The following is a 57,671-nucleotide window of genomic DNA, read 5'->3' as shown; positions in this document are numbered from 1 at the left end:
AGACCTGGGCCCTCGTTGAACTCGTCGCCGACCGGGTCTTGAACCGGGGGTATTCGCCGAGTGAGGTACTCGTGCTCGTACCCACCCGCACCGGTGCAACCGCCCTGCGCGACCGAATCGCGCTGCGCCTCGCCGTGCCCACGAACGGGCCGCTGGCCCGCAGCACCAACTCGGTGGCCTTTCAGATTGTGCGTTCCGCGGTCGCCCAGGCCGGCGGGCCGACACCAACGCTGCTCACCGGCGGTGAACAAGACCAGATCATCGCCGAGCTGCTGCAGGGTCACCTCGACGATGAGGTCGGGTCGATGTCAGCCGGTACAACCCCGGCCTGGCCGGCCACGCTCGGCCCCGACGTGCGTGGCCTGCGCGGTTTCCGCACCGAACTGCGTGACCTCATGATGCGCGCCGTCGAGTACGGCGTGACCCCGGGCCAACTGGAGCGCTTCGGACTGGGGAGACCAGAGTGGGTTGCAGCAGCTGAGTTCATTCGCGGCTACGAAGAGGCCAAAGACCAGGCTCGCCCCGGTCAGTACGACTCCACCGAGCTGGCTCGCTATGCCGCGGCCATCGTGGCCGGAGCGGAGGCCGGACCGGCCGGAGCGGCAACGCTTGGGTCCCTGGCCGACGTGCGCCTGATCGTGCTCGACGACGCTCAGGAGGTCACGCAGGCAACGCTCACCCTGCTCGCCCAGTTTCAGGCGCGCGGCGTGGCGATCATCGCACTGGGCGACCCCGACATCACGACCGGCTCGTTCCACGGTGCGCATCCGGATGCCCTCGGCCGTCTTGGCGCGTATCTGGCCGCTGACCGCGGCCGGATGGCTGCCCCGATCGTGCTGCAGACCGTCTATCGACACGGGGCGGGTATCCGGAACGTTGTCCAACAGATCACCAGCAGGATCGGTGCGGCCGCGGCGGGTACTCAGCGCGCGGCGGCCAGCGCACCGGTCACCGTGCCGCTCACCGTGCCGCCCACCGTGCCCGGCGACGGCCTGGCGCACGTCGAGCCGGCCGCTGCGGATGCCGCCGCGGCCAATTCCGCCGCGGCCAATTCCACCGGTGCCAATTCCACCGGTGCCAATTCCACCGGTGCGGATTCCGCTGGTGCTGGTGCCGGCGCTGACGTTGCTGGTCAGCTGCCCAACGAGTCCGTGCACACCGTCATCGCGAGCAGCCCGGCCGATCAGCTCGCGGTGATCGCCCGGCTGCTGCGTGAACGCCACGTGATCAACGACACACCGTGGTCGCGCATGGCCGTGATCGTGCGCACCGGATCGCTCGTGCCGTCGATTTCCAAGGGGCTCGCCGCACTCGAGGTGCCGACCCAGGTCTCGACCGCGAGCACGGCACTGCGCGACGAATACGCGGTGAAGGCATTCATTCTGGCCCTCGAAGTGACCCTCGGGCGCGAACCGCTCGACCCCGAGGCGGCAATCGAGCTGTTGCGCGGCCCGCTCGGCGGGCTCGATCCGATCACCCTGCGCCGGCTGCGCGCCGCACTGCGTCAACACGAGCTGGGCCATCAGGAGCTGGGCGACGCAACCCCCACCCCGCGCAGCGCCGACGAACTGCTCGTCGCCGCCCTGCAGGACCCCGAATTGCTCGCCACCATCGACAATCGCACGGCTCGCCGTGCGGCCGGCTGCGGAGCGAGCCTGCGCCAGGCACGAATTGAATACAAGGCCGGCGCCACCATCGAAGAACTGCTCTGGGGCCTGTGGCGGCGCAGCGGTCTCGACCGGGAGTGGAAGGAACAATCCACTGGCACCGGCATTGTCGCCGACGAAGCCAACCACAACCTCGACGCCGTCGTCGCTTTGTTCTCGGCCGCGCAACGCTTTGTTGAACGCACCCCGTCGGCTCCGCCGGTGTTGTTCCTCGAGCACCTCGTCGACACCGATGTGCCCGAGGATACCCTCGCGCCGCGCGCCCTCGGCGCGGCCGTGACCGTGTCCAGTCCGAGCGGCACCATCGGGCGGGACTTCGACATCGTCGTTCTCGCCGGTGTGCAGGCCAACGTCTGGCCCGACCTGCGCATTCGCGGATCGCTGCTTGGCGCCGGCGACCTCGCCCTGGTCGCCTCCGGGCAACACGCTCCTGGCACCGATGCACGCACCGCGGTGCTCCACGACGAACTGCGCATGTTCGCTCAGGCCGCCAGCCGCGCCACGACCGAGCTGCTCATCACCGCCGTCAACAATGAAGAAAACGAACCGTCGGCGTTCCTGCGCCTGCTGCCACAGCCGGGCCCCGAGCATGACATCGACGACCTCGCCCGCTACCCGTTGTCGCTGCGCGGCCTGGCCGGGCGGCTGCGCCGCGACCTGACCCGCGCCATCCGCTCGCCGGCCCGCACCGATTCCGACACCGTCTCCCGAGCAGCGGATGCCGCGGCCACGCTGGCCCGTCTTGCCCGCGAAAGCGTGCCAGGCGCCGCGCCCGACGACTGGTACGGGCTGACCGACCCAAGCACCGTGCGCCCGCTCAACGACCCGGACTCCGGCGATCAGCCGGTGCGCGTCTCGCCATCGCGCATGGCCGCATTCGAAACCTGCCCGCTGCACTGGCTGATCGGTCAGGTCGGCGGCGGCAACTCGAACACGGCCGCGAACCTCGGCACGATCATTCACAAGGTGATGGAGGACGCCACCGACCGCCGGCCCGAAGCCCTCTGGCAGGGGGTGGAAGCCCGCTGGAACGAACTCGACTTCGACGCCGACTGGCAGTCGCGCGTGCAGAAGGTCGCCGCACGGGCGCTCACCGACAGGCTCGCTTCCTACCTGCTGGATTTTGAGCAGGGCGGCGGTGAGCTATTGAGCGCCGAGGGCACCTTCCAACTGGAGGTCAGTGGCGCCGTGCTGTCGGGTACCATCGACCGGGTGGAACGCCAATTCGATGGACGGGCCGTCATCGTCGATCTGAAGACCGGCAAGGGTGACGCGACCAGCGATACCGGCGTCGCCGAGCATCCCCAACTCGGCGCCTACCAGCTGGCATTCCAGGACGGCGCTATCGACGGCGTGCCCGCTGACATGACCCTGGCCGGTGCGCGCCTCGTCATCGTCTCCTCCGGCACGGTCAAACAGAACTACCGCAATCCCACCCAGACCGCCTTCAGTCCGGAGCAGCTCGACGCTTTCCGCACCCGGGTCGGCGACGACGCGGCCGGCATGGGCGGCGCCACTTTCATCGCCGAGATCACCTCGCACTGCCTCGACCCGCGCAGCCACGGGTCCTGCCGCATCCACGTCATCAAGCAGGTCAGCTCATGAGTCCCACAACGACAGTCACCACGGTTTCGGCACTCGACATTGCCGCCCAGCTCGAGCTGCCTCCGCCCACGAGTGAGCAGCAGGCCGTGATCGAGGCGCCGCTCACGCCCACCCTGGTGGTCGCCGGTGCTGGCAGCGGCAAGACCGAGACCATGGCCAACCGGGTGCTGTGGCTGCTCGCCAACGGCCATGCCCGCCCCGACCAGATTCTCGGACTCACCTTCACCCGTAAGGCCGCCGGCGAATTGGGCGAACGCATCAACAAACGCATCACCGACCTCGATGCGGCCGGCCTCATGCCGGTCATGGCCGGTCCCGATGACGAGATGTCCGCCGAGTCCTCGGACCTGTTCAACACCCCGAGCGTCTCCACCTACAACTCCTTCGCCAGCCGGCTGTTCACCGACAACGCCCTGCTGCTCGGCCGTGAACCGGAGTCGGTGCTGCTGAGCGAAACCAGCGCCTGGCTGCTTGCCCGGCGGGTCGTCGTCGAGCATGGCGACGGACGGCTCGTGCCATTCGGCAAGAGCATCGACCAGGTCACCGACGCCGTGCTGCAGCTTAGTCGTGCCCTCGCCGAGAACCCGCCGGCCCGGCGCGACGGCGCTCCGGGTGCCCCGCACGACCTCACCGCCCTGGCCGAGAGTTTCGTCTACCTGCCCGATCTGCCTTACGGCAATCCGCGTAAGAAAACCCCGTACGGCTCGGTCGTCGATTCCGTGGCAGCGGTCGCACCGCTGCCGGTGCTTGCCGAACTCGCCGCCCGCTACAGCAGCGAGAAACGCCGACTGGGACTGATCGAATTCTCCGATCAGGTGGCGCTGGCGCTGCAGGTGTGCCAGAAAGTGGCTGCGGTCACAGACCGCTACCGCGACCAGTACCGGATCGTGCTCCTCGACGAATACCAGGACACCTCGGTGTTGCAGACCGAGCTGCTGCACACCCTGTTCCGTGACCACCCGGTGATGGCGGTCGGCGATCCACACCAGTCCATTTACGGATGGCGCGGCGCCAGCTCCGCGAACCTGCTCGGCTTTGCCCGCGATTTCAGCTCTACGGCTACGGCTCCGACCATGTCGTTGTCCTTCACCTGGCGCAACCCCGCACTCGTGCTCGACACCGCTAACGCCCTGGTGGCCCCGTTGAGCGAAGCCCTGCGCGCCAAAGCGGGGGGAATCCAGGTCGAAACGCTTAAAGTCCCGGCCGGAACCCGACCCGGCGGCGTCGACGCGCTCATGGCGCAAACCATCGCCGAGGAGGCCGGCGCGGTCGCTGACTGGTTTGCCGCTCGTGTGGTCGGCGACCACACCGGCGCGATGCTGTTTCGTGCGCGTCGTGAAATGGATTACTTCGCCGAGGTGCTGAGGGCGCACGGCGTGCGCGCCCACGTGCTCGGCCTCGGCGGGCTGCTGTCGACACCGGAGGTGGCCGACGTGGTGAGTGTGCTGCGCGTGGTGCACGACCCCGCTGCCGGCAGCGAGCTGGTGCGCCTGCTCAGCGGCGCCCGCTATCGCGTCGGAGCACGCGATCTGCAGGCGCTCGCCGACGTGGCCCGCTGGCTGGCCGCGCACGACTGGGCGCAGAAAGCCATCTCGGCTGACCTGCGGGGCAAGCTGCGGGCATCCGTCGCCGGCGATGAGGGCAGCTCCCTCGTCGACGCGATCGACTTTCTCGGCACGGCCCCCGACTCCCACGGCCAATTCGCCGGATTCAGCGAGCTCGGGCGCGCCCGTGTGCAGTCGGCCGGCCGGCAACTGGCCTGGCTGCGATCCCGTGCCGGCCTGCCGCTGCTCGACTTCGTGCGCCTGATCGAGCAGGAATTTCGGCTCGACATCGAACTGACCGCGAACGAGGCCAACGATCTCGGCCTCGCCAACCTGTATTCCTTCCACGACACGGTGACCGCGTTTCTCGACAGCGACGAGCAGGGCACCCTGGCCAGCTTTCTGCGCTGGCTGAAGCGGGCGGAGCTGCAAGACGACCTCGGCCCGCGTGCCGAGCTGTCGGAACAGGGCACCGTGCAATTGCTCACCATTCACGGCGCCAAGGGCCTCGAATGGGACTTCGTCGCCATTCCCAACCTCGAAGAAAAGAGCCTGCCAGCGGCCTCCCGCGACACCAGCGGCTGGCTGCGCTTCGGCGAATTGCCCTACGGTTTTCGCGGCGACCGGTCGGAGCTTCCCGTGCTCGAGCTAGCCGGGCACGACACCCAATTCGACTACGACCTGGCCTTCCAGGCCTACAAAGCAGAGTTGGCGTCGCGGCATGACGACGAAGAGCGCCGGCTCATTTACGTGGCCACCACCCGCGCCAAGCGTGAATTGCTGTTGACCGGCTCGTTCTGGGGACCTGGACTGACCGCGCGGAGGCCCAGCCGCTATCTGACGGAACTTGTCGAAGCCGGGCTCATTGCCGCCATCCCCGACGCGAGTGTCGAGGCCGACAAACCCGACTTCGCCGATGACGGCACCGAGCTGTGGCCATTCGACCCCCTCGGCACCCGCCGGGCACTGGTTGAAGCCGCCGCAACGCGGGTGCGGAACAGTGAAGCGGATGCCCCCACCCGCTGGTCCGCCGCGGTCACTTTGCTGCTTGCGGAACGGGCTCTGCGGCTGGCTGGCGGCGCGGTGGCGCCCGTCCCGGCGCGCATCCCGGCTTCCCGGTTCAAGGACTACGTCGACGACCCGGCCGGTGTCGCCGCGGAACTGCGCCGCCCCATGCCCCAACGCCCCTATCGAGCCACCCGGCTCGGCACGCTGTTCCACTCCTGGGTCGAGCGGCGCGCCGGCGGTGCCACCGGCACCGACCGCATCGATGCCAGCCTGAATGAACTGGACTTCGGCGATGACGACGAGGGTACCGGCACCCTGAGCGACCTCGCGGTGCCCGAGCAGGAGCAGTTCGCGGTGCTCCAGGCCACCTTCGAACGTTCCGAATGGGCCGAGCGGATGCCCGTCGACGTCGAGATCGAAATTCACCACGTACTCGGCGGCCAGGTCTTCGTCTGCAAGCTCGACGCCGTCTACCAAACCGCGACCGGGTACCAGGTCGTCGACTGGAAAACCGGGCGGGCACCCAAGAACGCCGCCGACCTGGAACTCAAGCAAACCCAGCTCGCGCTCTACCGGCTCGCCTACGCCCGCTGGAAGGGTATCGATCCGGGTATCGTCGACGCCGTGTTCTACTTCGTCGCCGACGATACCGTCATCGCGCCCGATCGCCTCTACTCAGAGGAAGACCTGCTCGCCGCCTGGTCCGGAGCGATGGCCCCGGTGCGCGAGTCGTTGGACTCCCCAGAGTCAGAGTCAGAGTCGGCGGTGAGCCCGGAGAAGTCGTAGCTGTCGGTGTGCATCGCTGCGTGTTGGTCGTAATCCCGGGCGGCGCGCGGCATATGGTCGAGCATGTTCTCCACGTCGCCGACGGTCATGATCGGGCCGGTTACGGGGGAGAGCGGCTGCTGGGTGTGGCTGTGCACCGTGTCGACGAGGCCGTCGAGCATCGCGACGGCGTCATCGACGATGGACTGGTCGTGGCTGCTCACGCCGTGCAGCAACCAGCGGGCCAGTTCCAGCTCGGCGTAGAGCATGGCGCGCTGGGTGATGTGGCTGTCGCTGCCCTGACGTGCGGTCGAATACGCCGTGATGGCCAGTTCGGCTGCGTCGCCGCGCGCAGCGAGCAACCAGTGCAAGTCCCGCGCCGGATCGCCGACGGCCAGGCCAGACCAGCCGAGAATTCCCGATACGGCATCGTCGGTGATCAGAATGGAATCGGCCGACATCGACCCGTGCACCACTGCCGGCGCGAACTGCCAGAGGGCGTCGTCGTCGGTGGCCTGTTCCCAGCGGCGCAGCAGCGCGGCGGGCAGATAACCGGTGTTGGCGGCCCGGTCGATCAGGTCGATCGCATCCGTGCGGCACTGTTGGGCGCTCTGCTGCGGCAGCCCGGCGGTGCCGATGAAGGCGCTCGGCAGCGCGTGGATCGCGGCGATGGCCCGGCCGATCGACCCCGAGACGCCCTCGTGTCCGGTGAGGGCATCCGCCTCGAAGCTGTCGCCGGCCAGAAGCTCATAGACGACGGCGCGGGTGCCCTGAATCGGCGTCTGGCCGACGTATTCCGGCACATCGAACGGTAGCCGGCTTCGATTGCCGGTGGTGAGCGCGCGCAGGGCCACGAGGTCGGCGGACTGCTCGGTTTCGGCCGACTGGCTGGTGGGAACGCGAATGATCAGCGCCCGCCCGTCTTTGTCGATAACGAGCGCCGAGTCGAACAGTCCGTGCGCGCCGGCACTGTGCTTTCGGGCGTAGGCCACGTCGAGCCCCGTAACTGCGGAGGTGGCTAACGCGGCTAGAGTGAGTTGAGTTCTGGCCATGCCTACTAGGTTAGATCGACTTCCGGTCGCGTGGCTGTTCGCCACGCCTCCACACACACGTTCTCGCAGAGCTCGGAGATAAACCATGTCGTTCACTTTCACGACGCGGTTGCCGCTGTCTCGTCACGCGGTCGACCGTGACCACCTGAGCCGCGCAATTCCCGGTCTGTTCGACGAGCTCTGCGCTGATGCCGCCACCCGCTTTCTGCCCGTCTGGCACGGCAAAATGCTGCTCGCGCCGCACAGCCCCGCCGCCGCCAGCGCCAGCGCTACCGCCGTGCACCTGGCCCTGCTGCCGTCGAGCAGCGTGCCAGCGAGCCGACGAAACGCCAGCCTCCGCGTCTACCTCGGCCGGTCGCTACCGACCGACCTGCCCGAACCGGCCGGCACCCGCATCGTGGCGGTTCAGCTCGATGATGACGACGCCGCTCTTCTTGAACCCGACGAGGGCCGATGGGTGGGCCTGCGCACGGTCGCAACCGCGCTCGGCGACCGTGACGCCGGCCTGTTCACCGAGGCCCTCGGCGTACTCAACTGGCACGCCTCGCACGGGCACTGCCCGCGCTGCGGCGCGGCCACCGTGGTCGAGGAGGCCGGTTGGGTGCGCCGCTGCCCCGTCGACAACAGCCAGGTGTTCCCACGTACCGACCCGGCCGTGATCGTGCTCATCACCGACGCCGACGACCGCATCCTGCTCGGCTCCAATGCTATGTGGGAAAACAATCGCTACTCCTTGCTTGCCGGATTCGTCGAACCCGGCGAGGCCCTGGAATCGGCCGTGATCCGCGAAATGTTTGAAGAATCCGGATTGCGGGTCACCGATCCGGCCTATGTCGGCTCCCAGCCGTGGCCCTTCCCGGCCTCGGTCATGTGCGGGTTCACCGCTCGACTCGCCGACGACCAGCAGGCCGGTGATCTGCTGCCCGACGGCGCCGAGATTCTGGCGCTGCGCTGGTTCAGCCGGAAGGAACTGCACGAGGCCGCCGAGTGGATGCTGCTACCCGGCCCGTCGTCAATCGCGCACGCCATGATCGAACGCTGGTTTGGTGCACCCTTGCGCGCCTCACCCGAATTGATCCGCCCGTGACGGTGACCGCCGACTCGCTGCTGCAGGGCCTCGACGAGCAGCAGCGCATTGCCGCCGAAGCGCTGATCGGCCCCGTCTGCATGCTCGCCGGTGCCGGAACCGGCAAGACCCGCGCCATCACGCACCGCATCGCGCTCGGCGTGCTCACAGGCGCCTACGCCCCCAACCGGGTCATGGCGCTCACCTTCACGAGCCGCTCGGCCGCCGAACTACGCGGTCGCCTGCGCCAGCTCGGCGCCGGCGGGGTGGCCGCCCGTACCTTCCACGCCGCCGCCCTATCTCAGCTGAACTACTTCTGGCCGCACGTCGTCGGAGGGCAGGCACCGCGCATCCTCGACGGTAAGGGCCGAATTCTCGGGCACGCCGCCGAGGCCCTGCACCTCAAAATCGATACGGCCACCCTGCGTGACCTCGCGGCCGAGGTGGAGTGGCGCAAGACCAGCGGCCTGAGCATCGAGCAGTATGCGGCGGGCATCGCCCGCCGCAGCCTGCCAGGCCGGCTCGACGTCGGCCAGGTCGTCGACCTGCAACAGACCTACGAGAAGCTCAAGGACGATCGCAAGCAGATCGACTTCGAAGATGTGCTGCTGGCCATGGCCGGCATGATCGAGGCCGAACCGTCGGTGGCACTGCAGGTTCGGGAGCAGTACCGGTTCTTCGTCGTCGATGAATATCAGGACGTCTCCCCGCTGCAGCACGACCTGCTCGCGCTGTGGCTCGGCGACCGTCGCGACCTCTGCGTCGTCGGTGACGCCAGCCAGACCATCTACTCCTTCGCCGGTGCCCGCAGCGACTACCTGCTCGACTTTCCCAAACACTACGAAGATGCCACGGTGGTGCGTCTCGAGCAGAACTACCGGTCGACGGCGCCGATCGTCTCGGCCGCCAACCAGCTCATGCGCGGCCGCTCCGGCGCCCTCACCCTGCACGCCGCGCAATCCGACACCGGCCCCGACCCGAGCGTGCGCGGCTACGCCTCGGATATGGCCGAGGCTCGCGGCGTCGCCGAGCAGATTCTGCAGCTCATCGACACCGGCACCAAACCCGAGGACATCGCCGTCTTGTTTCGGGTCAACGTGCAGGCGGCGCTGCTCGAAACGGCGCTGACCGAGGTGGGAGTGAGCTACCAGATTCGCGGCGCCAAACGGTTCTTCGACCTGCCGGAGGTGAAGCAGGCGGTGATGAGCCTGCGCGCGGCATCCGTTTCCATCATCGGGGAACCGCTGTTCAAATCGGTCAGCGACGTGTTGCGTTCCCTCGGCTGGAGCCAGACCGCCCCGGAGACGCGCGGTGCAGTGCAGTCCAGGTGGGAATCGCTCAACGCCCTGATGGGCCTGGTCGACCAGGCCGCCGCCGGCACAACCTTTCGCCAGTTCACCGATGAGCTGATGGAACGCCAGGCCGGCCAGCACGAACCGACGGTGTCGGCGGTGACGCTGGCCACCATGCACTCGGCGAAGGGCCTCGAGTGGGACGCCGTGTTCGTGGTCGGCCTCAGCGAGGGCCTCGTACCGATCAGCTACGCGAGCACTTTTGAGCAAATCGACGAGGAACGCCGGCTGCTCTACGTCGGCATCACCCGGGCCCGGCGCCGACTGGCGCTCAGCTGGTCATCTTCAGGTGTGCAGGCTCGGGCAGCTCGGGAACGATCCCGGTTTCTGCAAGAGCTTGGCAGCCGCACCGCTCGTGGAGCCGGTGCGCGGACCGCGTAATCGTCCCCGTGACGGCGTCAATGCGCAGCGATCGGGCGAACACCGTGGACCGTCCCGAATCCAATCGATCCTGCACGAGGCCGGCTACCCGGGCGGCGACCTCGAAGCTCAGCCTGGGCGTTTCGCTCGGGGCCTGCCGCGGGGCCAACTGACAGGCCATGGCCGGCCAGGCGGGATCCTCATCGACGTGCACGAGTTCGAGACAGGTCAGGCAGGGCCCGCGGCCCGGTTCGACCAACGGCCCCACCCGCGCGGCGCTGTCACTGAAGACCACCGGTAGGTGAGGAATATCGCGGCGCAGCCAGTACCCATGACGCTCAGGGTAGAAGACGTAGTGCCCGACCAGCACCGCCAGCTCGGGGTCGGCGCCGCGGGCCGCCTCTTGGATTCCGAGGGTGGCCAGCAGGGCACGCACGCGAGACGCCGTTGGTCCGACGCCGTCGACGTGCACGGTGCGGGGCACCGGGGTGACCGGAGCGTGCGCGTCGTCGGGCACGTACAGCAGCGCCGGCTCGAGCAAATCGAGCAGGTGCGTCACCTCGGCAGCGGATGCCCCGGCGAGCGTTCCCAGCAGCATCGCACCCGATCGGTGCACCCCCACGACCAGGGCTGACAGCACGGCCTCGTGAGCGAGAGTCAGCCCGCTGATCGTGACGATGGCCTGGTCGACGCCGAGTTGCACGCACTCCGGGGTGCGCCACACCAGCGGGTATCGAGGATTCAGTCGAAGGGCCATGCCGACATGATGACGTACCTGACCCGAGCAGGAAAAAGTTTTCCACAGGCACGGTGTCGACGGGATGAAGATGCGGGCGCGCGCACGCCGACTCGTGGGTTCGCATCTGAGCGCGCCCGCACCTGGTCCATTTCAAAGCGGCGCGAACTAGTAGCGGATGACCACGCGACCGTCGATCTTGCCGTGCTTCATCTCGTCGAGTATCTCGTTCACCTCGTCGATGCGGCGTTCGGAGACCGTGGGGTGAATCTGGCCGCGAGCGTAGAACTGCAGAGCTTCTTCCATATCCTGACGGGTGCCCACGATGGAGCCGCGAATGGTGAGGCCCTTGAGCACGATATCGAAGATCGGCGCGGGAAAGTCTCCCGGCGGCAGACCGTTGAAGACGATGGTCCCGCCACGACGCGTCATGCCGATGGCCTGGCCGAAAGCGGCCGGGTGTACCGCAGTCACGAGCACACCGTGCACACCGCCGGTGGCTTTCTGTATGGCGGCGACCGGGTCGCCATCGAGGGCATTGATCACAAGCTCAGCACCGTGCTTGCGCGCGAGGTCAAGCTTGTCGTCGGCGATGTCGACGGCCGCAACGCGCAGTCCCATTGCCTTGGCATACTGCACGGCGATGTGGCCGAGGCCGCCGATGCCGGAGATGACAACCCACTGGCCCGGACGCGCCTCGGTCATCTTGAGGCCCTTATAGACGGTGACGCCGGCACAGAGCACCGGCGCGATCTCGATCGGGTCGGCGCCATGGGGAATGCGCACGGCGAAGCGGGAGTCGACGAGCATGTACTGCCCGAACGAACCGTCAACGCTGTAGCCGCCGTTCTGCTGCGCCTCGCACAGGGTTTCCCAGCCGGTACGGCAGTACTGGCAGCTGCCGCAGGCGCTCCAGAGCCAAGCGTTACCAACGAGATCGCCGATGGCGAGGTCGTCGACGCCGGCACCCAGGGCGACGACCTCGCCCACACCCTCGTGCCCGGGGATGAACGGCGGGCTAGGCTTCACCGGCCAGTCGCCCTCCATGGCGTGCAGGTCTGTGTGACAGACACCGCTGCTGATCAGTTTGACCAGGGCCTGACCCGGACCAGGCGACGGCACGGCAACTTCGTCGATTGACAGGTTCTTGCCGAACTCATGCACGACGGCCGCGCGCATGGTCGGTGGCACCTCAGCGGATGTTCTCGTTTCGGTCTCGATGATTGTCATTGCCAAACTCCTTCGTTTGGGACATTTTGTCCGTGACACGACGGTAGATCAGCACAGGTTGCGGCAACGTTGCGGCCGCACCGAGGGGTAGAAAAAGTATCTACTCCTCGTGCGGGCGCTCGGCGCCGTCATCGCGCAACAGGTCTTCGAGCGCCTGGTCGACGTCGTCGAGTACTTCGGGTTCCCCGCGGGCCGCGCTGGTGAGGCGGGCGATGAGCTGCTGGGGATCGTCGATGTCCTGCTCCTGCGGCAGCAGGTCGGGGTGCGACCAGAGCGCATCGCGCGCTTCGTTGCCCACGGCATCCGTCACGGCCTGCCACATCGCGGCGGCCTCTCGCAGCCGGCGCGGGCGCAGTTCGAGACCGACGAGCGTAGCAAACGCGGACTCGGCCGGGCCGCCGGAGGCCCGGCGACGTTTGACCGTTTCGGCGATGGCATCTGCTTTGGGCAGTCGGACCGTGGCGTGAGCGGTGACGACGTCGACCCAGCCCTCGACCAGGGCGAGCATCGTCTCGAGGCGGGACAGGGCAGCGATCTGCGACTCAGACTTCTGCTGAATGAGTGAACCGTCGACCATGGCCTGGCGCAGGTCTTCGGGGTTGGAGGGATCGAAGCTTCCGGCCAGGTCTTCGAGTCGGCTGGAGTCGATGCTGATTCCGCGGGCATAGGCGGTGACCGCGCTGGTCAGGTGCAGACGCAGCCAGCGGGCGTGCCGAAACAGTCGAGCGTGGGCGATCTCGCGCACGGCCAGGTAGATCTGCACCTGATCGGGCGCAACGTCGAGGCCGGCACCGAAGTCGTCAACGTTCTGGGGAAGAAGGGCGGCCTGCTGCTCGCCAAGCAGCGGAATGCCCACGTCGCCGCCACTGACAACCTCGCTGGCCAGCTGGCCGACAACCTGGCCGAGCTGCATGGCAAACAGGGTGCCGCCGATGCTGCGCACGAGCTGGCTCGCATTGGCGACCATGCCCTGCATCTCTTCGGGCACCTGTTCGGCGAACACCCGAGTGAGGGAGTCGGAAATGCTCGTGGCGACCGGTTCGGCCAGCTGAGTCCAGAGCGGCATGGTCGCGGTGACCCACTCTCGACGGGTCATCAGACGCGGTTCAACGGTGAGTTCGGCTACCGTGATGACATCATCGAGCCAGAGGGCCGCGATGTGAAAGGCCTGGCGCAACTGGGTCTGCTGCTCATCGGTTGCCGTGAGCTGGCCGTTGGCCGCCCGCTGCTGACCCTGAGTGAGCGCAATCTGCCAATCCACACCGGTGCCCTGGGTGTTCAGGGCGCCCTGCAGCTGTTGCATGAGCGCGGCTACACTCGCCGGGTCATTGGGCAGACCGGCCGCACCGGCAAGCTGACTCGGGTCGATGCCGCTCTTGCCGCTCAGAATGTCACGCAGCATGTCGCGGAACTCGTCACTGGGGTTGTTATCGCCGGGCTCGCCCGGGTTCTGTTCGTTCGGGGGTAAGGAGTCGTCGGCCACTTCAGGCCCCTCTCAGTTGCATACTTCTACGCTAGTGCGAGAAGCCCGCTCGGGGCTGGGAAACGTCCTAGGCTGAAGGGCTTGCTGTGCGCCCGTCGCGAACACAGCCCGCAACCTGGCACAAACGAACACGGAAGGAGCACGGTGGCTCTCTTCACCGATGACTCACCCGCACCGCGACGTGCGCGGCGCTCTGGCCCGTCCGTCGGCTGGACGGCGCTGTTGATCGCCCTGGTCGCCGGGGTGATCCTCGGCATCATGCCTGCCCCCTACGTAATCGAGAAGCCCGGCCCGGTCTACAACACCCTCGGTTCCGCCACCCACGACAATGTCGAAACCGCTCTGATTACCATCCCCGACGAGACGGTCTACCCCACCGCGGGCACGCTCGACCTGCTCACCGTTTCGCTGCTCGGCAACCGGGAGAATCGCCCGAGCTGGCTCACCGTGGCCGGAGCCTGGCTCGACCCGAGCGAGGCCGTGCTGCCCATCGATCAGGTTTTTCCCGCGAATGTCAGCACAGAACAGCGTGATGCGCGCAGCAGCGCCGACATGATTAATTCCCAACAGGATGCCATCGCGGCGGCACTCACGCATCTCGGCTACGACTACCCCACGACCGTCTCGGTGGCCAGCCTGCCCGACGGTTCCCCGGCGCAGGGAGTCATCGAGCCCAACGATCAAATCTCCGCGGTGAACGGCACGCAGGTGTCCAGCGTCCAGGAACTGCGGGTCGCCCTGCAGACCAACGGGGCTGACACTGCGGCGAGCCTGGACATTGTGCGGGGCGGCGTCGCCCAAACCGTGTCGGTCACGCCGATCGACAACGACGGCACGATCGTGGCCGGGGTCAACGTCTCGGTCGCCTACGATTTCCCGTTCCAGGTGCAGATTCAGCTCGACAAGGTCGGCGGCCCAAGTGCCGGCTTGATGTTCGCCCTCGGCATCATCGACAAGCTCACGCCCGGCAAACTGCAGGGCGGCGAAAACGTGGCCGGTACCGGAACGATCGACCAGTCCGGTTCGGTCGGCCCGATCGGCGGCATCCGGCAGAAGCTGCACGGCGCGGTCGAAAACGGCGCCAACTGGTTTCTCGCCCCCGCCGACAACTGCAACGAGGTGACCGGCAATATTCCCGACGGTCTGACCGTATTGTCGGTGGCCACCCTCGACGAAGCACTCACGGCGCTCGACGCGATCAAGACCGGTGCCGACACGAGCGAACTCCCGAGCTGTCCGGCCGAGTAGGGCCGCGAACCACTCGCAGTGGTGACTCTTTCAGGGGCGCGTAAGTAAGATGGAGGCTGACCCTGATCACTTAGAGCAAGAGGCCAATTCGTGAGTTCATCAGCAGCCGACAACGCCCCACGGCGCAGCCGAGCCCCGCTAGCAATCACCGCAGCGATTATCGCGGGGTTGGTGATCCTGTTCTTCATCTTTGCGGGCCTGTATACCGATGTGCTGTGGTTCGACCAACTCGGGTATCTCAACGTACTCACCACGCAGTGGGTCGCCGGCACGGTGCTGTTCCTGATCGGATTCGTCGCCATGGCCGTACCGGTCTGGGTGAGCATTCAGCTGGCCTACCGCCTGCGCCCAGTTTATGCGAAGCTCAATTCGCAGCTCGATCGTTACCAGCAGGTCATCGAGCCGTTGCGCCGCCTCGCGATGTTCGGTATCCCCGCCCTTCTGGGCATGTTCGCTGGTGTGGCCGCCGCCACCCGCTGGCAGACCGTGCTCATGTGGCTCAACCGCACCGAGACTGGGCGCGTTGACCCGCAGTTCAACTTCGACATTTCCTTCTACCTGATGGATTTGCCGTTCTACCAGGCCGTGCTTGCCTTCGCCTCCGCCGTCGTGCTCATCTCGGCCTTGGTCGTGGTCGCTACCAGCTACCTGTACGGGTCCATCCGGGTGTCCGGCCGTGAGGTGCTCATCTCCAAGGCCGCCCGCGTACAGATCGCCATCACGGCGGCCCTGTATCTGCTGCTCCAGGCCGTGAGTATCTGGTTCGACCAGTACTCCACCCTGACCAACCAGGGCACGCTCATCACCGGCGCCGGCTACACCGACGTCAACGCCACCATCCCCGGCCGCGCCATCCTCGCCGGCATCGCCGCAGTGGTCGCCCTACTCTTCATTCTCACGGCCATCATCGGCCGCTGGCGTCTACCGGTCATCGGCACCGCGCTGCTGATCGTGTCGAGCCTACTGATCGGCTCGCTCTACCCCTGGGTCGTCGAGCGTTTCCAGGTGGAGCCGAGTGCGAAATCGCTTGAGGAACCGTATATCGCGCGCAATATCGACCTCACCCGCGATGCCTATGACGTCGCCAACATCGAGGAGATTCCGTACAACGCGAAAACCACCGCCGAACCCGGCGCCCTGCGCGCCGACGCCGCGACGACGGCGAATATTCGTATTCTCGACCCGGCCCTAGTCAGCGACTCGTTCCGCCAGCTCGAGCAGTTCCGTCAGTACTACCAGTTCCCCGACAACCTGAACGTCGATCGATACATGATTGATGGAGTGTCGCAAGATACCGTCGTTGCCGTGCGAGACCTCAACATCGACGGTTTGAACACCGGTAACACCTGGGTCAACTCGAAGACGGTCTACACCCACGGCTATGGTGTCGTGGCCGCCTACGGCAACCAGCGCTCGGTCGACGGCCAGCCGGTGTTCCTCGAATCCGGCATTCCTACTAGCGGAGCCCTCGGCGACTTCGAACCGCGCATCTACTTCGGCGAAACCTCCCCCGAGTACTCCATCGTCGGAGCCGAAAAGGGCGCGAACCCGATCGAACTCGACTATCCGTCGGGCGCAGAGGGCGCTGGCCAGACCTACACGACGTTTTCCGGAGACGGCGGACCGAAACTCGACAACGCGTTCAAGAAGCTCATTTACGCGCTTAAGTTCCAGTCTGAACAAATCTTCCTGGCCGCATCGGTCAACGACAAGTCGGAGATTCTCTACGATCGTGACCCGGTCACTCGCGTGCAGAAGGCTGCACCGTACCTGACGCTCGATTCCGACGCCTACCCCTCGGTCGTTGATGGTCGGGTCAAGTGGATCATCGACGGCTATACGACCTCGGCGAACTACCCCTACTCGACGCCGGTGAGCCTGAGTGATGCTATCGCCGACACGCAGACACCACCGCAGCCGTACGCCCTCGACAGCATCAATTACATGCGCAACTCGGTCAAAGCCACCGTCGACGCCTACAGCGGCGAGGTCACCCTGTACGCCTGGGACGACAAGGAGCCGCTGCTGCAGACCTGGCAGAAGATCTTCCCCTCGACGCTCAAACCCATGAGCGAGATGAGCGGCGACCTGATGAGCCACGTGCGTTACCCGGCCGACCTGTTCAAGGTTCAGCGGGCCATCCTCGGCCAGTACCACGTCACCGACCCCGGCTCGTTCTACTCCAAGGACGACGCTTGGATCTCACCGAACGACCCGGACTCTCCTCCGAGCAACCCCACCCTGCAGCCGCCCTACTACCTCACCATGCAGGTACCAGGAGCGGACAAGCCTTCATTCTCGTTGTACTCGACCTTCCAGCCGGAAGCGACCGGTGCATCCAGTCGTAACGTGCTCTATGGCTACCTAGCTGTAGATGCCGATGCCGGTTCCGCCGACGGCGTGCGCGCCGACGGATACGGCCAGCTGAGGCTGCTCAACCTGCCCAAGGACGGCACTGTGCCCGGCCCCGGCCAGGTGCAAAACGTCTTCAACGCCGACCCGACGGTCTCGACCGAGCTCAACCTGCTGCGGCAGGGATCCTCAACCGTGCTGAACGGAAACCTGCTAACCCTCCCGGTCGGTGGCGGTCTGCTCTACGTGCAGCCGGTTTATGTGAAGTCAACCGGTGAGACCAGTTACCCGCTGCTACAGAAGGTGCTCGTGGCCTTCGGCGATCAGATCGCGTTCGAAGACACCCTCAACGGCGCCCTCGATGTGCTGTTTGGTGGCGATTCGGGTGCGACAGCCGGTGACACGGCCGTGCCGGACCCGGCTGCTACGGGGGGAACAACGGGCGGCACGACTGGTGGTGCTGCCGGTGGCGCGGACGTGCCGACCGGGTCGACGGGTGATGCGGCAACGAATGCCCAACTGAAGTCGCTTCTCGCCGTCGCCAAGACGGCGGTGGCCGACAAGGCGACCGCACTCGCCGCCGGCAACTTCGCCGCCTACGGCACCGCAGACGCCAAGCTCTCCGAGACGATCGCGAGCATGCTCACGCTGCTCGGTGAGTAGCCCACCGCACGACCTGCCGCAAGCCCTCACCGTCTCGGGTGGGGGCTTGCGCTCGTTCGGGCGATGGTGTTCGATGCTGAATAGGACGCAATATCTGTTCCTGTTTTGCAATAGCGACCCGAAGTGGTCGACCGGGCTTTCAGGGTGTGCTAAATTTGATCTTGTAGCGCGGGGTGGAGCAGTTCGGTAGCTCGCTGGGCTCATAACCCAGAGGTCGTAGGTTCAAATCCTGCCCCCGCAACGAAAAAGTCCAGATCAGAACAAGCTTTTCGATCCCTCAACAGGGAGTGAAAAATGACTGACTCGGCGCAAATCCGGCGTAGCCCATGGCTACGCCGGATTTTTTTGTCTCTGCAGGAGGTGCGCCTCGAACGCCCTCGTCACCGTTCGGGATCGTTCGTGCACCTGTCTGGTATGACTAAGACAGCACACATAATCCCGAGCCTCGAGGCCGTCCTGACGACGAGTGAACTCGCCGCTCACCTCGGCGTCCCGGTGCAGACCATCCACGATCTCCGCCACGCCCATCGCGGCCCGCGTGGTTTCCGAGTGGGGCGCGAGATGCGCTACCGAGTCTCCGAGGTACAGCGCTGGGTCGAAGCCCTGGAATCCCAAGACCAGGCCGCAGACCGTCCGGGAGGCGAAGCAGAGCCTGCGGATCAGGTGCATCGCCGATGCTGGGCTCTCTGACTTGAAAGTCACGCCGCATACGTTCAGGCGAACCGCCGGCACGACCATCGCCCGCGCCACTGACGCCGAGACAGCCGCAGAAGTTCTAGGCAACAGCCGCAAGATCGCTAAAAAGCACTACATCGAGGCGGAGGAGCCGACGCCGATTGCCACGCCCGCGCCCCACCTGCAGGTTCCGGCTCCGCGCAGTGCGCCTACGAGAGTGGTGCACTCGCGAATGCACGGACAGCATGATGGCACCTCGGTACGCATTGCAGAGTTTGCGGGATTGACAGTCTGCAAGGGCCGCCCGTACCTGCACGTCCAGATGTCGGATCTGCGACAGTCAGCGCGAGCCTAGAGCCCAGCCTCGGCTTCGCGCCGTTGGGCGATGCCGTCGATGACGAACTGCACAAAGTCCTCGTCGCGATCGCCGATGACCACGTCGTGGACGGCATCGGTGGCCGGTTCGCCTGGCCACGCAGTCTGGCGCGTCGGTCGGTGTCTTTCCGGCTCGCTGGGGCCGGCGCGTAGACGTCTGCTTCGGACAGGGCGGCCGGGTTGAGCCCGGTGAGGTCGATGATGTCCACGATGGGAACTTGATAGCTGCGGTACGGTCCAAGCGGCGGGGGATTGCTGTCCATGAGGGAGCGCGGACCGTGTCGAGGTCGATGTCTTCTAACTGTGGGCTTTGGTACAGGACGAACCCGGCAGCGCGCCCAACCCGACTACGCCCTTCTTGCAAAGAGTCATCTGCATGACTCTTAGGCTTCGCTCCAAGTTGCGATTTAGCGGTCGGCGATGGTGGTCTGCGCGGCGGCGTTGGCTTTGCGCATAGGAACTGTCATATCGGTGTAGAAATTGTCCTGGGGGTCCTTGACTCCCCAGCCGCGACCCAGGTTTTCGATGTAGCCACACCAATGCCAGCCGATGATCCAAGGCTCCTGCATGATCGTTGCCAGACCGTTCGCATAATCCTGTCCGCGCTCCTCGTGCGTTTCCATGTCGCTTGTGCGGTGTGGATTCATCGCGGTAGGCACCCAGTTGCCGATATCGGCGATTCGTACGGGCTTGCCGGTGAGCTGCTGCCAGTTGCGGAGATCGCCGATCATCGTCGCGTATTCCTCCGGGGATTTGCCGGTGAAGTACTGCACGGAAAGAACGTCAACATAGTCGGTCATCGCGCGGAGCACCACTTCGGGGATGCCCTTGTTGCCGTTGTAGCGGTCGCCCAAAATCAGGTGGTTGGGGTCGTAGCGTCGAATGGCCTCGGTGATTGTCTTGTAGTACTGCTGCGCCACGTCGTACAACTTGGCGTCGTGCTCTTTCGGGGACAGGCCGTCGAAGCCTGGCCAGAACCGTCCCGCCGCGTGGGGGATCCATCCGGGGATGTCGACGAGGAAGTATCCGATGAGGTTTGAGCTGTCTTTGTGATCTGAGGTCATTCGTCGCGCGAGCCAGTCCGCATACTTGGCGAAGTCTTCGCCGTATACGTCGCGGTATGCGGGGTGGCCATTCCAGTCTTCGATTTCCTGCATCCGGAGCTGCACGACATAGGGCATACCCGCCTCCAGCAGGTCGCGATCGGGCCACGGATGCGAGTGGCCAAGATCGACGGGGTCACCGAACCAGTCGAGCGCCTCGCCCCACCCCCCGCTGATGTACTGGCTTGTCCAACCGATGGTGTTGAAGTTCAGGGACTGCAAGTCGGTGACAACGCCCTGTTCCCATTTCTGCCGAGATCCATATCTTTCATTCCACACGTCGACATTGTGGGGGTATCGCAAATCCGAGTCGTCGATGTGGTTCACGCCGAGGGACACGAACGGCTTTCCCTCGGGATCGATGAAGCTCCATGATCCGGTTGCGCTCTGCGCAACGGTGAAGAAACGAGTTCCTGGGTTTTCTGGAGTGGCCATAATCTAATCTGTCCTTTCCGACGTTATGATTTTTTGCCCAGCGACGTGGCAGTGATGATGATCTCCCGAAAAAGTCCAGGTACGCGGCTGCCAGTGACTCTGGATCCTCTTCTGCGAGTTGGTGGCCCGATGGGAGGATGACGGCCCGCACGTCCTCTGCCACCTGACGCATCTGGCGATCGTTGTGCTCACCGATGAAGTATCCACTCCCGACAGCGAGGACAGGCATCTTCATTTTGGTTTTCGCGGATTCGTGGTTCTGATCCGCGTCGTCGAGCGTCGCGCGGTAAATCTCGAACATACTGCGGAGCCCGCCTGGCGAGGAGTAGCAGCGTACATATTCGTCGAGCGCATCGGGCGTGATCGCCTGGGGGTTGTGTGCCTCGTGCTTGATAAAGTAACTGAAGTACTCCCGCTCCCTGCCAGTAATGAGAAAGTCAGGGAAGTCCGGCACGCTATAAAAATTGACGTGCCACAGCCAGACATAGGTGCTGACATTCTCGCGGGTCAAGAATGAGTGGTCTTCGAGGCCGAACCCGGGCAGGATCATCTCCTGGTAGACGAGCTACTTGACTCGGTCGGGATACTGAGAGGCAACTTGGTAGGCAGTTGATGCCCCCCAGCCCTCGCCAACCGGGTTGAACGTGTCGTATCCAAGGTGGGGAGCCAACTGCGCGATGTCCTCAGCCATGTTCTTCATGTCGAAACCGTCCTTGGGATGTTCCGAGTCACCGAGACCGCGCAGGTTTGGCGCGATGGCGATGTAGTAGGGCGTCAGAAAGGGAATTACGCGACGCCAGTGGTATGACGTCTTCCGGTATGCCGTGCAGCAGGAACAGCGGCTCGCCTGCCCGGCGACGACGTTGTGCAGCCGGACGCCATTGACGAGTGCTCTTCCGTGGGTTGCTGGGACATCGTGGTGATCTTGAATGATATCCATGCTCAATACTCCTCCTTCTCGTATTTTTTTCAGTTCGAGTCGAATCACGAATTTCGTCGAAACCCGCACGTGTAACAGGCTGCCGACGGATTAACCGCTGCAACCGGGTGCCGTGCTTGGCGAACATCGACGGTGAACGTGCGCCTTCGCAGTTGACCTGATATAAAAAATACGGATGTCAGTCAAGTGGGTGACTCGGCCGAGTTCGCTCAGCAGGCGACTGAGGCACCCGTCGACCGGTTTGGACATCGAGGCCGTTTTCCTCTATGACGACCTCTGCCACGACCTTCCACGCGTCGAAGTGCAGTGACGCCTGGTGTGAGTCGTAAGCCGCGGCGTCACGGTAAACTTCGTAGACCCCGAACAGCTGGGTCCCGCGATCAAGTTCGATCACGTCATACTGTAAACAGCCTGTCTCATCGGCGAGGGATCGTTCGGCAAGCTTTAGGATATGCGTGAGAAACCTTTCGCGCTTCGCCTCACACACCCGAATTTGGGCAATGACAACGAACGCCGACTCCAGCGGCGTCGTCATTGGTTTGTGAACGCCGCGTCGAATGAGTCGGTCGGCCGTGTCCACAGCTTAGAACGAACGAACTCGATTGCCTCAGCCGCACCGTGCAGCCGGTCCATTCCGGCATCCTCCCACTCGATCGAGATGGGTCCGCCGTAGCCGATCGACTCCAGGGCGCGAAATGCGTCTTCCCACGGCACATCGCCGTGTCCGGTCGATACGAAATCCCAGCCGCGTCGGGGGTCGCCCCAGGCTAGGTGGGAACCCAGAACGCCGGCCCGGCCGTTGGCTGGGCGCAGGCGGGTGTCCTTGCAGTCCACATGGTAAATGCGGTCTTGGAAGTCCCAGATGAATCCGACAGGATCGATATTTTGCCACATCATGTGGCTCGGATCCCAGTTGAAGCCGAACGCGGGACGATGGCCGATCGCCTCAAGGGTGCGCACGCTTGTCCAATAGTCGTATGCGATCTCGCCGGGATGCACCTCGTGCGCGAATCGAACGCCCTCATCGTCGAAGATATCGAGGATGGGATTCCAACGCGCGGCGAAGTCGTCGTAGCCGGCTTCAATGACCGACGCTGACACCGGCGGAAACATTGCGACGTACGGCCAGACCGACGAACCGGTGAATCCCACAACGGTGTCGACGCCGAGCTTTCGGGCAACGCGCGCAGCACGTTTCATATCGTCGGCCGCCCGTTGCCGCACGCCCTCAGCCTCACCGTCTCCCCAGACGTAGGGGCGCAGGATCGCCTGATGCCTAAAGTCGATGGGTGCGTCGCAGACCGCCTGCCCGGCGAGATGGTTCGAGATGGCAAAGACCTTCAAGCCGTACCGGTCTAAAATTTCAAGGCGGGACGCGAGGTACGCGGCATCCTCATCGGCACGCTTTAGGTCTAGGTGGTCGCCCGACGCGGCGATCTCGAGACCGTCATAGCCCCACGAAGCCGCAAGCCGCGCCACTTCCTCGAAGGGGAGATCTGCCCATTGGCCCGTGAATAACGTGACGGGGTGCGTCAGCTGGCTCATGCGGCCCTCGAAGTCGGCTGACGAGTTGGTACTACCTCGACCCAGTGACCCGATTTCGAAGACTCGATCACCGCGTCCGTCAGCTGGGCCGCGCGCACACCATCGGCAAAGGTGGGAAGGCCATTGACGACCTTGCCCTTGATTACAGAATGCACATCCCGCATGAATAGTCCGAAGCAATCCTGGTAGCCCTGCGGATGTCCGGACGGTACGGTGACATAGGGCGCGGCGGCAGCATGGTTCGCAGTCTCCAGCCCCTTCGGAATGATAGAAATTCCTGCGGTCGACCCGATCCACAGACCGTTTGGATTTTCCTGGTCGAAGGCATACGATCGGTGTTCACCATCGAGCGACATCCACAGCTGGTTCTTGCGCCCGGGGCTGGCTTGGGAGATTACGACAGAGCCTGTGGCACCGCGATCCGTATGGAATATCATGGTCACGCCGTCTTCTGTGGAGACAGGGACCTCGCCCGCGTCCGAGAGACGAGTGTCATGCAGCCGGGAGCTCTGCGCGAGCAATCTTTCTATGCGATGACCGGTAGTGAATTCGAAGAGGTCGCACCAGTGCACACCAATGTCGGCGAAGGCACGGGATCCCGCGTCCGTCACCCGCCAGTTGTAGCTCGACTGCTCCGAGAGCCAGTCCTGCAGGTAGTGGCCGTGCGCGAGCCAGATGCGTTCGCCCGAATCGGCGATTCGGGCCTTTGCTTCGCGAACCGTCGGATAGAAGCGATAGACGAAGGGCACGGCGTTTACGACTCCGGCATCATCGGCGGCGCGCTGGAGCAGTAACGCATCGTCGGCGGTGAGGGCTAGTGGTTTCTCGCATACAACGTGCTTGCCCGCGGCAATTGCGGCCAGGGCTAGTGGAACGTGCTGCGCGTTGGGAGTGCAAATGTGCACCAGATCGACATCCGGATGGGCTATCAACTCTTCTGGCGTGAGAGCCAACGGTACGTTCTCTTCGTCAGCGGCTAGTCGTGTTCGTTCGGCATCGCGGCCGGCGTAGGCGACAACGACGCCGCCTACGGAACGCACAGCGCGCGTGTGCACCCGTCCCATAAAGCCGGTTCCGATTATGCCGCTCCGGAGCGGTCGGGTCGTCACTTCTTCCTCGACAGAGCGACCGCTGCGATGATGATCGCGCCACGCACGACCGACTGCTGGGCGACGTCGAGCCCGGCGAGAATGAGACCGTTGTTGATCAGGCCCATGAAGAGCGAGCCGACGAGCGTGCCGATGATCGCCCCCCGGCCTCCGAAGAGACTTGTACCGCCAAGGATTACCGCGGCGATGACTGTGAGCTCGTCACCTTGGCCCCATTGGAACCGGCCTGATTCGAGCCGGCCCGCGTAAAGCATCCCGGCGATAGCGGCAGCGATACCGGAAAGAAGCAGTACGGTGAATTTAATCCGTGCCGTGCGGATGCCGGTGTATGCGGCTGCGGTGGGATTACCCCCGGTAGCCAACACGCGGCGTCCGAAACTTGTTCGGTTCATCGCGATCCATCCGACCGCGACGGCCACGACCGTCCAGACGAGGAGCCCGGGTATAGGGCCGAAATCGCCACCGCCGAAGATCTGTACATACAGGGTGTTGCCGATGGGCTGGGGTGCCGAGGAAGTGATCCACTGCGCTAGCCCCGCTGCGAGGCCGAGCATGCCAAGCGTAACCAAGAAGGACGGGACCTTCAGCAGGGCAACGAGTCCGCCGTTGATCGCACCGATAACGGCCCCGGAGAGTAATCCGGCGACTATGCCGGGCAGGAGCCCCCATTGGGTCGTCGCCATGGCGGTGACGACGGAGGCGAGACCGGCGATCGAGCCGACGCTGAGGTCGATTTCGGCTGTGGCGATCACGAAGGTCATCGCGACAGCCATTATCGAAATTGTTGCCGTCTGCCGCACGATGTTCAGCATGTTGTTGGTGGAGAGGAATCCGTCGCTGCTGAGGAAGATGGCAAACAGGATGAACACGACCACGAAGGCGATGTAGATGACGTTGCTACGCCAGTCAAATCGAGTTACAGCTTGGGAGATAAGGGCTGGCCTGGTGGCCGTTGTGGGGCTGCTCATGCTGCCTCTCCTTGGATTATGAGTTGAAGCTGTTCCTCGCTCGCGATGTCGTCGCGGTCGAGTTCGCGGTCGGAGCGTCCTTCGCGGAACACGACGATGCGGTCGGCGACCGCGAGGAGTTCTGGTAATTCGGATGAAATGAACAGCACCGCATTGCCCTCCGAGGCGAATTCACGCACGATGTCGAGGATCTCTGTCTTCGTGCCAATGTCGACACCGGAGGTGGGCTCGTCCATCACCAAGATGCGGGGGCGTGTGTTGATCCACTTCGCCACAACGACTTTCTGCTGGTTGCCGCCCGAAAGCCGGCTGACCGGCGCATAAGGGTCGGCGACCTTGACGCCGAAGCGGGTGACGAGCTGATTGGTCAGCTCGCGCAACTTGGTCATGGAGAGGAAGGCGCCTGACTTCACGCGGTCAAGCACGGGAAGGGCGAGATTCTCCGAGACGGAGTGCTCAAGCACCAGCCCCTGATCGCGACGGTCCTCGGGAATGAGCGCGATACCCGCCTGCTGAGCCGCGATCGGGGTACTAAAGCGAACGACTTTGCCATCGATACTCAGCGTTCCCCGGGTGGGACGGTCCATGCCGGCGACCACGCGAGCGAACTCGGTGCGCCCGCTGCCCATCAGCCCGGCGAGACCGACGATCTCTCCGGCCCGGATCGTGAGGCTGACTGATTTGAGCACGCGACCGCTCCCAATGTCGGTGGCTTCGAGCACGATCGGAGCATCGGTCGCCAGTTGCCGGTCGCGATACACCAGGTCAGAGGCGAGCCTCCGGCCGATGATCGCTTCGATGATCTCAGCCGCGGTCAGTTGCGCGACCCCGGCGGCGAGCACGACGCGGCCGTCCCTCAGAACCGTGATGCGGTCGGCGACCCTGCGGATCTCGTCCATCCGATGAGAGATATAGACGATGGCGATGCCGCGGCTCTTGAGCTTGTCAATCAGTTCGAAGAGGTTCTCGACCTCGTGTTTGGCAAGGCTGGCCGTGGGTTCGTCCATCACCAGCACGCTGGCGTTCTTGGCCAGAGCTTTAGCGATCTCCACCAGCTGCCAGTATGCGGTGCCGAGCGTCTCCACCCGCGCCTTGGGATCGATCGTGACACCCAGGCCGTCAAAGATCTCGCGCGCCGCCATCTCCGCAGCGCGGTCGTCAACCAGTCCCGATTTACCGCGAACCTCCCGATTGAGAAAGATGTTCTGCGCCACCGTCATCGAGGGGATGAGGCTGAATTCCTGAAAGACCATGCCGATGCCGGCCCGTTCGGCGTCGGCGGTGGTTCGAATTGCGACCGGCTGGCCCGCGACCTCGATGGTGCCAGAGGTAATAGGATGAACGCCTTGCAGGACCTTCATCAGGGTGGACTTGCCCGCGCCGTTCTCTCCGGCGAGGGCGTGCACCTCACCGGCGACGATGTCCATGTCGACGGATTTCAGGACCTCGACCGGGCCGAAGCTCTTGACGATGCCCCGCATTCTTACCGCTGGAGGGGCGCCAGCAGTCTCAGTCATCGGTGGCGTTCGGGTCGGTCACATCCGGAACCCGCACCCATTCACCGGTTCGGCCGGATTCAAGTATGGCGTCGTCGACGAGCGCGGCTTGGTAGCCGTCGGCGAAGTTGGGTTCGACAGTTCCGCCTTCAGCGACTGCCTTGAGGAAGTCGTGGGCTTCGATGATCTTTGTTTCGCTGTAGCCGATACCCAGCGCTGGGATAGGCCAGAGCGACTCACCATACGGCGTGTTCGGGCCGGTATATACCGTGCGAAAGCCTCGACGATCGGCGCGGTCATTCTTGAACGCTACCTGGAGTTCGTCACGGTTCTCGTAATTGAAGAAAATAGAGCCTTCCGTGCCATGGATTTCGAAGGTGATGTAGTTGTTGCGGCCCCAGGCGTTGCGCGTTGCCTCAAGGGAGCCGACCGCGCCATTCCGGAACTTGATCAACGACATCGCCTCGTCGTCGACGTCGACCGCGCCACGCGGGCCGTCAGACGTGGAGGAACCGCCGAGTGCGTCAAAACCACCGGACTGCAGCGGACGGTCGGGGATAAAGTTCGAGACCAGCGAGGTAACTTCGGAAATCTCGCCGACCAGATAGCGGGCCAGGTCGACCACGTGCGAGCCGATGTCGCCCACGGCACCCGAACCGGCGATGTCTTTCTGGAAACGCCAGCTGAGCGGCGAGTTCGGATCGGCGCTCCAATCCTGCAAATAGGTGCCGCGAAAGTTCAGAATGCTGCCAATAGCGCCCTCGTCGATGTACTTCTTAGCGAGCGCTACAGCCGGGGTGCGGCGGTAGTTGAAGGCAACTGCTGTTACAACGCCGGCCTTCTGGGCCGCCTCGTACATGCGGCGGGCTTCGCTGGCCGTCGGGGCAAGAGGCTTTTCACAAATGATGTGTTTGCCGGCCTCGGCCGCGGCGATTGCGATCTCGGCATGCAAGTTATTCGGGGTGGCGATATCGATGACATCGATCCCGGGATCGTTGACGACGTCGCGCCACGATGACGAATAACCGTCCCACGAGTATCGCTCGGCGGCAGTGCGCGCCAGATCGTCGGTCACATCGACGATGATCTTCTTGATTGGTCGCGCCGGAGACGGCCAGAAGAACATGGGCATCGCCGCGTAGGCCAGGGAATGGGCTTTACCCATGAATCCGCCACCAATCATGGCGATATTAATCTCTTGCATGACTACCTTTCGTGAGCCACCGGGGCTCGACAGTTCTGTGGATCATCGATTTTCAATAGTCCTCGTGGGGCGACCGTTTCCGGCCGCCCCACGAGTCGCTCATCGGTTATTAGTCGACGTAAGCATCCTTGATGGCAGCGGGTGGAGCCGAGTGGTATACGGTCTCCCAAGCCTCAAGCACGTTCTTGTGGTCGACGGGCAGCGAGCTTAGAGCGACGTATGCCGGAACCTCAAGACCGAGCATGCTGAGCGCGGCGAGGTCGGCTTCGGCGGTTCCCTGGTCATAGGGAAGCTGGGCTCCGAGGCCAACGATCATCTGATTCTTGGCCAGCGCGATGGCGACGTTCGTGCCGAGGTCTTCGGTGGCGATCTTGATATCGGTGCGCCCGGTCTCTCGGGCAGCGGCCATAACGCCCTCCGCGGGTACGTCCCAAACAGCCCAGATACCGTCGAGGTCGGGGTTTTTGGTGAGCATGGCGTTGGCCACGCCTTGGGCATCGCCGGCGAAGTCAGGCCCGGCGATTCCCTGCTCCTGAACGATTTCGATGTCGGGGAACTCGTCGGCGATCGTTTTCGTGAAGCCCGCGTATCGCTGCTGTGTGACGAAGAAGTCGGCTTCGTGGTTTATCACACCGATCGTTCCTTTGCCACCGATTGAGCGGGCGAGGAGATATGCCGAGGTGACCCCGTTACCGTAGTTGTCGGCCGACACCATCGAGACGTAATCCTGACCGGCAACGAAGCCCTGGGGCACATTGTCCATAAAGACGAGTTTGACGCCCTGTTCACTGGCCTTGCGGTAGGCGCTAGCCGTTGCCACAGGATCGGTGGGAATTGAAACGATGATGTCGGGGTTTTGAGCTAGAACCGTCTCGATGTTGGCGACTTGTGTGGCCGGGTTGAAGTTAGCGTCCGTGGTTGCGATGACTTCGATGCCGAGGCGGTCGAACTCAGCGTTCAGGCCGGCGATTTGGGCGTTCGCCCAGTCGTTTCCGCCGTAGTGCATCACTATCGCGGCAGTCAGACCCATGCTCGCGATCTCGGTCGCCTGTTTGTCGGTCACTGTCGTGGTGTCGACGGCGGCGGGCTGTTCGCCGTTCGGACCGGTGCTAAAAACTTTGCCGGTGATGTTCGCGAGGGCCGCATCTATCTGAGCGGTGACCTCGGGTGCAACCTCGGATGCGGTGGATTGCGCTGACGGGGTACACCCCGTCAGTGCAAATAGACCGGCGGCTGCCACTACAGCGACAAGCGTTGACGTAACTTTCATTCTCCATGCTCCTTTGCTCGGAAATATCGTGATTGTGTTCAGGGTCGTGCTGGGTCGGTAAACGTTACATTTTGCAGAAATGTGAGACTTCTTCTGGCGGCTTCATCTTCGTCACCCTCGTATCCGTCGAGTTCGACGGTGATCCAGTCGTGATAGCCCGCGTCGACGACCTCAGCGATGATGGCATTCAGATCCAGGTCGCCAGCACCGAGAGGAAGGAAAGCGTTGGTCTGGTGATTGAGGTCTTTCAGGTGTACGTATGCCAGACGGTCGGCGTATTTTCGGATGACAGCTACGGGATCGCCACCGCCTGCTGCGATGTGTGCGACGTCGGCACAGAGACCGATCGAGGTGGCGGCGAAGAGGGCGTCAATGTGATCCGGCGCTTGGGCAATGCTCCCAAGGTGCGGGTGGTAACTGGGAATGAGGCCAGCTGCCTGTGCTCGTTCGGCGACGGTGTCGAGGAAGGCGCCGGCCGTCTCGTAGTCCTGTGCTCGACGGCCGGTGGAACGCACTGCTCCGCCGCCGATCACGTAGTGGCGCGCACCCGCCGACGCGGCTAACCGAATGGACCGATCAAAACGAGCGAGTTCGTCCTCCTGGGCGTCGGAATAGATGAAGTGTCCGCCGGTGTAGACGCCAGCGACCTCAAGGCCGTTGGCCTGCACGGCAGATACGAAGCTGCCGATCGATTCTTCGAAGGGGAGGAGGTTGCCGTCGAACAACTCGATTCCGGTATAGCCGGCGGCAGCGATCGCCTCGATGGTCTGATGCACGTCTCTGGGTGTTACATAGAAACCCGATCCGAGGTCAGTCACTGCACCGGGCGTACCCACTACACCGCCCCATGCGTTGGCCTCGTAGGCGAACTTCATCACTTCTACCTCCTTGTATTTTGTCTTTGCTGGGTTGAAAGTAGCACTTATGACATTACAGTGTCAATAGAAAGATCTTTCAGGCCGGGATTCGGTCCGGTAATGTTCTTTTTACTCATTGGCCTTTCATGATTTGGGATACGAGAGATGTTTTCATCCGGTGCCGGCGATCTCTTTCAGCTGCTCCGTGACGGACGGCCGCGCACGCGATCCGAGCTTGTCGACGAGACAGGTTTAGCGAGAACCAGCGTGGTGAACAGACTGGCTGCGCTCACAGCGATCGGCTTGGTGACCCCGACTGGCACTGCGGCGGCGTCCGGCGGCCGCCCCGCCGCGCGCTTGATGTTTGATCAAGCCTCGAGGGTCTGTATCGGAATCGACCTTGGCGCCACCCACGGCACCGTGGGCGTTCTCGACCTTTCCGGTGAAGTGCTCCGTCAGGAAAGCCGGGTAATCGATATCGCCAAGGGCCCGACTGAAATCCTCACATGGGCCGTCAACACGGCAGAGCGCCTACTCGCCGCCAGCGGTCGTCAGCAGCGAGATCTGTTGGGGATTGGTGTGGGAGTGCCCGGTCCCGTAGAGCATTCGACCGGCCGCCCCATCCGTCCCCCGATTATGCCGGGCTGGGACGGCTTCGACATTCCCGCCTTTGTGCGTCGGCGCCTGATGGCCACGGTTCTGGTCGACAACGATGTAAACCTGCTCGCCCTCGGCGAGCGAGCCACCCAGTGGCCCGCGGTCGATGACTTGCTCTTTATTAAGGTGTCCACGGGAATCGGCGCGGGAATCATCTTGGGCGGAGTGCTGCAGCGCGGTTCCCGGGGTTCCGCAGGCGACATCGGACATGTGCAGGTGCCCGGTACCGCTAACGACCGTGACCTCGAGGCGACGGCCAGCGCCCCGGCGATAGCGGCGTATCTAAGTCGGGATGGCGCCGTGGACATTGAGCCCGGTGACGTCACCAATCGCATCAGAATGGGCGACCTTACAGCGATTGCCGCCGCGCGCGAGGCAGGGCGAGCCATCGGCGAGGTCACGGCTATGTGCGTGAGCGTCCTGAACCCATCTGTCGTCGTCGTTGGTGGACGGTTGGGTGTCAACGTGCAGGAGATCATCGCGGGCATACGCGAAGTGGTGTACCGGCGATCGATTCCCCTAGCGAATCAGCACCTCAACATTGTGCCAGCCCGGGGCGGTCCCGATGCGGGAATCCGGGGAGCCGGGCTCATGGTGCTCGACGAGCGCCTGTGCGCGGCCGCCGTGGATGAGCTGATCGAGCAGCTCGACTGAATGCAGTCGAATACATAGGCCAGGCGGGTTCGCTGGCAACGCCTGCCTTCAAAGTCACAACCAACTGAGACAGCTGTCGACTTCGAGGGTTGCGGTTTGTGCCACACCATCCGAGGTGCGGAAACGAATGCACTCATCCGTCAGCAAGTGCACACACGGTCGTTCGGTTCGCGCGACTCGGCAACCGTGGCTGCGCAGGAGCCGCGCGATCGAAACTAGATGTCGAACTTCCGACCGACTAAAACCTGTACTTCCGGGGCTCGCCTACGCCCCACTTAGTCGGGAGCGAGAATAGCGCGATCTGAGATCATGATGGACGCTTTCTCCGAGCGCTGGCGCGCACGGGCGCCGCCTCTTGCGACATCGCATTCTGCGCGGCCGGGCTGTCGTGCTCGGCACCGACAGCTCGGCACCGACAGCTCGGCACCGACAGCTGAGTGGAGTCCCAAACGAGGTCGAGCTGGCTCGAGCGGTCACGAAGAGTGAGGTAAACTACATCCATCAGCGAAAATAGCTGGATCGAGAAACCGCGATCTGACTAGGCTTTTTTCGAAGAATTACCGCCACAAAGCGGTCGGCGTCGCGGGGTGGAGCAGTTCGGTAGCTCGCTGGGCTCATAACCCAGAGGTCGTAGGTTCAAATCCTGCCCCCGCAACAGTTGCCCCCGGAACCCTTGGTTCCGGGGGTTTTTTCTGCCTAAATCCAGTCAGACGACGTCGAGCCGATGAGACATTCGCCTCGCTTGTCTCTTTCGCGCTTTAGGGGATGACCGGTGCCACGAACTCGAAGGTTCGTCCGAGCAGCCAGACCAGAAGCAATACCACCGGCAGGTGGAAGATGAACTGCAGGAACGTGAATCCCACGAGATCTCGTGCTTTGAGGCCAAGGACGGCGAGCAGAGGCAGCATGAAGAACGGGTTGATGAGATTGGGCAATGCCTCGGCCACGTTGTAGACCTGTACCGTCCAGCCCAGGTTCATCTGAACGTCGGTGGCCGATTGCATGACATACGGTGCCTCCACCAACCATTTGCCACCGCCCGAAGGCACGAAGATTCCCAGAATGACCGTGTAAAGCGCGACGATCACTGTGAAGCCGCCACCGCTGCCCACGCTGGTGAAGAATTCGGCCAGGTGCTCCGAGACGGTCATGCCCCCATTTCCGACTGCCCGGGTCAGGATTGCAGCCATGGCCGCGTAAAGCGGAAACTGAACCAGGATTCCGGCAGTGGCAGGAACGGCCTTGGACACAGCTTGCAGAAACTTGCGCGGTGTTCCGTGGAGTACGAGCCCGAGCATCAGGAAAACCAGAAGGTACCCGTTCAGGCTGCTGACCACCGACAAGACGGGATTCGTTAGGAACTGCGAGACCAGCCAGCCCAACGTCAAGAGCGCGATCAGGACGGGGAGGATGCGGCTGTATTCGAGCCATTCGCCGGGTCGTGAGCGTGGCGCTGCCGGCTCCGGCTGGTCATTGAGGTCCACGCCAAGATCCTGGGCTGTTCGAATGGCTTCGCCACGCGGAGCGGAGAAATGCGCGATCAGTACTGTCAGGGCAATGATGATCGCGCACATGGTGAGCGACTGCCAGGTGAAAATCGTCGTGCCGAAGTCGAGTACGCCCGTGACCTGCAAAAGCGCAGGCGGCAGGGACGTTGCCGTGGCCTGAAGTTGCGCGGCGGATGATGACATGCCCAGCGCCCACACTGCTCCCAGGCCCATGAACGCGGCGGCGCCGAGCGCTCGGTAGTCCACGCGGAGATCGGTCCGGCGGGCGATGGCTCGCGCCAACAGGCCGCCGAAGACCAGGCTCAGGCCCCAATTGACAAAAGAGACGGACATGGACAGGAACGCCACAAAGCTCACCGCCGTTGCGGCTGACTGGGGCACAGCCGCAAGCGTATCGATCAGCCGAGCTACCGGTCGGGACGTCGCCACGACGTACCCGGTCAAGACGACCATAGCCATTTGCAGGGTGAACGCCGTCAGGTCCCAAAAGCCGTTGCCGAATGAATCGACAATGGTCTGCGGGCTCGAGCCATTGGCCAGGGCGGCGAGGGCCACGAGGAGTACACCGACCAGGGCGAAGATATACGCATCCGGAAACCACTTCTGCGTCCAGTTGGCGAGAGACTGGGCAACACGCGCCAGGCCCTTCTCTGTGCGAGTTTGTAGGTTGGTAGCCGTCACGGTCGATCTCTCTTCTTTGAGCCAGGTTTGTACGCGCGTTGGCGCAATTGGGTGCTGGCCGCCCCCAATGGGGGTGAACAGCCATTTGCAGGCTAGGCGCGGCCCGATGGGCATGTCAATGTGGTCAGATTCCCAGGCGTACCGTGTGGCCGGAAGGAATCATGCACTGCTCAACGCGGCTCAGGAAAACAACTTGTAAATATGTCATGACATTAAGCGCAGAGGGCGCTACTGTGGAGGGACGGCGTCAAGCCGACCACTCCTAGTACAGAAAGTTGTACATCGACGTATGACGACTTCACCGCGAACCCCCCACGATGTGCTGACCATAGGCCGCGTCGGCGTTGATATTTATCCGTTGCAGGATGGTGTCGGCCTCGAAGACGTGTCAACGTTCGGCAAATATCTCGGTGGCAGCGCGACCAACGTTGCCGTCGCCGCTGCACGCCACGGATTGAACTCGGCGGTCATCACCCGCACCGGTAACGACCCCTTCGGCAACTACGTGCACCAGGAGCTCGTGCGCCTGGGCGTCAGCGACGAATTCGTCTCGGGGGTCGCCAACCTCAACACCCCCGTCGTGTTCTGCGAGATCTTTCCGCCCGACGACTTTCCCCTGTATTTCTATCGAGCGCCCCAAGCGCCCGACCTGGTCATCCATGCCGACGAGCTCGACCTGGCCGCCATCGCGAACGCCCGCATCTACTGGTCGACGGTGACCGGCCTCAGCGAAGAGCCCAGCCGATCCGCCCATTTCGCAGCCTGGGGAGCCCGGGGCCGAAGCTCGCTGACCATTCTCGACCTCGACTACCGGCCTGTGTTCTGGGGCTCGACCGAGGAGGCGAGCGCCCAGGTGGCACTCGCCCTCGGCCAGGTCACGGTTGCTGTCGGCAACCGAGAAGAGTGTGAGGTCGCCGTCGGCGAGACTGACCCGCTGCGCGCCGCTGATGCCCTCCTAGAACGCGGCATCGAACTGGCCATCGTCAAGCAAGGTCCGAAGGGCGTGCTGGCTAAGACTCGCACCGAAACCGTTGAGGTGCCGCCATACTTCGTCGACGTTGTCAACGGCCTCGGCGCCGGTGACAGTTTCGGCGGGGCGCTCTGCTACGGACTGCTGCGGGACTGGCCGCTGCGCCATATCCTGCAATTCGCCAATGTGGCCGGCGCCATCGTCGCCAGCCGTCGGGAATGTTCAACCGCCATGCCCACGACCACTGAGGTTGAAGAAATCTTGAAGGGACTGCCAGCATGACCAGGCTTGACTTCGACGCGCTGCGGCATGCTCGCGCGGCGCATCCTGAGCGCATCGGCGAGATTCTAGCCAGCCGCACCCGGCGCGACCTGATTCAGGGCGATGGTCGACTGTTCATCGTGGCCGCCGATCATCGTGCCCGCGGCGCCCTCGGCGTGCGTCAAGATGCCACAGCCATGGCCAACCGCTATGCGCTGCTCGAAAGCCTCGCGACCGCGCTCTCCCGCCCGGGCGTTGACGGCGTGCTGGGTACCCCCGACATCATCGACGACCTGGCCCTGCTTGGTCTGCTCGACGACAAGATCGTGGTCGGGTCGATGAACCGCGGTGGGTTGTGGGGTTCGTCGTTCGAGATGGATGACCGCTACACCGCCTACGACATCGACAAAATCAAGCGCGACCGCCTCGACTTCGCCAAGAATCTTGTGCGCATCAACCTCGAAGATGCCGGCTCGCTCGCCACCCTCGAGGCCACAGCTCTCGCCGTGAGCGAAGCGGCCGCTGCCGGCATCCCGATCATGCTGGAGCCGTTCATGAGCTCCTGGGTCGACGGTCGCGTCAAGAACGACCTCACGGCGGATGCCGTCATCCTTTCGATCGCCATCGCCGAGGGCCTCGGCAACTCCAGCGCCTACTCGTGGCTGAAGCTGCCGGTCGTTGCCGACATGGCTCGCGTAATGGCGGCGACCACCCTGCCGACCCTGCTCCTTGGCGGTGACCCGGTGGGCGACCAGACCGAAACCTTCGACTCCTGGCGCAACGCCCTCGAGCTTCCCGGCGTGCGCGGCCTCGTCGTGGGCCGGAGCCTGCTCTACCCGAGCGACGGCAACGTCGAAGCAGCCATCGATACCGCCGCCGAACTCGTGCACGGCGCCTAATAATTCTCATCCACTCTCGTACAGAAGGAAGCAACCATGCCCGCAACAGCCACGGATTTAGCCCTCGTCGCGCACTGGATCGACGGAAAGGAACAGCCGGGAACCTCCGGCCGCATCGCGCCGGTCTTTGACCCAGCGCTGGGAACGGTGAGCAAGAATGTGCCGCTCGCCGACCAGGCCGAAATCGCGACCGCCATCGCTAGTGCCAAGGCCGCCTTCCCAGCCTGGCGCGACCTGTCGATAGCCAAGCGCCAGCAGGTTCTGTTCAGCTTTCGCGAGCTGCTGAACGCCCGCAAGGGCGAGCTGGCCGGGATCATCACGAGCGAGCACGGCAAGGTGCTCTTCGACGCGCTCGGTGAGATCTCCCGAGGCCAGGAGGTCGTGGAATTCGCTTGCGGCATTCCGCACCTGCTCAAGGGCGACTACTCCGAAAACGTCTCGACTGGCGTCGACGTGTATTCGACCCGCCAGGCGCTCGGCGTCGTCGCCGTGATCAGCCCGTTCAACTTTCCGGCCATGGTGCCCATGTGGTTCTTTCCGCTCGCTCTCGCGGCCGGAAACTCGGTGATCCTCAAGCCGAGCGAGAAAGACCCGAGCGCGGCCATCTGGATGGCTCAGCTGCTCCAGGAAGCTGGCCTCCCCGACGGCGTATTCACCGTGCTGCAGGGTGACAAGGAATCCGTCGACGGCCTGCTCGAGCACCCCGACGTGAAGGCCATCTCCTTCGTGGGCTCGACCCCGATCGCCCAGTACGTCTACGAAACCGGCACCCGCCACGGCAAGCGTATCCAGGCCCTCGGCGGCGCCAAGAACCACATGCTGGTGCTGCCCGACGCCGACCTCGACCTCGTGGCCGACTCCGCTATCAACGCCGGCTTCGGCAGCGCGGGGGAGCGTTGCATGGCGATCAGCGTGATCGTCGCGGTCGAGCCCGTCGCCGAGGTGCTGATCGAGAAGATCGTCACCCGCATGAATACCCTCACCGTGGGCGACGGCCGTCGTTCCTGCGACATGGGTCCACTCGTTACCGAGGTGCACCGCGACAAGGTCGCGAGCTACATCGAGATCGCGAAGGAAGACGGTGCCAACATCGTCGTCGACGGCCGCGGCATCGAGGTCGACGGCGACCCGAATGGGTTCTGGCTCGGCCCGACCCTGATCGATGCCCTGCCGGTGACGTCGAAAGCGTACACCGAAGAGATCTTCGGGCCGGTACTGTCGGTGGTACGCGTGTCGAGCTACGAGGAAGGTGTTGACCTGATCAACTCCGGTGCTTTCGGCAACGGAACGGCCATCTTCACCAACGACGGCGGCGCGGCTCGCCGTTTTCAGAACGAGATCGAGGTGGGCATGATCGGCATCAACGTACCGATCCCGGTTCCCGTGTCGTACTTCTCCTTCGGGGGCTGGAAGAACTCTCTGTTCGGCGACACCAAGGCGCACGGCGTCGAGGGTGTGCACTTCTTCACGCGCGGCAAGGCCATTACCAGTCGGTGGCTCGACCCGAGCCACGGCGGCATCAACCTCGGCTTCCCCCAGAGCAACTAACGATGACAACGCCATCCGCAGACTGGTTCTACGCCCGGGGCTCCCTCGAACGCGACGGCTGGGAAACTGTTGTCGACAGGGCCATCAGCGGATGGCGTTACACCGGCATTCGCGTCGCGGACCTCGCTGCGGGAGACTCCGTGTCGCTGGCCGCAGAGGCGGTCGAACGCATCGTGGTTCCCCTCGCTGGGTCGTTCACCGTGCGCTACACACTCGCGGGCGAGACCGAGGAACGCTCCCAGGTGCTCGCGGGGCGGGCATCCGCTTTTCACGGCCCCACCGACACGCTCTACCTGCCCACCGGCACCACGCTCTCGATCGAAGGTGCTGGCCGGGTGGCGGTGGCCGAGGCGCCGACCGACCAGGCGCTTCCGGTGGCCTACCTTCCGGTAGCGGATGTCCCGATCGAGCTGCGCGGGGCTGGTCGCTCGAGCCGTCAGGTACACAACTTCGGCACCCCGGCCAGCCTCGCGGCCGACCGGTTGATCGCGTGTGAGGTGATCACCCCGGCCGAGAACTGGTCGAGCTACCCGCCGCACAAGCACGACGAATACGCGCCCGGCGTGGAGTCGAGCCTTGAGGAGATCTACTACTTCGAGACCGCAGTCACCCGTGGCCAGGTTGCGCCGGGGACGGCGAGCCCGTTCGGCCTCATGCGCACGTATTCCTCCGAGGCCGGAGACATCGACATCATGGCGGAGGTGCACACCGGCGACGTCGCCCTCGTGCCATTCGGCTGGCACGGCCCGTGCGTCGCAGCCCCCGGCTACGACCTCTACTACCTCAACGTGATGGCCGGGCCGGATCCCGACCGCTCGTGGCGCATCCGCGATGATCCGGCGCACGGCTGGATCCGCGACACCTGGGTGGGCCAGGAATTCGATTCCCGGCTTCCGTACACGTCATAATCCGATTTTTTCCGGCAGCGACCGGCAGCACCCGAAAGGACACAACGCAGTGACTACTCGTCGTATGACAGTTAGCCAGGCGCTCATTGAGTTTCTAGCCCACCAGTACACGGTCGACGGCGATGTGCGCGAGCGCACCATCGTGGGAACCTTCGGCATCTTCGGTCATGGAAACGTCGCCGGCATCGGCCAGGCCCTCAAGCAGCTCTCCGTTGAGGACCCGACGCTGATGCCATATCACCAGGCGCGCAACGAGCAGGGGATGGTGCACGAATCCGTGGCTTTTTCGCGGATGCGGCGACGTCGGTCGACTTTCGCCTGCACCGCCTCGGTCGGGCCGGGTGCCACGAATATGCTGACCGGCGCCGCCCTCGCGACCATCAACCGGCTGCCTGTTCTACTCCTGCCCTCCGACACGTTCGCCACGCGGGTGGCCGACCCTGTGCTGCAGCAGCTGGAACTGCCGAACGACGCGAGCATCAGCGTGAACGATGCCTTCAAGCCGTTGTCGCGGTTCTTCGACCGCGTGCAGCGCCCCGAGCAGCTGTTTTCGGCGGCCATCGGCGCCCTGCGGGTGCTCACCGACCCGGTTGAAACCGGCGCGGTCACGCTCTGCCTCCCCGAAGACGTGCAGGCGCAGGCGCTGGACGTGCCGGTGGAGTTTCTCGCCGACCGCGAGTGGCAGATCCGTCGCCCCCGGCCGGATCGCGGTGTCATTAACCAGGTCGTGCGCGCCGTTCGTGAAGCCAAACGCCCGCTGATCGTTGCCGGAGGTGGTGTCATCTACTCGGATGCAGCCGCAGCGCTCGCCGCTTTTGTAGAACTGACCGGCATCCCGGTGAGTACGTCACAGGCCGGCGTCGGTTCCCTGCTCTGGGACCACCCGCAGAGCCTTGGCGCGGTTGGAGCCACCGGAACGACCGCTGCCAACCGCATCGCCCGTGATGCCGACCTGATCATCGGGATCGGCACGCGATACAGCGACTTCACGACCGGCAGCCGCACCGCCTTCCAACACACGGGCGTGCGCTTCATCAACATCAACGTGGCATCCTTCGACGCGATCAAGCATGGTGCGGCCATCTCGGTGGTCGCGGACGCCCGGGAAGCCCTGCTCGAACTCAACGCGAGCATCGGTCGGTATCGCATCGACGCCGAATTTGCCGATCGCATACGCTTGGAGAAGGCGGAGTGGAATGCGGTCGTCGACGCGGCCATCGCTCCGAGCGGCCGGCCATTGCCGTCCCAGTCCGAGATCATCGGTGCCGTGCAGCAGGCATCAGACCCTCGCGACGTGGTCGTCTGCGCGGCTGGGTCACTGCCCGGCGACCTGCACAAGCTCTGGCGGGTGCGCGATGAGCTCGGTTATCACGTGGAATACGGTTTCTCCTGCATGGGCTACGAGATCGCCGGAGGCATCGGCGTGCGCCGGGCTGCCCCCGACCGCGACTCGATCGTCATGGTCGGTGATGGGTCGTACCTGATGATGCACACCGAGATCGTGTCGGCCGTGGCCGAAGGCCTCAAATTCATCATTGTGCTCGTGCAGAACCACGGGTATGCGTCCATCGGGCATCTGAGCGACACCGTGGGCTCGCAGCGGTATGGCACGCAATACCGTTTTCAAGACAAAGACCGCAACAGTTTTGAAACAAATGCGACGCTGCCGATTGATCTGGCGGCTAACGCCCAGAGTCTTGGGATTTCGGTGATCAGGGTCGAGCCCGGCGCCAACGTCATCGCCGACCTGGCGGCAGCCGTGGCAACGGCGAAGGCGTCCGCAACGGCCACCCTGATTCATATCAACAGCGATCCCTTGCTGTTCTCACCCGATACGGAGGGCTGGTGGGACGTGCCGGTGGCCGAAGTTTCGGCCCTCGACAGCACGAAACAAGCGCGCGCGGACTACGTCGCACGACAGCAGAATCAGCGCTCCTACCTGGGCGACTAGGCCATGTGCAAAAGATTTGTCCGTATGTTAAGACATTATCTTGACGACGGTTTGACAACCGTATACCTTGGTCAAAAGCAAGAACATTAGGACAATAAAACAAACTCAATGTGGAGGAAATAAAGTGCGATTCGTAGTTTTGGGTGCCGGCAGGATCGGGCTCTCTCACGTGGGCACGTTGAAGGCACAGGCCGGTGTCACCGACCTCCTGATCGCCGATCTCGATCCGGCACGTGCCGCGGCTGCTGCCGCTTCGGTCGGCTCGGAATCCGCCACAATCGACGAAGCGTTCGGCTCGAAGCCGGACGGCATCGTGATTGCCGCCCCGACCTCGGCCCACGCCGAGCTCATGGTTCGGGCCGTGCGCGCGGGCATCCCGACCTTCTGCGAGAAGCCATTGGCCGAGAACCTCGCGTCGAGCATTTTGCTCGTCCACGAGGTAGAGCGTCACGACGTGCCGGTACAGATCGGGTTCCAGCGCCGGTTCGACGCCGGCTACACCGAAGCCAAACATGCGCTGCAGAACGGTGACATCGGCGAACTGCGCCGCATGCACGTTCTGACCTGCGACCCGACTCCGCCTCCGGCGGAGTACATTCCCAACAGTGGTGGAATCTACCGCGACTGCCACATTCACGACTTCGACATTCTGCGCTGGGTCACCGGCCGTGAGGTTGCGACGGTCTTCGCGACCGGCGCCAACCGTGGGGCCTCCTTCTTCGCAGATGCGGGCGACGTCGACGAGTCCGCCGCCCTCCTCACGCTCGATGACGGCACCCTCGTCACCGTGCAGGGCTCGCGTTACAACGGCGCTGGCTACGACGTGCGCATGGAACTGGCCGGAAGCTTGGGAAACCGTTCGGTCGGTCTCGACCAGCGCGTGCCGCTGACCAGTGCCGAGCCGGGAGTCAGCTTTCCCAGCGATTCGGCCTGGCCCAACTTTCAGGAACGATTCGCTCCCGCCTACGCGGCAGAGCTGGCACGATTTGTCACCGTGGCCGCCGGCGAAACCGCAAGCCCGTGCACTCCTCGGGATGCCCTCGAAGCGCTCTATATCGCCGAGGCAGCCGAACTTTCCCGCGCCGAGGGGCGCCCGGTTCGCCTCGACGAAGTCAAGCGTTGACCATGGCCGAGGCATCCGCAGGTCTCCTGAGCCGCATCGCCGCCGCGCCGATTTCCTGGGGCGTGTGCGAGGTTCCCGGGTGGGGCTTTCAACTCACCTCTGAGCGTGTTCTCAGCGAGATGAGCGAATTGGGCGTCGTGGCCACCGAGTTTGGACCCGAAGGGTTTCTTCCGGCGAGCCCCGGCAACAAGGCTGCCACACTCGCCGATGCCGGCTTGAAGGCCGTCGGCGGATTCGTGCCAATCCTGCTGCACGACGCGGGCAGCGATCCGGTCCCGGCAATTCAAGCCGAACTCGACTCATTCGTCGCGGCCGGGGCAACCCGACTTGTTCTCTCGGCCGACACCGGCCAGGTCGGCTACGATTCGAGGCCGGCGCTGAGTGAGCAGGAGTGGAAGACCCTTCTGACTAACCTCGATCGATTGGTGCAGGCGGCCGCCACACGGGGTGTGGTGGCATCCATCCATCCCCATTTCGGAACGATGATTCAATCGAACGACGATGTCGAACGGGTGCTGAACGGCTCCCGGATCGGGCTCTGCCTCGACACCGGACACTTATTGATCGGCGGTACCGACCCGGTCGAACTGGCCAGCAAGCATGCCTCTCGGATCAGCCACGTGCACCTGAAGGACGTGCGGCTAGACCTGGCAGCGCGGGTGCAGCGAAAGGAGCTGAGCTATACCGACGCGGTGCGTCTGGGCATGTACACCCCACTAGGATCCGGCGAGATCGATATAGCGACGATTGTCAACGCGCTCGAGGAGGCCGGATATGCGGGCTACTACGTTCTCGAGCAGGACACCATCCTGACCGAAAACCCACCCATCGGCCAGGGGCCACTCGCCGATGTGCGTACCAGCATCGACTTCATTGCCGCTTTGGTGACTACCTAAGATTTTTCACGTCCGACAGCACTATTCGCAGCACACACGGCACCGCACCATTAACGTATCCAATGGAGGATTCACTCATGAAGTTCAAATCTCGCTGGATGGTGGGGCTCGTCGTCCTGCCGCTCGCCCTCACCGGTTGTACGGCCACCAGCAACACGGCAGCAACCACCGACGCCGCGGCATCCGGCGAAAAGGTCACGATCGCCGTCGTCACCCACGGCTCTCCGGGCGATACCTTCTGGGACGTGGTCAAAAGCGGTGCGGAGCAGGCCGGCACCGATCTGGGGGCAACCGTCACCTATCAGGGCGATGGAGACCCGGTCAAGCAGAGCCAGCTGATCGATGCGGCTATTGCGACGAAACCCGACGGACTCATCGTCTCGATGGCCAACCCCGACGGTGTCAAGAACGCGGTTGAAAGGGCTGTCTCCGCCGGAATCCCGGTGATCACGATCAACTCCGGGCTGGAGCAGTCCAAGGAATTCGGTGCTCAGACCCACATCGGTCAGAGTGAGTTCATCGCCGGCCAGGGCGCGGGCGAGCAGCTTGCCGACGCCGACGTCAGCAACGTCATCTGCGTCATCCACGAGGCCGGCAACACCGGACTGGAAGAGCGCTGCAATGGTGCAGCGGACACCCTCGGCGGCACGGTCAGCAACGTTCAGGTCGATGTGGCCAACGTCGCAGACGCCCAGAACACGATCAAGAGCAAGCTTCTGGCCGACCCGTCCATCGATGGCGTGCTCACCCTGAACCCGGGCATCGCCGTCGCAGCCAGCCAGGCGATTGAGGAAGCCACGAGCACAGCCGTGCTGGCAACCTTCGATGTGTCCTCCGACGTGACCCAGCTGATCCTCGACGACAAGATCCTGTTCGCCGTGGACCAGCAGCCGTACTCCCAGGGTTACCTTCCGGTGACGTTCCTCACCCTGCAGGCTCGTAACGGCGACGTTGTCGGCGGCGGTCTGCCGGTCTATTCCGGCCCCGGCTTCGTCACCAAGGACAACGCGGATCAGGTCGCGAAGTTCGCGAAGAATGGGACGCGATGACTATCACCGCACCCGCGGTGACCGATGAACGGATCAAGCAGGCCGGTCTGATCATCACGCTGCTGCGCCGACCCGAGGTCGGCGCAGCGGTTGCAGCCCTCGCCATTTTCACCTTCTTCTCGGTCTCGACCCAAGCATTTCTGACCCCGGCCGGGGTGGCCACCTGGCTCTACTCCGCGTCGCTATTCGGCATCATGGCCGTCGCGGTCGCCCTGCTCATGATCGGCGGCGAGTTCGACCTTTCTGCCGGTGCCATGGTCGGCACGACCGGACTGATCGTCGGGATCGTCACGACCGAGTGGGGCGTCAATATCTGGCTCGCCCTGGTCGTGGCCCTGGCTATTGCCCTCGCCATCGGTGCCGCGAACGCCTTCGTGGTCATGAAGACGGGCCTGCCGAGCTTCATCGTGACGCTCGCCACCTTCTTTATTCTGCAGGGGGTGAACCTCGCTGTCACGAAAATCATCACCGGCACCGTGTCGATTCAGGGTATGGGCGCAGTGCCCGGCTTCGACGCCGTCAAGGTGTTCTTCGGCTCCTCGTTCAACCTGTTCGGCATGGACGTGAAGGTCTCCATCGTCTGGTGGATCGCCCTGACCGCCCTCGCCACTTGGATTCTGCTGCGTACCCGCTCCGGAAACTGGATCTTCGCGGTCGGCGGGCAGATCACCAGCTCCCGTCAGGTCGGCGTGCCGGTCATGAAGGTCAAAATGGGCCTGTTCATGACCACGGCCGGCGCGGGCTGGCTGGTCGGAATGCTGCAACTGTTCGACGTGTCGACGGTGCAGGCCACCACCGGAATCGGCCAGGAGTTCATCTACATCATCTGTGCCGTGGTCGGTGGCTGCCTGCTGACCGGCGGCTACGGATCGGCCATTGGTGCGGCGCTCGGTGCCCTCATCTACGGCATGACCCTGCAGGGCATCGTGTTCGCCCAGTGGGACAACAACTGGCTCAAGGCGTTCCTCGGTGGCATGCTGCTGCTGGCCGTGCTCGTCAACCTCTATGTACGCCGCCAGGCAGGAGTTCGCTCATGACGCACGCAGAAGCATCCGCTGCTCCGCCCATCCTCGAAGTTCGAGACATCGGCAAGACGTACGGTTCCATCCTGGCGCTGCAGGGAGTGGCCGCCTCGGTGGGTGTCGGTGAGGTCCTCTGCGTGCTGGGGGACAACGGTGCCGGCAAGTCCACCTTCATCAAGATTCTCTCCGGGGCACACGCGCACACCCAGGGCAAGCTCCTCGCCTACGGGGTCGAGCGCACCTTCGGCAGCCCGCGCGAGGCCCTGGACCTGGGCATCGCGACGGTCTACCAGGACCTTGCCGTGGTTCCACTGATGCCGGTCTGGCGCAACTTCTTTCTCGGTTCGGAGTTGACTCGCGGGTTCGGCCCGTTCCGGCAGCTGGACGTCAAGGGCATGCGGCGAATCACCAAGGAAGAGCTCGCCAAGATGGGCATCGACCTGCGTGATGTCGACCAGCCGATCGGCACGTTGTCGGGTGGCGAACGCCAATCGGTGGCCATCGCCCGAGCCGTGTACTTCGGAGCGAAGGTCGTCATTCTCGACGAGCCGACCTCTGCCCTGGGCGTCAAGCAGGCCGGAGTGGTGTTGAAGTACATCGCGCAGGCCCGCGACCGCGGCCTCGGCGTGGTGTTCATCACGCACAACCCGCACCACGCCTATCCCGTCGGTGACCGGTTTCTGCTGCTCAAGCGCGGAACCAGCCTTGGCAACTTCAAGAAGAGCGAGATCACCATCGAGGAGATGACCAAGCTCATGGCCGGCGGAGCAGAGCTCGACGCTCTGGCGCACGAGCTCGCTCGCGCCTAGCCTCGCTTGCTGCGCCTGAAAGTCTGGCCGTCTCAGCCCGTTTGGGTCCGGCGGCCAGACCTCGACGTGCTACTTTTCGACCAGCGTCACCTCGAAGGAGTACAAGTCGGGGCGGTAGCAGTGCTGGCCGAACTCGACCGCGCGGCCCGAATTGTCAAACGCCGTGCGGTCCATCGTGAGCAGCGCGGAGTTCTTCTCGATCTCCAGCAAGGCGGATTCTTCGTTGGTGGACTTTCGGGCGCCGATGTGCTGGCGGGCAACCCGCATCGTGACACCTCGTGAACGCAACACCTGGTACAGGCCGTGCGCGACGAGATCACTCGGTTCGATGCCGATGAACTCCTCGGGGAGCCAGTTCTCCATCACGGCGACTGGCACGTTGTCGGCCAGGCGCACCCGCCGGATGTACAGGGTGGGACTGCCCTCGGCCACGCTGAGTCGCTCGGCTGTTTTGGCATCCGCTACCCGGTTTTCCAGGGTGAGAAGGTGCGTCGAGGGCACTTTGTGGGTATTGGTGAGGTCGTCGTAGAGACTGGTCAGTTCGACCTTACGCGTCACCTGGCCGTGCACGACCTGGGTGCCGATGCCGCGACGACGTACCAGCAGGCCTTTGTCAACGATTTCCTGGATGGCGCGGCGCACGGTTGGACGGCTGAGGCCCAGCCGCTGGCCGAGGGCGACCTCGTTCTCCAGCCGTGACCCGGCCGGCAGCTCACCGCTGAGAATGGCCTTTTCGATGCGCTGGGAGACTTGAAAGTACAGCGGAATCGGGCCGGACCGTTCCAGGTCCATGAACATTCCCATGGGGAGGGTGTTTTCTTCCTTCGCGCTCACCTGATACCTCGCTGACAAGCCAACCGGTTTGGCCAATTGTCCTGACAATATCAGGTCATGCTGTAGGTCGTCAGTGATTTAGTCGCCGAGGCTGGCCACCGCGGCGACTGCTGCGCGAACGGATGCTGCCGCCTCCGTCGCCTCCGCCGCCGTCGTGCCAGCACCCAGCGTGAACCGCACCGCCGTCTGGGCCACGTCGGCCGGCCAGCCCATCGCCGTGAGCACGTGCGAGGGCTCGCTGCTCCCGGCAGCGCAGGCGGACCCGCTCGAACAGACGATGCCGCGTTGTTCGAGCTCGAGCAGTACCGCCTCGCCGCTGGTGCCGGGAAAGACAAACGACGCGGTGCCGGGCAGGCGTTCGGTGGGATGGCCGGTGAGCCGGGCTGTCGGTGTTTCTCGCAGTATGGTCGTGACGAACTGGTCGCGGAGAAGGCTCGTGCGCGTCGCGGCGTCCGCTCGTTCTTCCGCAGTGAGGCGCAGCGCGACGGCCAGGGCAACTGCTCCGGCAACGTTCTCGGTGCCGCTGCGTTTACCGCGTTCTTGGCCGCCACCGTGCAGCAGCGGTTCGATCGGGAGACGGCCGCGCAGAAAGACCGCTCCGATACCGGGGGGAGCGCCGAGTTTGTGGCCGGACAGGCTCAGCGCGTCCACGCCGAGTGTGCTGACGTCGAGGTCGAGCCAGCCGCCGGCCTGCACCGCATCGGTGTGAAACGGCACACCTATGGTGTGGGCAATCGCAGCCAGTTCGACGAGGGGCTGCACCGTGCCCACCTCGTTGTTGGCGTAGTGCACCGAGACCAACGTGGTGTCGGGGCGCAGTGCCCGGGCGAGGGCCGCGGGGTCGACGCGGCCGTTAGCATCCACGGGTAGCAGGGTGATCTCGAAACCGTGCAGCCGGCGCAGGTAGTCGCAGGATTCGAGTACGGCCTCGTGTTCGATCGGTGTGGTCACGATGTGCCGGCCACGCGGGGCGCCGAGCGAGATGCCCTTGATCGCGAGGTTGTCGCTCTCGGTGCCGCCGCTCGTGAACGTGACCTCGCCGGGGCGGCAGTGAAGCGACCGGGCCACACTGCGCCGCGCCTCCAGCAGCGCGGCAGCCGCCGCCTCGCCGACCTCGTGGTGGCTCGACGGGTTGCCGAAGTTCGGCCCGAAGTGCGGCCACAGGGCCTCGAGCGCCTCGCGGCGCACCGGGGTGGTAGCGGCGTTGTCGAGATAGATCATGGGTTCACGGAGCCGGCGCGAATCCGGCCGGCGTACCGTTCACCCGAATGGCAATATCGAGGCCGAGGTCGAGTGAGTGCACGCTGTGGGTGAGCGCACCTACCGAGATCACGTCGACACCGGAGGCCGCAATGTCACGAACCGTCGCAAGCGATACCCCGCCGCTGGCCTCGACAATCGCGCGCCCGGCGACCTGGGTCACGCCCGCCCGCAGATCGTCCAAGCTGAAATTGTCGAGCATGATGGTGTCGATACCCGCCGCGAGCACCGCGTCGATCTGGTCCAGCCGGTCCACCTCCACCTCGAAGTGGGTGGTGTGGGAGAGCCGGGCGCGCACCCCAAGTAGTGCCTCGGTGAGGCTGAGCGGACCGGCTGCGAGCACCGCGAGGTGGTTGTCCTTGGCCATGACAGTGTCGGAAAGGCTGAACCGGTGGTTGTGCCCGCCGCCATCGCGTACCGCCGCTCGTTCCAGGGCACGCAGCCCCGGTGTGGTCTTGCGGGTATCGACGATGCGGGCGTGAGTTCCAGCGGTTTCCGCGACGTATCGGGCGGTGAGGGTAGCGATTCCGCTCATCCGCTGCACGAAGTTGAGGCCGATGCGTTCCGCCTGCAGGATGCCGCGGGCCGGGCCGGTCACCTCGGCGAGCGTCGCGCCGGTGTCGAACAGCTCGCCGTCGGCCACGAACTGACGCACCTCAATGTGGGAGTCGGTCAGCGCGAACGCGGCAGCGAACACGGCGCCGCCGCTGAACACTCCCGGTTCGCGTGCCTCGAGCCTGGCCGTGGCGATGGCGTCTTCGGGAATGAGTACCGCCGAGGTGAGGTCGCCCCAGGGGGCATCCTCGTCGAGGGCAGCCTGCACGACAACGTTGATGGAGTGGTCGGTCAGCATGCGATGGCCTCCTTGGCCGGTACGAGTTCGGGGTGTCGGGTTGTGCGGTGACGTGAGTGCGAGCGGGAATGGGCCAGTTCGGGCCGGGTGTCGGCGAAGTCCGAGCGGTAATGTGCGCCGCGAGACTCTTCGCGGGCGAGCGCTGCCGATACGAGCAGGCGGGCCAGGTCGAGCAGGTTGCGGTCTTCGAGGGCGGCGACCGACCTGCTGGTGGCCGGCGGTGCGGCCCACTCGTCGAGGGCACCGGCGGCGTGGACCAGGCCGACACCGGAGCGGTGCACGCCGGCGAAGTCCCAGAGGAGCTGCTGCAGCTCCCGGCGTTCGACCCGTGGGGAGGAGAGATGTGTGGAACGGGTCGCGGTGTCGGACGGGGCGGCTGCACTCGCCGGCCACGGCTGGCCGAGGGCGCGCACGGCGCGGTCGGCGAAGACGGCCGCCTCGAGCAGCGAGTTGGAGGCGAGCCGGTTGGCGCCGTGCGCTCCGGTGCGGGCGGTTTCGCCGACCGCGTAGAGGCCGGGCAGGCTGGTGCGAGCCCAGGCATCTGTGGCGACGCCGCCCATCCAATAGTGTGCCGCCGGCGCCACCGGAATCGGATCGACCGCCCAGTCGAGGCCCGCTACGCGGCAGGCGGCCGTGATCGTGGGAAACCGGGTTTCGAGCAGCGTGCGCCCCAGGGCGGTGGCATCGAGCAACACGGGGGCGCCGCCCTGCAACTCCATTTGGCGGGCGATGGCGCGGGCGACGACGTCGCGCGGAGCGAGTTCGGCGTCGGGGTGTTCCGCGAGCATGAAGCGCTCGCCGCTGTGATTGCGCAGCACGGCCCCTTCGCCGCGCACCGCCTCCGACACGAGCGGCGTACCGGGTACAGCGAGGGCGGTCGGGTGAAACTGATAGAACTCCAGATCGGTCACGGATGCCCCGGCGCGCCACGCCGCCGCCACCCCGTCGCCGGTCGCGACCGACGGATTGGTGGTGTGCGTGTAGAGCGCGCCAGCACCGCCGGTAGCGAGGATCACAGCATCGGCGCTTAGCGCGAGCTGCACGCCGTTCGGGCCGAGCACCCGAACGCCACGGACCGCCCCCGTCGCGTCGACGTTCAGGTCAACGAGCATGGTGTGTTCCCGCACCTCGATGGCGGCACGGCGTCGCACGGTTGCGACGAGGGCGGCCTCGATGACGGCTCCGGTCGCGTCGCCGCCGGCGTGCACGACCCGCGAGCGCGAGTGCGCTGCTTCCAGCCCGCGGGCCACGCCCGACTCGTCCCGGTCGAAGTCCACCCCGAAACGAATGAGGTCGCGCACCCGCGCTGGACCCTCCGCACAGAGCACCCGCACGGCGGCCAAATCGCACAACCCGGCGCCGGCGCGCAGCGTGTCGAGCATGTGTGCGTCGACCGAGTCGTCGCGAAACAGGGCGGCGGCGATGCCGCCCTGCGCGTACCGGGTATTGCTCTCGGGCAGCACCGATTTGGTGACGAGCACGACGCGGTGGCCGGCATCAGCTGCCCGCACCGCGGCCAGCAAACCGCCGAGGCCGCTGCCGACGACGAGGATCGAGGACATGTCAGACGCCGACCAGCTGCTGGTCCGGCAGGGTAGTAGCAGGCGCAGTGGATGCCGGCGGCCGGGCCGCCAGCATCCGCTCCAGGGCCACCCTGGCGTGCCGGGCGATATCGGGCGACACCGTGATCTGGTTGAGTACCTGCGCCGACTGTTCGCCACCGCCGACGAGTGCTTCGAGCACCCAGGCCAGGTAGCCGGCGTGGATGCGGTACATGGTCGAGCAGGGGCAGATCACCGGGTCGAGGCAGAAGATCTCATGCTCGGGGTGTTGGGCGGCGAGCCGGTTGACGAGGTTGATCTCGGTGCCGATGGCAAAGGTCGTGCCGGCCGGGGCTGCGGCGATGGCCTTGGCGATGAAATCGGTCGACCCGGCCGAGTCCGCCGCGTCGACGACCGCCATGGGGCATTCCGGGTGCACGATGACCTGCACGCCCGGGTGCTCGGCGCGGGCGGCATCGATCTGCGGCACGGTGAAGCGGCGATGCACGCTGCAGAAGCCGTGCCAGAGCACGACCCGGGCGGCGTCGAGTTCGCCCCGTGTGTTGCCGCCGAGCGGCCGGGTCGGGTTCCACATCGGCATCGCTTCGAGCGGAACGCCCATGGCCTTGGCGGTGTTGCGGCCCAGGTGCTGGTCGGGAAAGAACAATACCCGCTGGCCGCGTTCGAACGCCCACTCCAGCACGGCCTGGGCGTTCGACGAGGTGCAGACGATGCCGCCGTGCTCGCCGCAGAAGCCCTTGAGCGCGGCGGAGGAATTCATGTAGGTGACCGGAATTACCGGAACGCGGCCGGAGGCATCGGCATCCGTGCCGTAGAGCTCTTCGAGCTGTTCCCAACACTCGGTGACCGAGTCGATATCGGCCATGTCAGCCATGGAACAGCCGGCGGCGAGGTTCGGCAGAATCACGGCCTGGTCGCCTCCGGAGAGCAGGTCGGCGGTTTCGGCCATGAAGTGCACGCCACAGAACACGATCGCCGCGGCGTCGGGACGGCTCTGCGTGGCCTGGGCGAGTTGAAAGGAGTCGCCAACGAAATCGGCGTGGCGCAGCACCTCGTCACGCTGATAGAAATGGCCCAGAATGACCACCGAATCACCCAGCGCCTGTTTCGCTTCGACGATGCGGGCGCTGAGTTCTTCCGGCGAGGCGGTGCGGTAGCGCTCCGGCAGCGCGCCCTGGCGCGGCGACCCGGCCGGAATCACGTCGCCCATCGAGGAGCCCGGCCCGTAACCGGGCGTGCCGGCATCGAACTCCCACGGCGGAGTCGCCAGGTCGGGGCTGCACGTGCTGCCGGCAGCGGCGCCGGTATCGATGAGACGAATGGTGGTCTCGACCGAGGGAATCGTCATGTTCGTGCTCCTTGCAAGTAACGGGATGAAAGGTAGGGGAGTTAGAGCGTCGGCCCTGGCGGATCATGCGCGGAGGCCCGATCGTTGTACCGGTAGAGCCGAGCGGGTCGATGCCGGGCCCCGGCCACGTGTTGATCGGTGCCGATCAGGCTGCCAGACGACTCGATCGACCGGCGAAAATTGGCCGGGTCGAGCGCTTTTTGCAGAACGGCCTCGTGTACCTCGCGCAGCTGGGCGAGGGTGAACGTGTCGCCGAGAAAGGCATGCGCGATGCGCGCGTACTCCACCTTGGTGCGCAGCCGCCAGAGGGCGTATTCCACGATGTGGTTGTGGTCGAAAGCGAGCGGCGGAAGCGAGTCGGCAGCGAACCAGCGCACGTTCTCACCGACGGATGCCCGCTCCGCGACCTCGGAACGCACGAGCGCCCAGTAGACGACGGAGACCACGCGCACGCCGGGGGAGCGGTCGATATCGCCGAAGGTGTAGAGCTGCTCCAGATAGCGCGGGGAGAGATCGGTGGTCTCGCGCAGGGTGCGGGCGGCAGCCGCTGCGAGTTCTTCGTCGGCCGGAAGCCACCCGCCGGGCAGCGCCCACAGGCCGAGGTGTGGGTCACGGGTTCGGCGCACGAGGGGCAGCCACAGCGTCTTCAGGCCCGACGAATCGTCGGGGCGCAGGGTGAAGATCACGGTCGAGACGGCGAGGGTCGCGCGAGCGCTGCCGCGTTCGAGCGGGCTCTGCTCGGCCAGGTGCTCCAGCATAAGGATCCAGTCGTAAAGGTCGGTGTGACTTTAACAGCTGGGTCCATCATATAGTCAAATTGACCCAAACGCCCGGAGGTGACGAATTCGGCGAGAGTCAGGCTCCGCGTGTGGCTGCAGCTGCCGCGCGGGCACCGGCCCGGCTGATGCCCATGCCGGTCACGCCCCACAGAGTCACCCGAGCCATCGCCTCGACGGCGATGCGCGGACTCATCTTGGACGACCCGCGCACCCGTTCCACAAACGTGATCGGTACCTCAACAACGCGCAGGTCGGCGCGCACGGCGTGCAGCAGCATCTCAATCTGAAAGCAGTAGCCGAGGCTGTCCACACTCGAGAGGTCCATGCGCTCGAGTGCTCGGGCGGAGTAGACCCGGTAGCCGCCGGTGGCGTCCCGTTGCGGCAGCCGCAGCAGCAATCGGGAGTACAGGGATCCACCGCGGGACAGGGCGCGTCGATGCCAGGGCCAATTCTCGATGGCCCCGCCGGGCACCCAGCGTGACCCCATCACCACGTCGGCCGTGTCGGCCGCCGCCAGCAGCCGTGCGAGTTGCTCGGGCAGGTGGGAACCGTCGGCGTCGAGCTGCACCAGTTGGGTATACCCGCGACTCAGGCCCCAGCCGAAGCCGTCGAGGTAGGCCGCACCAAGTCCGGTCTTCTCCGTGCGGTGCAACACGTGAACGCTCGCGTCGCGCGCCGCAATGCCATCGGCCAGCGCGCCGGTGCCGTCGGGGGAGGCGTCATCGACGACCAAAATGTGCACCTCGGGCACGCTGAAGCGCAGTCGATCCACGATCGCGGCGATGTTCTCGGCCTCGTTGTAGGTCGGAACGAGTACCAGGGTGGTAGGCGTGGGGTTGGTAGGCACGGGTTACCTCGTCATTTCAATGATGCGGGTGCGGTTCACCAGTGTCGTCTCAACAACGTGGAATCCCTGGAGTTGAAGGGTGTGTACATTCGTTTCTCTTCGCGAATCTCCACTTCCCGAGTTCTGTAGCAGCCATACCGTGTCGAGGTTCGATAGGGCCGGCAGCACATCGGTCAGTGGTGCGACCTCGTCCCAGAGCCAGCCCGTATCAGCATACGACCGGGTGAGCGTCACATCTTCGAGGCCGAGAAAGGCATCGGGGTAGAGGTGCATGGCCAGTCGTGGCAGGCGTGATGGCCGCACGCTCTGATCGAACACGATGCCGTCCCCTGGCGTCGCGCGGGCGGCGATGATGTCGGACGCCTGGCGCCAGTCGCTTCCTTCGTTCTTGCCGTAGTCACCGCGCTGCACAGCGTAGGCGGGCACGATGACGGCGACCAGAGCGATGAGGCTGGCGGCGCGCAACCAGTTGTTGGCAAGCGCAGCCACGCCGACGGCGATCACGACGCCCACCGCCGGGGTGCAGAGCGACAGGTAGCGAAGCGAATACATCGGGGTGACCAGGTGGGTACCGATCAGAAGAATGGCGCTGGGCACCACCATCCAAGCCAGAAAAAACGCCAGTCCGGCGCGGCCGGGCAGCCCGGCGGACCGGTGCGTGTGGGGGCGGCGCGTGGGGGGGCGGCGCAGAAACACCGCGACCACGGCGATGGTGATGAGCGCCCAGGCCATGATCGCTACCGGAATCGTGTCGAACCACTGCATCACCGCCGCTTCGGTTACCTTGACCTGCGGCCTGCGGCCGATGAACGCGATTTGCTCCCGCTGGGCAGAGCCGGCGAGAAAAATGGGAAGGGCCAGCGACAGCCCCAGCAGGCTTGCCCCCAGCCAGACGACACGGCTGCGCCAGAACGGATGCTGCCGGCTCGCCGTGAGAACCGCGACCGCGTGTACCGGAAGCAGCAGTGCCAGGTAGAGGAAGAGATAGATTCCGAGGGCGAGCAGCAGCGAATAACCCAGCCAGAGCAGGCCCTGGCGGCGTCGGGTACCGGTGCTGCTGCGCAGCGCGAGGACGAGCAGCACGGTGAGCCAGACGCCGATGGCCGTCGCGATCGCGGTGGATCGCGTCTCGGAGCCCATATAGGTGACGCGGGGCAGAATGGCAAAGACTATTCCGCCGCCGATGGCCACTCGTGGCCCCATGAAGAAGCGCGCCAGAACCACCGTTCCCGCAGCGGCTACACCGATTGCGATCGCGCTCGGCAAACGCGTGGCGAGCTCGGACGCGCCGAAGAGGTCGATCCAGCCGTGCAAAAACAGGTAGTACAGGCCGTGCACAGCATCGACGTTGTCCAGCATGCCAAACAGTGAGGGGAGTGGTCGTTCAGCCGACATGATGCTCGCGGCCTCATCACCCCAGTACGACGGCTGCCAGGACCAGGCGAACGACAGGAGAAACGCCACGAGGCCCACGAGCCACGCTGACAGCCCGGACGACAGGTCCCGCAAACGGCGTCGCCCGTTCGCCGGGGGCGCTACGACATGCGGGGTGAGAACGGAGGTCACCCAGTCAACATACCCAGCATTGGTTAACGTGAGCCATCGAACGCCCCCGAGTTGCCTGCAAAGACCAATCTTTTCGGTGGTTGGCCCCGGCATGGGCACCGGGCTGCGCGCTAAGCTTTCGGCATGACTTCAGTCGTTGAACCCGACGAATCCACTCCCGACGGATCCACCGCGGTCGGCGTGGCGGTCGCTCAATTCGCACCGGGACCAGATCGGGCGCGCAATCACGCCATGCTCCGGAAGCTCGCCACGACGGCCGCCGCGCGCGGAGCACACCTCGTCGTCTTTCCCGAGTATTCGGCGTTCTTCGAACCGAAGCTGGGGCCCTCGTTCGTGGCGGCGGCCGAACCGCTCGATGGAGCCTTCGTTTCGACGCTCGCCGCGCTCGCCGCCGAGCTCGGCATACACATCGTGGCCGGCATGCTCGAGACGACCGACGATCCCGCCCGGTTTTCGAACACCCTCGTCGCCGTCGACCCGACGGGACGGCTCGTGGCGACCTATCGCAAGCTCCACCTCTACGACGCGTTCGGCGACCGAGAATCGGACTGGGTACTGCCCGGCACGGTGACTGAACCGGAAATTTTCGAAGTCGGTGGCCTGCGAGTCGGGGTGCAAACCTGCTACGACATCCGCTTTCCAGAGGTCACCCGTCGGCTCGTCGATGCCGGGGCGACCCTCGTACTCGTGCCGGCCGAGTGGGTGCGCGGCCCCCTCAAGGAGCACCACTGGCGCACCCTGCTTACCGCCCGGGCACTGGAGAACACGGTTTTTGTGGCCGCCGCCGATCACGCACCGCCAATCGGCGTTGGAACCAGCCTCGTCATCGATCCGATGGGCGTTGCTGTGGCGAGCCTCGGCGAGTCGGTGGATGTCGCGGTCGCATTCCTGACACCGGCACGCGTCGTTGCGGTGCGTGCGATCAATCCGGCGTTGGCCTTGCGCCGTTTCACCGTCGTGCCGCGCTAATGCTCGGTAACGCTCGCCTTGGTTGATCGGGTTTGGGCGGCTACCCGAATTCCGAGGGCTGGTTCCACCTTGGGCAGGAGATTGGCGTCGACGGTGGCGCTCTCCTCTGCCGTGACCACGAGCCCCTGCGAGCTGTTGGCCGAGCGGGTGAGCTGGGCGACCCAGCTCGGGTTGATGGTGGGTGCATGGCCCCCGGCGAACTTGAAATACAGCGGGATGGAAGGGTGCAACCAGGCAGAACTGCGGCCGTCGCCGACGATGGCCGCGTCTCGCCAGGAGAGCATGAAGCTCTCGCCGCGGCGCAGCTTTTGAATGATCACGAGCTGCAGGTGCGCCAGCATTCGGTCTTCGAATTCTACGACGACACGGTCGTACGTGAGAGAACCCATGAGTGCCACTTCCATTTCATTGGGACCGGTTGCGCCGAGTGAGAACACGGAGGCCGGAACGTATGAAAGTGAAACATGCTCTTTGGCGTGGAACCGGGAACTGCCTTCCAGTGTCCCTCGTACGGGGGACAAATGCAAGGATTTTAGAAAGCATCCCGTGCATTGTCACGTGGTGATCCACGCCGCGCGGGTTCGATCCGGCTCGACATTATCGGCAAGGGAACGGCGAATTCGAGCCGGAGCAGCACTTCGAGGGGGCGTTCGATCTGACTGAAGTGCCCGGCTCCCGGGACCGTGCTGCTCACGCAGTGCGGCACCAGGGCGTGAAGTCGCTTGTCGTCGTCGGTCGTGACAAAGATGTCGTCGTCACCGTGCACCGAACGCACCGGGCAGCGAATCTGCGCCCACTGCGTGCCGGCGTCGTAGGCGCCGGCACGATCGGCGGCCAGGACGAAGCCGGCCGGGCGCACCTCGGCGCCGAGAGCAGCGACCACTGTAGGGTCGACGGCCCTGGGGCGGCTGAATAGCGGAGCCACGAGCGCTGGTAGCAGACCGAGACACGTGACGGCTCGCACCAGGCCACGGTTGAGGGGACCGGCGAGCCGCAGCATCCGCATGGTCATGAGTAGTGCCGTGAAAGCGGGTAGCACCCAGAAATGGCGAATCGGGTGACGAACGCTGTTTTGGATCGAAAACGAGGTGGCTGAGACCAAGCCGACGGATGACGTGGCGCTCGGCTCGCTCGCGGCCAGCTGCAGGGCGATGAACCCACCCATGGAATGACCGACAACGTTCCAGCGCTCGTAGCCGAGGGAGCGGGCCACATCGGCGACCAGCTCCGCCATCGACTCGACACCGACGGACGATTCGTCGGCCGCACGTGGGGAGTCGCCCCATCCTGGAAGATCGGGAATGATCAGATCGGTCAGATCGCGGGCGGTCGCCTCGGCGGCCTGCAACAGGGGAGTCCAGGTTGTCCACGACCCGGCAGCTCCGTGCAGCAAAATGGTGGCCGTATCGCTATTGCTTCGGCGACCGTGCCGCACGACGACCGTTCCGCCCTTGAGGAGCATTGCACTTGTGGTCAGGCCGAAATGATGAGCGTCGGCATCGAGGGGGAAGGGGCTGTAGCCCAGCGCGATGGCCGGTGGTGCCGGTTTCGGCCTGGTAGCGGGCTGCGGCCTGGCACCGGGGCGCGGACCGGGCGTCGGAGAGTCAAGGACGCCGACGGATGCCACCGAGTGATTTCGGGTCGCGGGTCGGGACAACAAGATGCTCATGACCATAGTTCGGTGCCACGGGCCTAACGGATTGCCCCTGGATCGCTCGAGACGGCAGGGCATGGTTCGTGCAGCGAATTGGCAGGCAGGAATATCGCGCGGTTCGTGTCCGTTGCCGCCTATGGCCGCAGAGGAACTCCCTGATGCTGCCACAACGAAGGTATCCGGTCTGACTGACCGGCTGAATGTGAGAAAGAAGTGCACGTGAATCTCTTTTCCCCGCTAAACCTCGGCGACATCGTGCTGCCCAACCGTCTTGTCATGGCGCCGTTGACCCGCATCCGCTCGGGCAAGTCCGGTGTTCCCGGTGAACTCGTTGCCTTGTACTACACGCAGCGCGCCTCGCTCGGCCTGATCGTGAGTGAAGGTACCTACCCAAGTCACGCCGGCCAAGGCTTTCCGGGCCAGCCCGGGCTCGTCGAACCGGAACAGCTCGCCGGTTGGAAGGCCGTGACCGATTCGGTGCACGCCGCCGGCGGTCGTATCGTCGCCCAGGTCATGCACGCCGGTCGGGTCACCCACGAAGCCACCACAGGTGGCTACCCGGTCGTCGGACCGAGCGCCATCGCGATCGACGGCAGCACGCGCACCTATGACGGCAAGAAGGACTATCCGGTGCCGCACGCTCTGACCACCGACGAACTGGCCGGCATCGTGGCTGAATTCGTGCTGGCGTCGAAGAACGCCATCGCGGCCGGATTCGACGGCGTTGAGCTGCACGCCGCCAACGGCTACCTGCTGCACGAGTTCCTGTCGCCGACCTCCAACGTGCGGGACGATGCGTTTGGCGGCTCGCCCGCGACGCGCGCCCGGTTCGTCATCGACGTGGTGACTGCAGTCACCCTGGCGATCGGTGCCGACAAGGTGGGCCTGCGCATCTCACCCGAACACAATATTCAAGATGTGCTGGAAACGGATTCCGACGACGTCAAGGCTACCT

The 57,671-nt window shown here is 64.7% G+C and carries 47 protein-coding genes and 2 tRNA genes (2 of these 49 cut by a window edge); 23 read left to right on the top strand and 26 right to left on the bottom strand.

All coding sequences use genetic code 11. The features are described 5' to 3' along the window. Positions 1–3,272, top strand: the 3' portion of a protein-coding gene (locus tag E3T50_RS02555; protein WP_134550391.1) for an ATP-dependent helicase. Its footprint begins 106 nt before the window's first position; 3,272 of the gene's 3,378 nt are visible here — the last part of the coding sequence; the start codon falls outside the window, past its left edge; it ends in the stop codon at positions 3,270–3,272. Continuing rightward, entirely contained in the window at positions 3,269–6,610 is a 3,342-nt protein-coding gene (locus tag E3T50_RS02550) for an ATP-dependent DNA helicase (protein WP_134550390.1), read from the top strand. Before E3T50_RS02555 ends, E3T50_RS02550 begins: the two co-directional genes overlap by 4 nt. Here E3T50_RS02550 and E3T50_RS02545 read toward each other — a convergent pair. After that, on the bottom strand, positions 6,496–7,641 hold the full coding sequence (locus E3T50_RS02545; protein WP_198417926.1) for a phosphotransferase: 1,146 nt from the start codon (positions 7,639–7,641) through the stop codon (positions 6,496–6,498). The two genes, E3T50_RS02550 and E3T50_RS02545, sit on opposite strands and share 115 nt — an antisense overlap. Positions 7,642–7,726: 85 nt before the next feature. On the opposite strand from E3T50_RS02545, the gene nudC reads away from it, so the two are divergent. Then, positions 7,727–8,728, top strand: coding sequence for an NAD(+) diphosphatase (nudC, locus tag E3T50_RS02540; protein ID WP_134550389.1), 1,002 nt, complete (start codon positions 7,727–7,729; stop codon positions 8,726–8,728). Positions 8,729–8,730: 2 nt separating this feature from the next. Then, positions 8,731–10,440: an ATP-dependent helicase gene (locus E3T50_RS02535; RefSeq protein WP_134464542.1), complete on the top strand. Its 1,710-nt coding sequence runs from the start codon at positions 8,731–8,733 to the stop codon at positions 10,438–10,440. Here the strand turns inward: E3T50_RS02535 and E3T50_RS02530 are convergent. From E3T50_RS02530 to E3T50_RS02520, 3 genes are all read right to left on the bottom strand, one after another. Continuing rightward, entirely contained in the window at positions 10,331–11,176 is an 846-nt protein-coding gene (locus tag E3T50_RS02530; protein ID WP_134550388.1) for a hypothetical protein, read from the bottom strand. The genes E3T50_RS02535 and E3T50_RS02530 overlap by 110 nt on opposite strands. Positions 11,177–11,323: 147 nt before the next feature. Next, positions 11,324–12,334 (bottom strand): alcohol dehydrogenase AdhP, encoded by a 1,011-nt coding sequence (gene adhP / locus E3T50_RS02525; protein WP_134550487.1) that lies wholly within the window; start codon positions 12,332–12,334, stop codon positions 11,324–11,326. Positions 12,335–12,485: 151 nt separating this feature from the next. After that, positions 12,486–13,787: a zinc-dependent metalloprotease gene (locus E3T50_RS02520; RefSeq protein WP_134550486.1), complete on the bottom strand. Its 1,302-nt coding sequence runs from the start codon at positions 13,785–13,787 to the stop codon at positions 12,486–12,488. A gap of 225 nt (positions 13,788–14,012) precedes the next feature. On the opposite strand from E3T50_RS02520, the gene E3T50_RS02515 reads away from it, so the two are divergent. The 5 genes from E3T50_RS02515 to E3T50_RS16100 all read left to right on the top strand — a co-directional run bounded on the left by E3T50_RS02515 (position 14,013) and on the right by E3T50_RS16100 (position 19,334). Further along, a complete protein-coding gene (locus E3T50_RS02515) occupies positions 14,013–15,116 on the top strand; it encodes a YlbL family protein (RefSeq protein WP_134550387.1) in 1,104 nt (367 codons plus the stop codon). Between the two features lie 90 nt (positions 15,117–15,206). Beyond that, positions 15,207–18,131, top strand: a complete 2,925-nt coding sequence (locus tag E3T50_RS02510; protein WP_241990705.1) for a UPF0182 family membrane protein — start codon at positions 15,207–15,209, stop codon at positions 18,129–18,131. 167 nt (positions 18,132–18,298) lie between these two features. After that, positions 18,299–18,372: transfer RNA gene (locus E3T50_RS02505), tRNA-Met, on the top strand. Between the two features lie 173 nt (positions 18,373–18,545). Next, entirely contained in the window at positions 18,546–18,821 is a 276-nt protein-coding gene (locus E3T50_RS02500) for a helix-turn-helix domain-containing protein (RefSeq protein WP_134550386.1), read from the top strand. Between the two features lie 363 nt (positions 18,822–19,184). Beyond that, complete coding sequence (locus E3T50_RS16100) at positions 19,185–19,334, top strand: hypothetical protein (RefSeq protein ID WP_166784178.1); 150 nt, start codon at positions 19,185–19,187, stop codon at positions 19,332–19,334. Positions 19,335–19,588: 254 nt separating this feature from the next. Here E3T50_RS16100 and E3T50_RS02495 read toward each other — a convergent pair whose 3' ends face one another. The 11 genes from E3T50_RS02495 to E3T50_RS02450 form a co-directional block, all read right to left on the bottom strand. After that, a complete protein-coding gene (locus E3T50_RS02495) occupies positions 19,589–20,563 on the bottom strand; it encodes an agarase (RefSeq protein ID WP_241990704.1) in 975 nt (324 codons plus the stop codon). After that, the gene (locus E3T50_RS16505) at positions 20,553–21,269 is read right to left on the bottom strand and encodes an alpha/beta fold hydrolase (RefSeq protein ID WP_241990703.1); all 717 of its coding nucleotides are present in this window, start codon (positions 21,267–21,269) and stop codon (positions 20,553–20,555) included. Before E3T50_RS16505 ends, E3T50_RS02495 begins: the two co-directional genes overlap by 11 nt. 15 nt (positions 21,270–21,284) lie before the next feature. Continuing rightward, positions 21,285–21,659 (bottom strand): alpha/beta fold hydrolase, encoded by a 375-nt coding sequence (locus E3T50_RS16405; protein WP_198417924.1) that lies wholly within the window; start codon positions 21,657–21,659, stop codon positions 21,285–21,287. Between the two features lie 178 nt (positions 21,660–21,837). Beyond that, entirely contained in the window at positions 21,838–22,194 is a 357-nt protein-coding gene (locus tag E3T50_RS02485; protein WP_134550384.1) for a putative quinol monooxygenase, read from the bottom strand. Next, the gene (locus E3T50_RS02480; protein ID WP_134550383.1) at positions 22,191–23,204 is read right to left on the bottom strand and encodes a sugar phosphate isomerase/epimerase family protein; all 1,014 of its coding nucleotides are present in this window, start codon (positions 23,202–23,204) and stop codon (positions 22,191–22,193) included. The genes E3T50_RS02485 and E3T50_RS02480 overlap by 4 nt, the downstream gene beginning before the upstream one ends. Then, a complete protein-coding gene (locus tag E3T50_RS02475) occupies positions 23,201–24,313 on the bottom strand; it encodes a Gfo/Idh/MocA family protein (protein ID WP_134550382.1) in 1,113 nt (370 codons plus the stop codon). The genes E3T50_RS02480 and E3T50_RS02475 overlap by 4 nt, the downstream gene beginning before the upstream one ends. Continuing rightward, positions 24,310–25,281 carry an ABC transporter permease gene (locus E3T50_RS02470; protein WP_134550381.1) on the bottom strand — a complete coding sequence of 324 codons (972 nt, stop codon included), beginning with the start codon at positions 25,279–25,281 and terminating at the stop codon, positions 24,310–24,312. Before E3T50_RS02470 ends, E3T50_RS02475 begins: the two co-directional genes overlap by 4 nt. After that, complete coding sequence (locus tag E3T50_RS02465) at positions 25,278–26,762, bottom strand: sugar ABC transporter ATP-binding protein (protein ID WP_134550380.1); 1,485 nt, start codon at positions 26,760–26,762, stop codon at positions 25,278–25,280. Before E3T50_RS02465 ends, E3T50_RS02470 begins: the two co-directional genes overlap by 4 nt. Before the next feature lie 28 nt (positions 26,763–26,790). Beyond that, positions 26,791–27,981: a levoglucosan dehydrogenase gene (locus tag E3T50_RS02460; protein WP_134464038.1), complete on the bottom strand. Its 1,191-nt coding sequence runs from the start codon at positions 27,979–27,981 to the stop codon at positions 26,791–26,793. 109 nt (positions 27,982–28,090) lie between these two features. Then, positions 28,091–29,251, bottom strand: a complete 1,161-nt coding sequence (locus E3T50_RS02455; RefSeq protein WP_134464036.1) for a substrate-binding domain-containing protein — start codon at positions 29,249–29,251, stop codon at positions 28,091–28,093. A 38-nt stretch (positions 29,252–29,289) separates the two neighbouring features. Then, positions 29,290–30,126, bottom strand: a complete 837-nt coding sequence (locus E3T50_RS02450) for a sugar phosphate isomerase/epimerase family protein (RefSeq protein ID WP_241990728.1) — start codon at positions 30,124–30,126, stop codon at positions 29,290–29,292. A 249-nt stretch (positions 30,127–30,375) separates the two neighbouring features. Here E3T50_RS02450 and E3T50_RS02445 point away from each other — a divergent pair, with 249 nt between their 5' ends. Together E3T50_RS02445 and E3T50_RS02440 are read left to right on the top strand one after the other, a co-directional pair. After that, entirely contained in the window at positions 30,376–31,419 is a 1,044-nt protein-coding gene (locus tag E3T50_RS02445) for an ROK family protein (RefSeq protein WP_338145326.1), read from the top strand. A gap of 581 nt (positions 31,420–32,000) precedes the next feature. Beyond that, positions 32,001–32,074: transfer RNA gene (locus E3T50_RS02440), tRNA-Met, on the top strand. Between the two features lie 103 nt (positions 32,075–32,177). On the opposite strand, the gene E3T50_RS02435 is transcribed toward E3T50_RS02440, so the two are convergent. Beyond that, complete coding sequence (locus tag E3T50_RS02435; protein ID WP_134464030.1) at positions 32,178–33,608, bottom strand: short-chain fatty acid transporter; 1,431 nt, start codon at positions 33,606–33,608, stop codon at positions 32,178–32,180. 289 nt (positions 33,609–33,897) lie between these two features. Here E3T50_RS02435 and iolC point away from each other — a divergent pair, with 289 nt between their 5' ends. The 10 genes from iolC to E3T50_RS02385 all read left to right on the top strand — a co-directional run bounded on the left by iolC (position 33,898) and on the right by E3T50_RS02385 (position 45,044). Then, positions 33,898–34,860, top strand: coding sequence for a 5-dehydro-2-deoxygluconokinase (gene iolC / locus E3T50_RS02430; RefSeq protein WP_134550377.1), 963 nt, complete (start codon positions 33,898–33,900; stop codon positions 34,858–34,860). Next, positions 34,857–35,738 (top strand): class I fructose-bisphosphate aldolase, encoded by an 882-nt coding sequence (locus E3T50_RS02425; RefSeq protein ID WP_134550376.1) that lies wholly within the window; start codon positions 34,857–34,859, stop codon positions 35,736–35,738. Before iolC ends, E3T50_RS02425 begins: the two co-directional genes overlap by 4 nt. 36 nt (positions 35,739–35,774) lie before the next feature. Then, positions 35,775–37,286 carry a CoA-acylating methylmalonate-semialdehyde dehydrogenase gene (locus E3T50_RS02420; RefSeq protein ID WP_134550375.1) on the top strand — a complete coding sequence of 504 codons (1,512 nt, stop codon included), beginning with the start codon at positions 35,775–35,777 and terminating at the stop codon, positions 37,284–37,286. Between the two features lie 2 nt (positions 37,287–37,288). Further along, positions 37,289–38,194: a 5-deoxy-glucuronate isomerase gene (gene iolB / locus E3T50_RS02415; protein WP_134550374.1), complete on the top strand. Its 906-nt coding sequence runs from the start codon at positions 37,289–37,291 to the stop codon at positions 38,192–38,194. Positions 38,195–38,258: 64 nt separating this feature from the next. Beyond that, complete coding sequence (gene iolD, locus E3T50_RS02410; protein WP_134550484.1) at positions 38,259–40,145, top strand: 3D-(3,5/4)-trihydroxycyclohexane-1,2-dione acylhydrolase (decyclizing); 1,887 nt, start codon at positions 38,259–38,261, stop codon at positions 40,143–40,145. 124 nt (positions 40,146–40,269) lie between these two features. Then, the gene (locus E3T50_RS02405; RefSeq protein ID WP_134550373.1) at positions 40,270–41,268 is read left to right on the top strand and encodes a Gfo/Idh/MocA family protein; all 999 of its coding nucleotides are present in this window, start codon (positions 40,270–40,272) and stop codon (positions 41,266–41,268) included. A 2-nt stretch (positions 41,269–41,270) separates the two neighbouring features. Further along, positions 41,271–42,164 (top strand): TIM barrel protein, encoded by an 894-nt coding sequence (locus E3T50_RS02400; protein WP_134550372.1) that lies wholly within the window; start codon positions 41,271–41,273, stop codon positions 42,162–42,164. Between the two features lie 77 nt (positions 42,165–42,241). Beyond that, a complete protein-coding gene (locus tag E3T50_RS02395; protein WP_134550371.1) occupies positions 42,242–43,213 on the top strand; it encodes a sugar ABC transporter substrate-binding protein in 972 nt (323 codons plus the stop codon). Next, complete coding sequence (locus E3T50_RS02390) at positions 43,210–44,250, top strand: ABC transporter permease (protein ID WP_134550370.1); 1,041 nt, start codon at positions 43,210–43,212, stop codon at positions 44,248–44,250. Before E3T50_RS02395 ends, E3T50_RS02390 begins: the two co-directional genes overlap by 4 nt. After that, positions 44,247–45,044, top strand: a complete 798-nt coding sequence (locus tag E3T50_RS02385; protein WP_134550369.1) for an ATP-binding cassette domain-containing protein — start codon at positions 44,247–44,249, stop codon at positions 45,042–45,044. Before E3T50_RS02390 ends, E3T50_RS02385 begins: the two co-directional genes overlap by 4 nt. 69 nt (positions 45,045–45,113) lie before the next feature. Here the strand turns inward: E3T50_RS02385 and E3T50_RS02380 are convergent, their stop codons facing one another. From E3T50_RS02380 to E3T50_RS02345, 8 genes are all read right to left on the bottom strand, one after another. After that, a complete protein-coding gene (locus tag E3T50_RS02380) occupies positions 45,114–45,848 on the bottom strand; it encodes a GntR family transcriptional regulator (protein ID WP_134464532.1) in 735 nt (244 codons plus the stop codon). A gap of 108 nt (positions 45,849–45,956) precedes the next feature. Next, positions 45,957–47,099, bottom strand: a complete 1,143-nt coding sequence (locus tag E3T50_RS02375) for a cysteine desulfurase family protein (protein ID WP_134550368.1) — start codon at positions 47,097–47,099, stop codon at positions 45,957–45,959. A gap of 4 nt (positions 47,100–47,103) precedes the next feature. Further along, positions 47,104–47,991: a carboxylating nicotinate-nucleotide diphosphorylase gene (gene nadC, locus E3T50_RS02370; RefSeq protein ID WP_134550367.1), complete on the bottom strand. Its 888-nt coding sequence runs from the start codon at positions 47,989–47,991 to the stop codon at positions 47,104–47,106. Continuing rightward, complete coding sequence (gene nadB / locus E3T50_RS02365) at positions 47,985–49,553, bottom strand: L-aspartate oxidase (RefSeq protein ID WP_134550366.1); 1,569 nt, start codon at positions 49,551–49,553, stop codon at positions 47,985–47,987. Before nadB ends, nadC begins: the two co-directional genes overlap by 7 nt. A 1-nt stretch (position 49,554) precedes the next feature. After that, entirely contained in the window at positions 49,555–50,901 is a 1,347-nt protein-coding gene (gene nadA, locus E3T50_RS02360; RefSeq protein ID WP_134550365.1) for a quinolinate synthase NadA, read from the bottom strand. A 41-nt stretch (positions 50,902–50,942) separates the two neighbouring features. Further along, on the bottom strand, positions 50,943–51,659 hold the full coding sequence (locus E3T50_RS02355; RefSeq protein WP_134550364.1) for an NUDIX hydrolase: 717 nt from the start codon (positions 51,657–51,659) through the stop codon (positions 50,943–50,945). A 97-nt stretch (positions 51,660–51,756) separates the two neighbouring features. After that, positions 51,757–52,527 carry a polyprenol monophosphomannose synthase gene (locus E3T50_RS02350; RefSeq protein WP_134550363.1) on the bottom strand — a complete coding sequence of 257 codons (771 nt, stop codon included), beginning with the start codon at positions 52,525–52,527 and terminating at the stop codon, positions 51,757–51,759. Between the two features lie 3 nt (positions 52,528–52,530). Further along, on the bottom strand, positions 52,531–54,093 hold the full coding sequence (locus tag E3T50_RS02345; RefSeq protein ID WP_166784177.1) for a glycosyltransferase family 39 protein: 1,563 nt from the start codon (positions 54,091–54,093) through the stop codon (positions 52,531–52,533). Positions 54,094–54,216: 123 nt separating this feature from the next. On the opposite strand from E3T50_RS02345, the gene E3T50_RS02340 reads away from it, so the two are divergent. Next, complete coding sequence (locus E3T50_RS02340) at positions 54,217–55,062, top strand: carbon-nitrogen hydrolase family protein (protein ID WP_134550361.1); 846 nt, start codon at positions 54,217–54,219, stop codon at positions 55,060–55,062. Here the strand turns inward: E3T50_RS02340 and E3T50_RS02335 are convergent. Together E3T50_RS02335 and E3T50_RS02330 are read right to left on the bottom strand one after the other, a co-directional pair. After that, a complete protein-coding gene (locus E3T50_RS02335; protein WP_241990700.1) occupies positions 55,059–55,451 on the bottom strand; it encodes a DUF7882 family protein in 393 nt (130 codons plus the stop codon). The two genes, E3T50_RS02340 and E3T50_RS02335, sit on opposite strands and share 4 nt — an antisense overlap. Positions 55,452–55,594: 143 nt before the next feature. Then, on the bottom strand, positions 55,595–56,731 hold the full coding sequence (locus E3T50_RS02330) for an alpha/beta fold hydrolase (protein WP_166784176.1): 1,137 nt from the start codon (positions 56,729–56,731) through the stop codon (positions 55,595–55,597). Between the two features lie 204 nt (positions 56,732–56,935). Between E3T50_RS02330 and E3T50_RS02325 the strand changes: the two genes are divergently transcribed. Next, positions 56,936–57,671 carry the 5' portion of an alkene reductase gene (locus tag E3T50_RS02325; RefSeq protein WP_134550359.1) on the top strand. Its footprint extends 338 nt past the window's final position, so 736 of the gene's 1,074 nt are visible here — the first part of the coding sequence; it begins with the start codon at positions 56,936–56,938; its stop codon lies beyond the right edge, outside the window.

Source organism: Cryobacterium gelidum (assembly GCF_004403985.1).
Lineage (GTDB): Bacteria > Actinomycetota > Actinomycetes > Actinomycetales > Microbacteriaceae > Cryobacterium > Cryobacterium gelidum.
Note: the sequence above shows the minus strand (reverse complement) of the source record. Positions and strands in the feature narration are given on the sequence as shown.

What these genes read in the sequence shown, in the direction of transcription:
- E3T50_RS02400 (WP_134550372.1), top strand. Translation starts at nt 41,271, where the DNA reads ATGGCCGAGGCATCCGCAGGTCTCCTGAGCCGCATCGCCGCCGCGCCG.
- E3T50_RS16505 (WP_241990703.1), bottom strand. Translation starts at nt 21,269, where the DNA reads ATGATCCTGCCCGGGTTCGGCCTCGAAGACCACTCATTCTTGACCCGC.
- E3T50_RS02375 (WP_134550368.1), bottom strand. Translation starts at nt 47,099, where the DNA reads ATGATCTATCTCGACAACGCCGCTACCACCCCGGTGCGCCGCGAGGCG.
- E3T50_RS02455 (WP_134464036.1), bottom strand. Translation starts at nt 29,251, where the DNA reads ATGAAAGTTACGTCAACGCTTGTCGCTGTAGTGGCAGCCGCCGGTCTA.
- E3T50_RS02550 (WP_134550390.1), top strand. Translation starts at nt 3,269, where the DNA reads ATGAGTCCCACAACGACAGTCACCACGGTTTCGGCACTCGACATTGCC.
- iolB (WP_134550374.1), top strand. Translation starts at nt 37,289, where the DNA reads ATGACAACGCCATCCGCAGACTGGTTCTACGCCCGGGGCTCCCTCGAA.
- E3T50_RS02420 (WP_134550375.1), top strand. Translation starts at nt 35,775, where the DNA reads ATGCCCGCAACAGCCACGGATTTAGCCCTCGTCGCGCACTGGATCGAC.
- E3T50_RS16405 (WP_198417924.1), bottom strand. Translation starts at nt 21,659, where the DNA reads ATGGATATCATTCAAGATCACCACGATGTCCCAGCAACCCACGGAAGA.
- adhP (WP_134550487.1), bottom strand. Translation starts at nt 12,334, where the DNA reads ATGCGCGCGGCCGTCGTGCATGAGTTCGGCAAGAACCTGTCAATCGAC.
- iolC (WP_134550377.1), top strand. Translation starts at nt 33,898, where the DNA reads ATGACGACTTCACCGCGAACCCCCCACGATGTGCTGACCATAGGCCGC.
- E3T50_RS02460 (WP_134464038.1), bottom strand. Translation starts at nt 27,981, where the DNA reads ATGCAAGAGATTAATATCGCCATGATTGGTGGCGGATTCATGGGTAAA.
- E3T50_RS02545 (WP_198417926.1), bottom strand. Translation starts at nt 7,641, where the DNA reads ATGGCCAGAACTCAACTCACTCTAGCCGCGTTAGCCACCTCCGCAGTT.
- E3T50_RS02340 (WP_134550361.1), top strand. Translation starts at nt 54,217, where the DNA reads ATGACTTCAGTCGTTGAACCCGACGAATCCACTCCCGACGGATCCACC.
- nadB (WP_134550366.1), bottom strand. Translation starts at nt 49,553, where the DNA reads ATGTCCTCGATCCTCGTCGTCGGCAGCGGCCTCGGCGGTTTGCTGGCC.
- E3T50_RS02390 (WP_134550370.1), top strand. Translation starts at nt 43,210, where the DNA reads ATGACTATCACCGCACCCGCGGTGACCGATGAACGGATCAAGCAGGCC.
- E3T50_RS02530 (WP_134550388.1), bottom strand. Translation starts at nt 11,176, where the DNA reads ATGGCCCTTCGACTGAATCCTCGATACCCGCTGGTGTGGCGCACCCCG.
- E3T50_RS02480 (WP_134550383.1), bottom strand. Translation starts at nt 23,204, where the DNA reads ATGAGCCAGCTGACGCACCCCGTCACGTTATTCACGGGCCAATGGGCA.
- E3T50_RS02335 (WP_241990700.1), bottom strand. Translation starts at nt 55,451, where the DNA reads ATGGGTTCTCTCACGTACGACCGTGTCGTCGTAGAATTCGAAGACCGA.
- nudC (WP_134550389.1), top strand. Translation starts at nt 7,727, where the DNA reads ATGTCGTTCACTTTCACGACGCGGTTGCCGCTGTCTCGTCACGCGGTC.
- E3T50_RS02465 (WP_134550380.1), bottom strand. Translation starts at nt 26,762, where the DNA reads ATGCGGGGCATCGTCAAGAGCTTCGGCCCGGTCGAGGTCCTGAAATCC.
- E3T50_RS02395 (WP_134550371.1), top strand. Translation starts at nt 42,242, where the DNA reads ATGAAGTTCAAATCTCGCTGGATGGTGGGGCTCGTCGTCCTGCCGCTC.
- E3T50_RS02425 (WP_134550376.1), top strand. Translation starts at nt 34,857, where the DNA reads ATGACCAGGCTTGACTTCGACGCGCTGCGGCATGCTCGCGCGGCGCAT.
- E3T50_RS02385 (WP_134550369.1), top strand. Translation starts at nt 44,247, where the DNA reads ATGACGCACGCAGAAGCATCCGCTGCTCCGCCCATCCTCGAAGTTCGA.
- nadC (WP_134550367.1), bottom strand. Translation starts at nt 47,991, where the DNA reads ATGCTGACCGACCACTCCATCAACGTTGTCGTGCAGGCTGCCCTCGAC.
- E3T50_RS02470 (WP_134550381.1), bottom strand. Translation starts at nt 25,281, where the DNA reads ATGAGCAGCCCCACAACGGCCACCAGGCCAGCCCTTATCTCCCAAGCT.
- E3T50_RS02330 (WP_166784176.1), bottom strand. Translation starts at nt 56,731, where the DNA reads ATGAGCATCTTGTTGTCCCGACCCGCGACCCGAAATCACTCGGTGGCA.
- E3T50_RS02500 (WP_134550386.1), top strand. Translation starts at nt 18,546, where the DNA reads ATGACTAAGACAGCACACATAATCCCGAGCCTCGAGGCCGTCCTGACG.
- E3T50_RS02355 (WP_134550364.1), bottom strand. Translation starts at nt 51,659, where the DNA reads ATGCTGGAGCACCTGGCCGAGCAGAGCCCGCTCGAACGCGGCAGCGCT.
- E3T50_RS02380 (WP_134464532.1), bottom strand. Translation starts at nt 45,848, where the DNA reads ATGGGAATGTTCATGGACCTGGAACGGTCCGGCCCGATTCCGCTGTAC.
- iolD (WP_134550484.1), top strand. Translation starts at nt 38,259, where the DNA reads ATGACAGTTAGCCAGGCGCTCATTGAGTTTCTAGCCCACCAGTACACG.
- E3T50_RS02450 (WP_241990728.1), bottom strand. Translation starts at nt 30,126, where the DNA reads ATGAAGTTCGCCTACGAGGCCAACGCATGGGGCGGTGTAGTGGGTACG.
- E3T50_RS02520 (WP_134550486.1), bottom strand. Translation starts at nt 13,787, where the DNA reads ATGCTGCGTGACATTCTGAGCGGCAAGAGCGGCATCGACCCGAGTCAG.
- nadA (WP_134550365.1), bottom strand. Translation starts at nt 50,901, where the DNA reads ATGACGATTCCCTCGGTCGAGACCACCATTCGTCTCATCGATACCGGC.
- E3T50_RS02485 (WP_134550384.1), bottom strand. Translation starts at nt 22,194, where the DNA reads ATGACGACGCCGCTGGAGTCGGCGTTCGTTGTCATTGCCCAAATTCGG.